This window comes from Phyllobacterium lublinensis (assembly GCF_020164435.1).
In the GTDB taxonomy this organism is placed as follows: Bacteria; Pseudomonadota; Alphaproteobacteria; order Rhizobiales; family Rhizobiaceae; genus Phyllobacterium; species Phyllobacterium lublinensis.
This window is the reverse complement of the sequence record NZ_JAIUDQ010000008.1, coordinates 1-57,671: the sequence shown is the minus strand read 5'-3', so window position 1 is coordinate 57,671 and position 57,671 is coordinate 1. Positions and strand designations below refer to the sequence as shown.

Here is a 57,671-nt window from a genome sequence, read left to right as displayed (position 1 = left end):
ACTGCGTAAGGGGAACGGCCATGCGCCCGATGCCGCAGCCGATGTCGAGGATACGGCTCTCCGGCCGTACACCGCCCTTGCGAATGAAATGGCCCAGAAATTCGGCGCCGACCGCCTGGAAATTGCCGTCGCCCACAAAAATGCTGTCCGGATCAGGCCGCGGCAGGAACCGGTTGCGCTGCACCGCTTCCATCAACCATTCAACATGGTCATTGTTGAATCCGGGGGTAAATTCTTGTTCGGCTTTCTTGAGTGCAACGATCTCAGTCAAGCGGCGCTCCTTTCAGATTTTTCAACGACAAAGGGAGCGATGGTGTCGTCCACCACTTCGTCGAGATAGCTCGTCATCAATTCGGTAATATCGTCGTTCCAGCGCTTCGTATGGAGCCACGCATTGTATTGGCTTGCCAATCCTCGCATGTAGTCGGCGCTGCGGCGGATAGACCGCCGCTCAAAGTGATACAGTGATACACTTGGCTCGTAGGCAATGTGGAATCCAATCTGGCGGATTTTGAGGCACAGATCGCTGTCTTCGTAATCCCCGATCACATAATCGTCCGTGAATCCGCCGACGAGATCGTAAATGTCCTTACGGGTAACGAGGCATGCACCTGTTACTCCGGGCACGCTGCGTGCGACTTGAGCCGGTGCGTAATCGCCCGGCATGCCTTTGTAGAAATGATGGTTGAGCCAAACCCCGCGCTGGTCCCGTGCAAAATAGAGACCTGCATGCTGAAGCGAACCATCCTCGAACAGAAGCTTTGGTCCGATTGCGCCCAACTTTTTCTGCTCAAGCAGCGGCTGAATCAAATCACCCAACCAGCCAGCCCGGCATGGCACTACGTCTGAGTTCAGCATGACCAGGACAGTACCACTGGCGAGGCTAGCGCCTGCATTACATGCACGCGCATATCCGCTGTTGCGGTTCATGGTGGCAAGCTTCATGGGAAGATCGTGAAGGATGTGCAGGCCACCGAGCAGATGTTCCGTGTCATCCTGAATTTCAGGAGAATCAAGTACGAAAATGATCTCGACATTCTCAACAAGCCACGGATCAGTTGCCATCGCGGAAAGCTGAAAACGCAGAAAGTCGAGGTTGCGGTAAAGCGGAATCACGATCGACGCCAGTGGTGTCCGGGGCATGACGCCATATTCCTTGACATCCGCAATCCGGACGGTTTGACCGAGCTTGTGCTCCACCTCCCTCAAGGCCGGCGCCAATATGCTATCGAAGACCTGGTGCCGCGCATGCTGCGGAGGCACAGCCCGCAATATGCGATTACGCTGCGCCGAAGGCTCGAAGGGCTGCAATTGCGGCACCAGCATTGTCGTTGCGCCAGACACGAGCCGCATCTGAAAGCGCGGCTGCAGCAATGGACCAAGGTTCTTGCTCTGCGGAAGCCAGGCAACAAAACCGGTCACGTCAGCGCCAAGTCCATCCTCCCGCTCACCGGTCTTGCCCGGAAACTTGTAGAAATTTGGCTGCAGCGGCAACGCGCTTCCGTTCTCGGAAAGGTATTCTATTCCAGACAGCATGGACGACGGATCATGGGTCCAGCCGCCCACAAGCTGACCTCCATCGAGTGCAAGCGCAAGATCGATTTCCGCGGCCGGGTGCGCTGACGATTTCGCAATTTGTCGGGCTGCAAGCGGCGAACGCATCTGCATGTCGATGGCGGTGGCAGGGCCAGCACCTGGCACTTGCGCCAGTTGCCGCACGAGAAACTCACGCAATTCCGCGTCGCCTTGACGCTGAGCCCACCATCTCTGGAATTCAATTGGCTGCCCGTCACTGTCGGCTAGTTTGCGGATAGCAATACCATTCTTGCCAGACAGGACGAGATGGAAAGAGGGCGGCAGCGGTCTTACCGACTCGACAAGCAAGTGGCATGATTGCCAGGCCTTCTTGGGCTGATTGCTGATGACGAATTTGGTAGGCAGAACCGTAACGGAATTCGCAGTAACAGCGTAGATCGCGGTCACGTCGCCAAGTTCGGCGTCGATCGCCGTTTCAAGGAGGTGCTGCCCGTCGATCGGCTGACCGCAGAAGCGAACAGGTCGCGGCTCCGGCGTCAGAGCCAACGTAACCTCACGGGCGGCACTGGCAAAAATCTGGTTCTGCGACAGACGAAAGGTGCTGCGCCAGGTGCCCAGAAGATTGTTGAGCAGCTTGACGTGACCCGCCGCCGTCAGATTGGCGACAGCGCTCTCAACATCGAAGGAAGCAAGTTCAGCCGCTGGATATAGCGTGACCTGTTCAGTAGGACCGAGCGCCCCGGCTGACAGAGTAAGATGAATGGGATTGTCCCTGGTTCGCATGACCCAAAGGACCCGCTGACCGCCAGACTCAAGGGGAATGTTCAAACTGACGAGCGGTACGGGTACCTCTTGCGCTGCCAGTGTACATTTTGTCGAGGTTCGGGTTGTGCCAGGAATATCCCAAATCACAACGGCAACATCCGCACAGAGACGGGAGATCGAAATGCTCTCCGTGTCGCCTGCAAACTCCGTCGAATGGTCTAGGCTCAATACGTTACCCTTTCATTCACATCGGAAGAAAAGCGTGCCCAGCCGCAAGGCCGGGCACGCCATAATCGCTATCAATGAACGGTGAAATAGTCGTTCAGATGGCTGGTGACATCGTCGGCGCTGACGCCAACGAGCGTGACGGAATCGCCATGGCCGAGATCGACAACAACGTTGTCGCCAACCTGTGTGATACGGTCCGCCAGGTCATCAGCAGAATGAATGTCCTGACCGTTGATACCGCTGGAGATCTGGAGGATGTCTTCACCAGGGGTAAAATCGAGCACGACGTCGTTACCGCCGCCGCCGTTGAACAGGAATACGTCATTGCCGGCACCGCCGATAAGTACGTCATCGCCCGCGCCGCCCGAGAGGAAGTCGTTGCCGGCACCGCCAAGAAGCACGTCGCTTCCAGCATCGCCGAACAGAACGTCAGATCCGGCACCGCCCTGGAGAACGTCATCTCCTTGACCGCCAAACAGGACGTCACTTCCATCGCCGCCGCTCAGCACATCTGAGCCTTGCTCTCCGAAGAGGATGTCAGAACCATTGCCGCCGAAAAGGGAATCATCGCCCTGTCCGCCGAACAACAGATCATTACCATCATCCCCGAATATCGTGTCATCGCCTTTCCCACCAAAGACAATATCATCACCGCCATGGGCGCGGATGAAATCATCAAAACGCGAGCCAAACAAAACGTCGTCGTAGGCGCCGCCTTCTAAAGTGGCCATCTGCTTCTCCTTCTGTCCTGCTTTATGAGTCTACAAATTGCCGGAACTGCTCCGACGATCGATGCCTTGACGATTGTGCGTTGCAACAAATCGAAATGCAACCCAAACTAAGAATATAAATGTGGCATTCCATAGTAACAAATTATTACAACCATGTATTACAGCAATTAAACGTTCGTGATATAATTAATGATTAGAATAACAATAATTCATTTATAACATTTTATTAGTAGTAATTTATTTCAAAATTTGAAATACCGCCATGTATTGCCTGTTTTGCTTCATTTTTCCCCTTAATCCTCCCTGAAGGCTCGATTAAAGCTGTCCGATATGGGGGACATGATATACTCGATTGCCTTGCGGGCCTTGTGGACGATCAGGACTTCGGCGGGCATACCCGGATAAAGTTTTACCGTGGGGTTGTCAGCAAGCGCCTTGGGCTCGATTTCCGCACGCGCCACGAAGTAGGGCGTGTCATTCTTTTCATCGATGACTTGATCGGCAGCGATATAGATGACCTTGCCCTCAAGAGGCGTCAGCGATCGCTGGTTATAGGCGGTAAGCCGAACCTGGGCAGGAGACCCCACGGCGACACTGTCAACATCGCGCGGACTGATCTTCATTTCCACGACCATGGGTTCATTCTCGGGCACTATGTCCAGAATGGGTTCGCCGGCCGCCACGACACCTCCTGGGGTACGCAGGCGAATATTGGCGACAATACCGGCCTGCGGCGACCTGATCTCGACCCGTCGCATCACGTCCTTGGCGGCAACGATCCGCTCCTCCGCATCCGCCAGCTCGACCTGGGCGGAGGTTATTTCGCCTGCGATCTCCGATTGCAGATCGCTCTCGATGCCCGTCAACGAAAATTCCGCTCCAGCCTTCGCCTGCTCGGCCTTCGCCTTGTCGCCCGCATACTCCCCGCGGTCGCCAGCAAGCTCACTGAGCCTGGTATCGAGTTCCGTCAGCTTCGATTTTTGGGCGAAGCCCTTCTTCACAAGCCCCGCGATGGCATTGCGTTGCTCTGTGATCAATTCGATCTGGCGATCGGTCGCAGCGATCTGCGCTTCCGATGACTTGGCCTGTTCCGTGTATTGTTCGATAGTCTTTTGTTGGATATCGATACGGCTTAACTTCTGTGCGTAGCGCTTTTGAAAGAATATCTGCTCCGCCTTGATTGCACTTTCTGCGGAAATATTTCCAAGCTCACCAAAATCTTCTGGAAACTTGATCTCTTTTTCACCGGCCTGCTCGGTGCGCAGACGTGCCAGTTTGGCGATCAGGCCAACACGCCGGCTCTGCAGCGATTGCAGTTCGGAGCGGGCGCGCGTGTCGTCCAACCGAATCAGTGGCTGACCCACCGTCACTTCATCGCCCTCCTGCACCAGGAGGCGATCAAGGATGCCACCCTCAAGATGGCTGACGGTCTTCCGTTTCGAATCGACGATCACGGTACCAAGTGCGACGGCCGCACTCCCAAGCTCCGCCGAGTAGGCCCAGCCAAAGAACCCGCCAAACGCCAGCCCGATTGTGGTGATCCCGGCAATGACGAGCCGGCGCAATGGAGAGCGTTCATCCTCCCGCTCAAGATCGTTGACCCATTCGGGGCGCACGGTTCCAAATTTGGTCGGCAAGTGCTCGCCCATCGACATGGCGCGGGGAGCCAGAAGTTGCGTGACGCGTTTGGGCAGATTGGTTTTACCGGTCATGATCCTGTCGCTCCCATTTTCGGGGCATTTGGTGTGATGGACGCAACCACGTCGGTCCGCGGGCCGAACTGGGTGATACGGCCATTCTCAAGGACAAGCAGCTTGTCGGCCACCTGCATGATGGTCGGGCGATGGGCAATCATGATTACGATTGCCCCGTCGTCCCTGGCCTGTTCTATGGCACGCATCAAGGCACGCTCGCCGACTGCATCAAGATTCGCGTTCGGCTCATCGAGAACGATCAGGCGCGGGCGATTGTAGAGGCAACGCGCCAGACCGATGCGCTGACGCTGGCCACCCGACAGAGTGAGCCGCCCATCACCAACCGGCGTGTCGTAACCCAAAGGCAGCCGTCCGATCATCTCGTGGACATCCGCAAGTCGCGCCGCTTCAAGGACACGGTGCGGATCACTGTCGCCCATGCGGGCGATGTTGTCCTTGATGGTGCCCTCAAGCAGCGCCACGGATTGCGGCAGATAGCCGGCAATTTCTCCGAAAGAACCCCGCTCCCACAGGTAGACATTGTTGCCATCGAGAAAAACACCGCCGGATGTCGGCTTGACAATCCCGATCATCAAACGGGCCAGCGTCGATTTGCCAGCCGCCGAAGGACCAACGATCCCGAGTACTTCACCCGGTGACAAAGTGAATGAAATGCCTTTGATAATCGGCATTTCGACACCCGGCGCCGCGTAAACCAGCCTGTCGACGATCAGGTCGCCATGTGGTCTGGGCGTCGGCATGGTCTGGCGCACGGCAAGGTTTTGCGCGAGCAGCGCCTGAATTCGCTGCCAATTGCCGATCGCCAGCACCCACTGACGCCAGGTCTCGACGATATGATCGAAAGGCATCAGCAGGCGGCCAATGATGATGCTTGTCGCGATCATCGCGCCCGGCGTGATTTCCTGCTCCATCGCCAGCAGCGTCCCCGCGCCAAGACTTGCAACTTGCACCATGAAGCGCAGCGTGCGGGCAATGGATGTCATAGCACGGCTTCTGCCACCGCCCAGGTCAAGCAGGTCCAGCGCATTCATCTGCAAGGCACGCCAGCGCCTGGCCAAGGCTGGCAGCATGCCCATGGCCTCGATCGCTTCGGCGTGCCGCAGTGTTGAGCCGATTTTCGAAATGGCTTCGACATTCGCCTGATTCGCGTCCTTCAGCAGGCTGCGCGTCAAAAGGTCGGTGATCACCCCGCAGCACACCAGAACGATCACAGCGATGACACCAATGATCCCCAGGACCGGATGCATAAGGAACAGCACCGTGAGGAATATCGGGGACCATGCCGCATCGAGCGGAGCGCTTACAGCCGATGACGTCAGGAACGTGCGCAATTCGGACAGGTCACGCAGGGATTGAGTTGCCTTCGGAAGACCCTGGTCAACAGACGCCTGGACTGCGGCGGTCAGCACCGGAAGGTTGAGCCGGCGAACCAATGCACTGCCCATCGCCTGAAACGACAGGGCGCGTATGAACTCAAGTATGCCGAAAACAATGAGCGCTCCGACGGCCAGAATCGTCAGCATAAGGAGCGTATCGGTGCTGCGGGAATTCAAGACCCTGTCATGGACCTGCAACATATACAGGGGTACGGTAAGTTGCAGAAGGCTGATGCACGCACTCAGCAATACGGCATAGAGCAGGCCCGCCAAGAACACGCGGCGTGCCCGGAAAATCAGCGTTTCAGGCGTCGGTACGGTAGGTGTCATCGCTTTTTTTCCAACATTGCTCTTGCCATTTGCATTGATTTGACGAGTATCGGTCATGTGTTATCTGCCTTGGAAATGACACAGCTGCCGGTTAGCCCTACGACCTTGGTCTAAGGCCACAGACTAGTAAAGTATTACCGTGCAGAATGTGACAGAAAAAAGTTCATTCGGTGGGGAAATATCTGAAGGAGGAGCGAAAATATATTCGCAACTTACTTCAATTTTTGAAGTAAAATTGACCATGGAGACCAAGATGATACAAAAACTTCTACACGAAGGAGTGGAAGTCGAAACATCTATTGACGGCTACAAGGCCGCCGATTTCCCTGAAATTACCGCAGAAAAACAGGGACATAAGCGCCCGGTTCATACGGTAGTTGTAACACACTTCGAGTTGGCGAGAATGATAGAGAGGGTGAATCGCCGTTTCGCCAGTTTGTTGAGAACAGAGATGACTAAGCTGGGCATCGAGGACGTCGGACCTGCCCAAGCGATGGTGTTGATGGCCATCGGCGACGTCGAACTTTCCGTCGGGGAATTGCTGGACCGGGGTCATTATGTCGGTTCGAACATTTCCTATTATCTGAAGCAGCTTGGCGATGGCGGGTACATTGACAGGGTGGCGTCCCAGCGGGACAAGCGATCTGCCCGAATCCGTCTGACTGAAAAGGGCGAACAGCTTTGCGCCAATTTGCGCAACGCAGGCGGGGCATACAACCGTGTGCTCGCTAGGGATGCCGACGATCTGCGGAATCTCGAGATCGCATTCCAGACCCTGCACAGACTCGAGCTGGTTTGGGGCAATGCCGCACGCTACGGCATCTGATCCCGTCTTGACCTGCGTTGTCTTAGCATTTGGAAGGGACTGAAATCATGCATGTGGCTTTCGTTCACAGGCGTGGCTTCGGTCAATTTGCTGCCCTTGCCGAACATCTCGGTGCAAACGGACATGATGTCAGCCTTATCTGTGAGACTGTGGACCGACGCCTCCCATCGGTCCGCGTCATCAGGCACAGGGTCGAACCCGGTCCTCGTGCTGATGAACACATGGCGAAGCACTTGGGTATTCCTGACCATCATGTCCGCATTGGCCACAGGGTCGCCGAGACATTCGATTCGATGTCACGACACGGTGAACGGCCCGATATAATAGTGGGCCATATCGGCTGGGGCAGTATGATGTTCGTGAAGGACGTTCTGCCGCAGGTGCCGGCCGTTGGCTATTGTGAGTTTTTCTACCGGGCAGAGGGTGCCGATGTTGGATTCTCTCCCGATGACAATCCCGATGCTGATACCCGCAAAAGGTTGAGGCTGCGCAATATTGCGCAGTTGCTCTCCCTTGACGCCATTGATGGCGGCATCAGCCCTACGCATTGGCAGAAGAGTTTGTATCCGGCTTCGGCCCAAAGCCGAATTGCTGTTTGCCATGAGGGGGTGGATACACAGCGCTTTCGCCCCGACATGAACGCTTCGCTGCGACTTCCGGACGGACGGGTTTTGAGAGCGGAGGATCCTCCGATCATTACGTTTGTTGCCCGGGACCTGGAGCCGTATCGCGGATTTCCCCAGGCCCTTGAGGCGGCGGCGAAAGTCATACGTAAAAATCCCGATGCGCTTTTCGTCTTCGTCGGCGGCGACGGCGTCAGCTATGGGACACCCCCTCCAAGCGGTGGTTCGTGGAAGGACGCCCTTCTTGCCGGGCATGATATTCCGCCAGACAGGATACTTTTTCCCGGTCCGATATCACATGAGTTGTTGCGCAAGCTCTACCAGATATCGACCGCCCATATCTATCTGACATATCCCTTCGTGCTTTCCTGGTCGGTGATCGAGGCAATGGCATGCGGCGCTTTGGTTATCGGTTCCGATACGCGGCCTGTGCAGGAAGTCATTCGATCGGGTCAAAACGGTCTACTGGTTCCGTTCTACGATACTGATGCTCTCGCCGATACAATTCTGCGCGTGCTTCGCCAGCCAGGCGATTTCATGCCGATGCGACTTGCTGCACGCAAAACAGTTGAACGGCGGTTTCGGTTGATCGATTGCCTTGCCCGGCAGAAGTCGCTGATCAATTCGGTATTGCGCGCCGCATGACAACTAGCGATTTCTGCCCTGTCGTTTGATGGCGGCATTCCTGTCCTGAAGTTCCCGCATGACCGTCTCAGTCGCATCTGCGGAACCAGAATGCCTGCCGTGCGCCAAGCCGGTGTATCCGCTATGCGACGCATATCGATCGTTTCCCGGCTCATGCGAACGCGACAAGGTTCTTCCGGTCCCCATCTTCCCAAATGCGCTCGTCATCCATTCTTGCGTGCCGGATGCGATGCGCGCCGTAAGCGGCACGATCTGGGCAAGGAGGAACAGGCCGGCCAGGCAAATCAGGACAACGGGCGCAGCTTCCTTCATGGTGATGGGCAGATCGTCGGGACTCATTACAATCTTGAAGAGCGCCATTACGCTTGCCCGGACCCCGAGGATATAAAAACCAAGGAAAGTGCTGAGGAAGATCGGAACCAGAACAACCTGGAGTGTTACGGTCAGCCAGCCCGAAAAAAACCGTGACGGCATCTGGAACATCAACATGATGATGAATACCGGCGCCATCGATAGCATGACCCATAATGCAATCTTGGCAAAGACCATGAGAAAAATCGCGTAACCGACAAAGAGCCCGGCAGCCAGCCAGACGATCCCGGCCTGTATGGTCGAAGACAGTCTCTCATCGAGCACATTGTCCGCTTTGGGACGGGGTTTCGGTGGAGGTCGCGAGGAATCTACCGATGGCTCGGCTGCCGGAGCAGCGAGCAACGATGCGGCCTGTTCGATCTTCACCGAGGCTTTGACCGCAATGGCATATATCGTGGACATGTCGGATGCGACTGTTCCTACGGTCATTGCCTTGCCATTGTCCGGATTGATGATTTTGGTCAGCATTATGGTGTTACTGATGTACAGCGGCGCATAATTCGCGGTGCGGTAGACCGCAACTTGCAGCGGCCCCCAGCTGGTTGCGAGAAAGAACACAACTGCGATGCGCAGAAGTCGGAACCCCATCGCCGCCACATTGTCCTCACCACGTCCTTGCCAGAACTGAAATCCCCAGAAGATCACATAGAGCACGAACAGCCCGCTAAAGACCGGCGTAAGATATGCGGCCAGGGCCCCGTAGGTCGACGCCGTGAAGTTCTGCCCGAGCGCATCAATGTTGGCCGACAGCGCAGCGATAAAGTTTCCTTCCATCCGCGCACGCCCTATGGGTCTGTCTGAACGACGTTCGCCAGCGCCTCATTGACTGGCAGCATCGGACCACATTCGTCGGGAGCATAGGCAAGCGCTGAGCTTGGCAAGGCGCAGGGCATCTTCAGTTTTTGCTTCGTTGCGCAGCCAACGCAAAGAATGCACGCGAACAGAATGCTGCTTATCAGAATGACTTTCACAAATTGTCTCCCTGCCCGCAAAAGACAGGCAACCACCGCGCCGGATCGTCGCCGAGCTTTTCCCGCAGTGCGCTCAGTTCCATGATGGTTTCGGCCCGGCCGGAGAGCACTTTCAAAAGGTCGTCCATTTCGTTCAGCCGAAGCCTGGCAATGACTGATTCTTGCCCGTGCTTGATCAGGAACGAGCGGCTCGAAGGATCTGCCGTTCTGATCCAATCCAATTCGCGTGAAGACAGGCCGAGTGCGCCCGCGTGGCTTTGCAGGTCAAGACGCGGATTGGGGAAAAACATATGCGTCGCACTCTGTTCGATCAAAGTATTGGCGATGGGCGAATTGGCGATATCGGAGGCACTCTGCGTGCCGAAACCGATGATCCCGTTGAATTTGCGGATTGTCTTCATCTTGTCCTTGATGAAGGCCGCAAATACCGGGTCGTCGAGCAATCGCCAGCCTTCATCAAGGAAGATCAGAATGGGCGTGCCATCAAGCAATTCATCCAACCTGTGGAAGATATACATGAAGGCGGCGCTGCGGGTGACAGGATCATCCAGTACTTTTGTCATGTCGAATCCGGCGACATCCGACCAGATGAAATGATCATTGGGATTATTGAACATCCAGCCCAACTGGTCTGGTCGCAGCCACTTTTGGAACCGCGCCAAAAGATCATTATCATCCGCGCGAATGCGCCCGCGCAGAAGCGATGCAAAGGCCAGGAGCGTCCGCCCTTCTGCTTCGATTAACAGAATCTGTGTGATTGCCGCGCGAAGAACGCCTTCTTCGCTTGCCGACAGCGGCAATCCATCGGGCTTGCGCAACATCAGCGAAAAAAGCTGGAAAAGAAACTCCCTGTTGATACCCGTGTCCGGCAACTGCAAAGGGTTGAAGCCAGTGGCAACCCCCGGCTGAAGGACCTCATAATTGCCCCCAAGCGCGCGAATGAAAATCTCGCCGCCCCGGTCCTTGTCGAAAAATATGCAACGCGGTCTCGGCCTTATGCGCTGTGATTGCGCCATGAGAAACGAAAGTGCCACAGTCTTGCCTGACCCGGACGGGCCGATCATGGTAAAATTGCCGAGGTCGCGCACGTGAAAATTAAAGAAATAAGCGCTCTGGCTTGTTGTCTCCAGCAGTGAAATGGCATTGCCCCAATGATTTCCATCGCGCTTGCCGCTTGGAAAGTTGTGCAACGACAGGAACCCGGCAAAGTTCTTCGACGAGATCATTGCCGACCGGGCAATGTAGGAAAAATTGCCCGGCAATTGAGCCCAGAACGCTGCCTCGCAGTTGAGGTCTTCGCGCAGCCAGATGATCGACTGATCGGTCAGCGACCCGCCAACCGCGCGGATACACCGGTCCAATTCGAGTTTGTCATCGCCAAGGCACATGACGGACATATGGTGTTCACCGTAAATGGAACGGGAACTGAGCAGTTCGTCCCGAGCGGTGGCAAGCTGGCTGCCGACGATCGAACCTGCCTCATCTGCCATTGCGACTTGCCGGGAGACTCGCTCCATCTGGTTCTGTGCCACCGGCTTGTCGATAATCGAAAAGCTCTGGCTGACAACAAACTCGTGGGGAACCTTAAGCAAACCATCCAGCAGGAGCGGCCCCGTATAGGAAGGATATTCACGTATTGACAGCATCGCGCCGAGGCGTGAATTGGCGGGCGGCGTGCTGCCGACGAATTCGACCGCGTTGCGGCCGAAATGCAGCCGCTTCATCGCCAGTGCACAGTCAAGCGCCATGCGCGGCAACCGCATGTTGATCGGGTCGAGGCCGTTCAGGATCTGTACCAGAAATTCCAGTGGTTCCGAGAAATAGACGCCGGGTTCGGGTTCCCTGATGCCGAGGATTCTTGCCTGGTAGTCCTCGAGGACCTCGTGCACGGCGTGTACCGCATCGCGCAACTCGCGCAGTTCCTCGGATTCACCCTGCCGTTCGCCCCGGGCCCTGTCCTTCGCCGCTCGTCCGGAGAAAATGTTTCGAGCCACAGCATCGATCAACCCCACCTGACCGCGAAGAGGGCGACGGACGATAGTGACATACATATCGTTGACGAACATTCGCCGCTGTCGAAGCTGTGCCGTATAGCGGCGGTTCAACTCGTCTGCGAATGCGTTGTCAAACATGCCGTCGAGCTCGGGTTCGAGCCGGCGCCGGACCATATGACCATAGACTGCAAACCGGCTGTTGCCCAACGTGCGAAGGATGGTGTTGCGCCCCTCGAGTTTACCGTTGATCTCGGCCATGTCCGCAGTTTCGAAACAGAACCCGTCGAGCTTCAGAACGCTCACAAGCAACCCGTCCTTGGTGCGAAGCGTCGTATCGTCTACGTGCCGGGAATAGGGGATGTGCGCGGCGACGGAGCGTTCCCGCTTGGCATCCGAGCCAAAGCGCATCTCCTTGCGCACCAGTCGGGAAATCATGACGGATCCCCCGGCGCATAGCTCTTGACGCCCCAAAGCGCCTTGGATTGTGGAGGCGTCCTCGCACCCTTCACGCGCAGGATATTGAAGATCTGATCGTCACGCAGCGTCAGGAAATAGCCGAAGCTGTGAATCGGCAGCACGAGCAGGAGGGTCAACAGGCTTTTCGTCGCCAGGAAAACCACCGCAGTCACCACCATGTTGAACATGGCGAACATGTATGGAACCCCGAAGAGCGTCGGCGCCCTGGCCAGTGCCTTTACCAACGGGATCATGTCCGGCGCTTCTTCCTCCATGGGTTTCAATGCCCCAATGCGTGCTGGAAGAATGCAACAATCTGCGTCGATCCGAAGACGAGAACGATGCCCATGATGACTGATCCGGCGATGCCCCACGTGAAGCGGCCGCTCCAGGCAAGAAAACCACAACTGATAACCGCGAGAATGGCCAGCATCGATGCAATCGGACCTGTCAGGATGTCGATGAGGGTCTGCAGGACCGATGTAACGGGCTGCAACCCAGACTGGGCCATCGCCTCGGTGGCCAAAAATGTAAACGTCAGCAATAGTACCGTTTTAAAAATCTGAACATTATCGAACATCTAGCTACTCCACGTGCAGAACAAATCCTTGAGACCAGCTTTCGCGGCGCCCGCCTGCGGCCCCCTGGTCTTGAATGTCAGTATCGCGCTTCCGGCCCTTGACCGGTCTGGCTTCGATCGGTTTCCAACCATTGAGATCGGTGAGAATGGCCGTGACATAGCGGACGGTCTCCGGATAGAGCGGTATGCCACGGTTCTGCTCCACGGCAGCTTCGCCGGCGTTATAGGCGGCCAGCACATAGAGCAGGTTCTGATATCGCTGGTGCAACAGCTTCAGATAGCGGATGGCTCCGCGCACATTGTCGTCGGGATCACAAATATCGACCCCGAACCGCTTTGCCGTTGCCGGCATCAATTGCATCAGGCCCACGGCACCGGCACTGGAAACGCTTTTCATGCGAAATCCGCTTTCCTGCCGGGCGATAGCCACAATCAGGTCGGTGTCGAACTTCTCCTCCGCCGCAATGCGGCGGACGGTCGCTTCGCCCTGTTCCACCGTCATGGGCCGGTCGAAGCGACATGTGCCCTCCGCCTGTTGCTGCACGACCGGCGGCGTCACCTCCGGGCTGTCTGCTATGGTAATCCTGACCGGTGTTTCGTTCGCTGGAGCCGCTATCTCTTGGGCCGGATTGGCAAATGCGGGCCGGGAAGCAGTTGCCAGGATGACGAGCGAGGCAACGCACACCCGCGCCGAATGTCCGGCGATATGTCCTTTGATATGGCGATCCATGATTCGCATGACCTGGCTCAGTTCGGGTTGATGGCACTGCGGACGAATGGGGTTTCGTCTTCGATCACATCCGGCAGCCTTCGCGACGGGAACCCCGGCGTTGGGTTGGTGACGGATACCGACCCGTGAAGCGAGCTGCGCACAAAGGGCTCGTAATATATCTCCGAAACTGCGCCGGGCCTTCCGTTGCGTCGGCCAAGCTGAATGACCAGCGGCAAGGACATGCGTAACATGTCGGTAATCTCTGGTTTGCTCAGACCGGCACCGCCGCCACCTTGCATGACCAGCAAAGCCAGCCGCGTATAGGCGGCGCTTGGCGAGTTGGCGTGGATGGTCGACAGCGAGCCCGGGTGTCCGGTGTTGATGGCCTGCAGGAAATCCAGTGCCTCACTGCCCCTGACTTCGCCGAGCAGCAACCGGTCCGGCCGCATCCGCAGCGAAGCTTCGACAAGCTGGCGCGCGTCAATACGCGCAACGTTCTGATTGCCCCGCGTTGCAATCAGGCGCACGTGATTGTCATGCGGCAGCGTCAATTCTGGCGTATCCTCGATCGTGATCAGCCGCTCCTGAACCGGTATCTCACGCATCAGCGCATTCAGGAACGTCGTTTTCCCGGAGCCGGTGCCGCCGGAAATCATCATTGAGACCCTGCGGCGCACCGCTTCCCGTAGGAATATTTCGGCATTTCCGGCCTTGAGCAACTCGCACATCAGCGTTTCATCCGCCGTCAGTTCCCCGGAGCCATCGGTAACCAATGTCGTCTGGAACGCTCCGGACACCGCATAATCCGACAAGCCGAGCTTGCGGGTCACCTGCCGGCGGATGACCATCGCGCCTCCATCGAGAGCCGCGGGCGGCAGGACAACCTGAACGCGAGCCCCGTCTGACAAGGTAGCGGACAATAACGGCTCCTGTTCATTGACGAATTGATGGCTCGCGGCAGCGACCCGTTCGGCCATGAACCGCAGGCGCTCGGCTGTCAGTGCTGGAATGATGTGCCGCGTCATGCCGGTCGCGGGGTGGCCGGCCCGCTCGACGAAAACCACCTCGGGCCTGTTGATGCAGATCTCGATGACATCCGGTGCCTGGAGAAAGCCGTGCAGCGGCGCGAAGGCCAGATCAAGCAATGCCGAAAGTGACGGGACGAGGGTCAAGACGCGCCCTCCTGCATCCAGGCACCGGGTGAACTATTTTTCATACCACCCGTGTCCCCGCTTGAGTTCCTTGAGTTTTTCCTTGACCGGATCCGGATAGAGGTCTGAGAAATCCAGATCCCGCCGAACAAAAATGGCGATCGGCGTTCCCTGATTGATGCTGATGGTCGGCTTGATGCTCATCGAACTCTTCAGCGCCTCCTGTGCGACCTGTGTCAGCCCCTGGGCAGCGGCAGACAACGCCTTGTTGCCCAGATCAGTACCTATCGCGTTGTTGGGATTGATCGTGTTGACAGTGGTCTTCTGCGTGACCGGATCATATATCTGCGTTGTGATCGGACCGGTGCCTACAGCTCGCGACCCGGTATCTGCCGCCGCCTGGGCACCCAGGCTCAGGGTGCTCAGCAAGATCGCCGTGCCGTATTTCGCCAGGTAGTGGTTGTTCACATCACCAGCAGAACCGGAGCGACCCAGTTCGTCCGTTCCGATCGACCCGAGGTTCAACGAGACCCCGTCGGCTCGCAACACACGGTTCCAGACAATGAACGCCCGTTTTTGATTCGCTTCCACACCGGCATTGTATTCGCCAATCATGCGCGTGCCGGCCGGGAGCAAAACGCGTCTGCCGTCGAACGACCAGACATCCTCCGTCGTCACGGCCCGCACCATGCCCGGCAAGTCCGTCTGTACCGCCGTTTCGAGGACACCGCGGATCATTGTACCCTGAGGCACGAGCGCGTCGATCCGCTTGTTCTGTTCCGCTTTGGCCACTTCTACCGGTTTGGCAGCCATGGCAGCCAGGAACTGACCGTTGGGATTGGCATCCTGAAATGTAGCTGTGCTCTTCTCTGCTTCATCCGGGTTCCTGGCGGGCTCACCAGGAGCCATCGCGTCGTTCGGCTGGCCAGTTTCGGAAATCACCATTGGTGAGCGATAGCGTTCCCATCGTTTTTCATCATTCTCGGATTCGTTTGCAAGCCGTTCTGCCTCCGCGGCCCGGCGCGCGTCTTCCGCCTCCGCAAGCTTGCGAGCGAGTTCCGCCGCATCCCCGCTTTGCTCCTCGGGAGCAGCAGGCGCCTTTTCCTCAACCTGCGGAGGAAGCTCTGGCGGGGGCGGTACGTCAATTTTTACATGTGCAGGGGGAGGCAGCAGGTCTTCTTCTGCAGTTTTTTCGAGACTCTCTGGCGACGCTGACCGGTTGAACCAGAGGGGCGTCGCCAGGACCGGAATGGTGATGAGGGCGAACAGTATTATCATGGCGGGCTTGCTGGGGCCGCGCCGCGGTTGAACCAGTCGCGACTCCAGGTCCGCCTCATTCTCAATGCTTTTGTGAAAATCGGGATCGGGCACTTACTTTGTCCCCTTTTCGACAACGTGGTCATTGGCGACGACCGCGGTCGAACTGGCCTTGCGATGCAAGTTGAAAAGGCACAGCGCATAGTCGCCGCGACGCAGCATCCATTGCCTGGCGATCTTGTCGATGACGATGTAATCACCCTCCCGCCGGAAATTGGCGAGGATCTCGTGTTTTCCGCCTTCAACGATGAAGATGGACGGAATGTCCCCCTCGAACCGCAACCAGGTCTTGACGCCGTCGTCAAAGGCATAGCTTGGCTTGAGTTCCCGATCGCCGCGAAACTGATAATTGGTGTTGGTATTGCCAAAGTCAAAATTGTCCCGATTGGGTTCGGAAACAAGACGCTGCGCCTCCGCAAGCAATTTGGTGTCTGCTTCTTCGTCGGGATAACGGAACTTGACCATATATGTCTGGTCGCCTTCAGCTTCCGCGCGGGCGCGCAATACAAAGGTATAAACGTGTTTGTCGCTGACAACGTTCATGTTCGTTGTGGTCTTCGACTCGACCGGCTTGAGAAATATGATGTTGCCGCGCTTGTTTGGTTCGATCTTCCAGGAGAGGCTATCGCCCACGGCCACTGTTTCGATTTTCTCCGCATCGCCCAGCACGATCATCGTTGAAACACCATGGGTGGCATCAACCGATACAACGTTGGCAGGGTTGTAGTAGACGGTCCGAACGCGGGGGTCGGCCGATCCGCGTCGCGGCGCTATTTCGGCGCGTGCTTGCATAGCTGAGCCGGCAAGGCTCAATACGACCAATCCCACCGCAATGGCCCGCACGTTACCGCCGGTCACCCAACGCGTCGTCATTGTTGTCCACCGGAGGATTCACCCGACAGGGTTTCTTGATCGCGACGATAATCCGTGATCTGGAAACCCAGCGGATTTTCGAAGCGCCATTCGTTCGTCATGGGCGCGCGCGAATAGCGATAATGCATCAACGCCACCCAGTGGTCCTCCGGCCCCGACTCTTGCCCGATACGCTGCGTCGAGAATCGCACGATCGCCGTGCGATCGTTGGGTATCTGGATCGATTTTATCGACGGCAATACACGCGTCTGACGCCCATAGCGGTTGACCGGATTGGTTGGACTGGAAGGTCCATACAAATTTGTGAGATCGCGGCTGGCATTACCAGTCGACAGCAATTGCGCAAGATCGAAATCGTTCTGGACATTAGAGGGATCGTAGGTTTCCCGCGCATTGACGTAACGGACCACATTCATCCTGGTGATGGCCTCGGATTGGGTCAAATCCCCTTCAGCGAGCGGTCGTTTGATTTCCATGTAGCCCGTCGTCTTGTCGACTTCGACGACGTAGGCTTCGAAACTCTTCAACGGCAGCAGCATGGCCATGCACGCCATTGCAAGCCCCGCCAGCATGGCACTGAACGCTGTTACGACCCAGGCGATCATGCGCGATCGTTTGACCGTGCGGATGACATCGTTTTCCCAACGCACTGCTTCGGCAAAATAGCGCGCGTCAGGCCCTTTTTGCGATGGCTGACCTTCCATGTGTAGGTCCCGCTCACTCATCGCGACCAGACAAACAGAGCAACGTGATTGGTACTTGAAACGCAAACTTCAAAATCGACCCACCCGGAGCAAAACCAAGATATTATTTTCAAATCGTATATTAAACTTGCAAAAAATTAGTAACAGTTGTCAATCACGTCAATATTTTCATATAAACACGATAAATTATTGTGCGCGTTTGCGTTGAATAATAACGTCTATACAGCATATTATGTGTATGTAGTTGCGATGCTCGTGTCAATCAGACTTTAGTAGTATAAAATCCAAGGATGGCTCTGCAACGGCTCAACCTTCCTTGATTTGAGCCGGATGGGCAAGAAATCTCAGCTTTGCCAGCACCGGTATTTTCGGAGCTCCACCGCGGTCTGGTATCAAGAGGGTGCTTTGGCGAATGGCCGGACCGTGGTACCCATTTGTGCAGCAGCAGCAGCAGCGTGAGCGCATGATCATGACCATAAGAGATGCCGACATCGTTGATATCGAGGCTTGGCTCGACTTGCAGGGCCTTGCCGGCACATCGGAAACGCTTCTGGTTAACGGATTTTGTGACCGGTGCCTTGCAGCTGGGATCAAGCTCGAACGTGCGAATGCCTTCGTAGATACGCTGCATCCAATATATGAGGGGAGGGTGTTCCTCTGGCGCCGTGAAGGCGAGCTTGAGCAAGCGATCATAGAGTATGGCTCGTCGCAATCGGGAGAGACCGCCACAAATTGGCAGAACTCGACCTTTTTCCATCTGTTGCAATCGGGTGAAAACGAACTGCGCCAACGCATCCATGTCGTTGACGCGCCCTCGTTCAGGCATCTGGCGACGTTGAAGGAGGAGGGGTGCACGGACTACCTGGCGCTTATCCATCGCTTCTCAAGCGAAGGCACGATCGGCGAGATGGATTGTTTCTATTCCTCCTGGGTAACCGACGATCCGCAGGGCTTCACGGATAGCGACCTCGCGGCCCTGAGACGGTTGGTGCCTGGCCTGGGCCTGGCGATAAAATGCGCGTCGCTGACCCGGATCGTGCGCACATTGGCCGACGTCTATCTTGGCCGCGACGCCGCCACGCGTGTCCTGGCGGGTCGCATAAACCGCGGTGCAGCCGAACGAATCGAGGCCGTTCTTTGGTATTCTGATTTAAGGGACTATACGCGCATCGCCGACGCGGCAGCGCCGGACGCCATCATCCCGATGTTGAACGACTATGCCGAGGCGGTCATCTCGTCGGTACAAGAGGCTGGCGGCGACGTCCTCAAGTTGATCGGGGACGGCACATTGGCGATTTTCACCGACGGCGACTCCTCAACCGCATGCACGGCCGCATTGAAGGCGCAGAAGCTGCTGCGACGGCGGCTGGCCGTCCTGAACGCGACGAGAGAAGCCGCCGGACAACCCGCCACCAATGTCTATCTCGGCGTGCATATCGGAGAGGTCTTCTATGGCAATATCGGCAGCGATACACGCCTGGACTTCACGGTCGTTGGTCCTGCAGTCAATGAGGTAAGCCGAATCGCCTCGATGTGCCGTTCCGTCGACCAGGACATTCTCATCTCCGAGAGCTTTGCCGCGGCACTGCCGGCCGAATTGCGTGCCAAACTTGTCTGTGTGGGCCGGTTTGCACTGCGGGGCGTGGGAAGAGCACAGGAGCTGTTCACATTGGACCCAGCGATCATCCGGAACATCTAGCTTTGGGCATCCGCGCTCCACGAGTCGCGCAATTGCGCGACTCGTGCTTTCTTTCGGCCACTACAGACCGTTTGCCTTCAAGATTTCGGCAGCATTCTCCTTGGTGATTGCTTGCGTCTCAAGAACGATCTTCTTTTCAACCTTTTCACCTGCCAGAACCTTCAAGGCCTGGCGCAGGCCTTCGGCACCTGGTGTCGGATAGAGGAACGTGGCTGCAAGCTCCCCTTTGTTCACCCATTGAACGCCTTCATTTGGCAGCCCATCCACCCCGATGAAGAGGATATTCTTTTCGCGGCCAGCATCCTTTGCGGCAAGATAAGCCCCATATGCCATGGGATCGTTGTGACCATAGACCATGGTTATGTCTTCGTGATTGCGAAGGGCTGTTGCCATGATGTTATATGCCTGATCCTGCTTCCAGTCGCCGGATTGCTTGTCCAGAAGGTATTTGATGCCAGGCTCTGCATCGGTGAACTTGTGAAAACCGTTGCTGCGGTCGTGACTGGCCTGTGTTCCAAGACCACCCCAGATCTCGACAACAGTACCTTTTGCTTTGCCCTTGCCGCCGAGCAGGTCTACGGCATATTTGCCCGCCGCCTCGCCAATGACGACATTGTCACCGCCGATCCACTGCGTGAACTTGTCGGTATCCACATTCCGATCCAGCACGATGACCGGGATTCCCGCGTCCATAGCCTTCTCAACCACACCTGTGAGACCCGCCGATTCCTTGGGTGAAATCAGGATCGCATCGACTTCCTGTCGAATGAAATTCTCGACATCTGCAACTTGCTTTTCCGTCTTGTCCTGGCCATCGGCAACCAGGAGCTCAACATTCGCGTGCTTCTTGGCTTCCGCTTCAAGGTCTTTGTTGAATTGAACACGCCACGGCTCGACGGTCGTTGTCTGGCTAAAGCCGATGACATATTTGTCCTTGGCTTCTGCAACTGCGACGTTGAATGCGAATGGTGCGATCAGGGCTGTAGCCATAGCCCATTTTGCAAACTGTCTGCGGGTAATGCTCATTTCTCTCTCCCTTGGTGTTTTCTGGTTTAAGCTGATTAGTCGCCGTGCACTGATGGTTCTGTTCGCTGGTTCGACACGGACTTCTCGGGCGCGTTGCGTGCCCTGAGTTGGGACAGGAAGAACAACCACCCACTTGAACGCCGTTCCTGGAGAAGTACGGCCACGATGATGATGATGCCCTTCAAGACAAGCTGGGTGTTACTATCGATATTGTTGAGCTGGAGAATGTTGCTGAGGAACCCAAAAATCAGAACGCCGACCAGCGTTCCGATCATCGATCCCCTGCCGCCCATGAGGCTGGTGCCACCGATGACCACGGCAGCAATGGCATCGAGCTCCAGCCCCATGCCGGCATCAGGCTTTCCCTGCCGGTATTGTGCGACATATAGAATGCCAGCCAGCGCAGCGAGATAACCGGAAATGGCATAGACCGTAATCTTGACCCGCCAGACAGGAACGCCGGCTAGCCGGGCTGCCTCTTCATTGCCACCGATGGCATAGACATAGCGGCCGAATTTGGTGAACTTGAGAACGACCCAGAACAGAACAATGATGCTGGCGAAAATTACGCCCGGAACCGGAATGACCCCGAACAGCAACGACCGCAAGGCTTCAAAGTCTTCTGTTGCATTGCTTCCCGTGTAAACGGGCCACACCGCAGTGTTCTGACCTGCGGTCAGTCGCGCCAGCCCAAGACCGGCGACCATCATGGCGAGTGTTACGATGAACGGCTGCAACCGTCCACCGACTATAATGACGCCGTTCACCATGCCAAGCATGAACCCAACGGCAGGCACCACGAGAAGAACGAGCAGGACACCTGCCTTGCTGTCGGAGCTTGACGCCACCCAAAGGGCAATGCTGAAGGCTGCGACAACGGCCACAATCAACGACACCTTTGACATGGCTGGCTCGCTGGCGCTGGTACCACTCAAGGCGGTTCTTCGAAGCTTCACAGCAAAGGTGACAATCGCAAACAGGAACAGAAAGCACAGGATAAACACTGCAGGTACACCGAGCAGATAAGCGGCTGACCACCCCTCATTGGTCAGGAGCATGGCGCAGACTACGGAACCCAATGCCAGAACGGAACCAACTGAAAGATCAATCCCCGCAATCAGGATCACCAGAGTCATGCCGACAGCGGTAATGCCGGTCACAGAAATCTGCCGGAACACATCGGACAGATTTCCAAATGAAAGGAATATGTTATGGCCCTTCGACGAGACCGGGGATGATAGTACACCCACGAGAAACAGCAGGGCGAGGCCCCAATAGAGCTTGGTCGCCTTCAAAAGACTCTTCAACCGCAGCGTACCCCTTGATGATCGCATGATCCGCTCGCTCGGATAGCTCATGCTGCCTCTCCCGTGAGTGCATTACCCAACGGCGTCGCAAGCTCCATTACACGCTCTTCTGAAAACTCAGGGCTTTCGATGATGCCTGTTGCACTGCCTTCGCACATCACAAGGATACGATTGGAAAGCGCCAGAAGTTCCGGCAATTCTGAACTTACCATGATGATCGCAACGCCAGAACGGGCGAGTTGCTTGAGCAGATCGTAGATTTCTTCCTTTGCGCCAACGTCTATGCCCCGCGTCGGTTCATCAAGCAGCACAACGCTCGGTCTTGTCTCCAGCCATTTTCCCAGAACGATTTTTTGCTGGTTCCCGCCGCTCAATTCATCGATCTGTTGCTCTGGTCCCTGACAGCGCACGCGCATTGCCCTGATAATACCATCGGCAACATTTTTTTCCTGAAGCCGGGTGATCCAGCCGAGTGGAGCGAGCCGCGAAAGGGAAGGCAGAACGGCGTTCGAGCAAATATCGGCATGCATCAGGAGCCCGGTGCCCTTCCTGTCCTCTGTCAAGAATGCAATGCCCTTGCTGACAGATCGGCGGGGCGTGAGGGTCTGGGCATTCCACTTAACGCCCCGCCACTCGATCTGGCCTGAGCGTTTGCCGATTGCCGCACCGAAAATAAGCTCGAGCACTTCTGTGCGGCCGGAGCCCAACAATCCGCCAATTCCAAGGATTTCACCGGCATGCACGTCAAAACTCACATCTTTCACGACGCTGTGGATCCGCCCGCGGGAATTTGGCTTCTGCAAACCGAGGTTACGCACGGTCAAAACAATCGGTTTATCGAGAACTGATGATTTGGCTTCCTGCTTTTTGAGTTCGCGTCCGACCATCATCCGGATAACGTCGCGCTCGCTGATGTCGCCAGAACGCCGCGTTGCAATGAAATTGCCATCACGCAAAACAGTGATCTTGTCAGCAAGAGCAAAAACTTCGCTCATGCGATGGGAAATATACACAATTGCCACACCCTGGCGGGCCAACCCGCGAACAAAACTGGCGAGCCGTTGGGCTTCGGCCTCCGACAGGGCCGAGGTCGGCTCGTCAAGGACGAGCACGTCCGCATTCAGCGATAAAGCTCGAGCGATCTCAACCAGTTGTTGCTCACCAACACGTAGGTTCTCAACTTCAGCGCGCGGATCAATGTCAATTCCGAACTTGGCGAGGATTTCGGCGCTTCGCACTTCAATTTCAGCATAATCGATAAACAAGCCGGCCTTCAGCGGCTCGCGGCCCAGAAAAATGTTCTCTGATACGCTCAGTCCCGGGATGAGATTGAGTTCCTGATGGATGATGGCGATTCCACTCCGCTCCGCCTCCTTTGGCGTCGCGAAGTCCACCTCGCGCCCGCGGACGGTCATATGTCCGCCGCTTCGACGATGGACACCGCTCAGGACCTTGACGAGTGTGGATTTGCCCGCGCCGTTCTCACCCATGACGGCATGAATTTCGCCTGCATAGATATCGAGATCTATGCTTTGCAACGCTTGAACGTGAGCAAAGGATTTGCTGATCCCTCGAAGCGAGACAATGGGGGCCTGACTATCCAAAATGCTCCTCCAAAACATTCTTTCCAGCTAGCGTGTAACATGTTAGGTGTTATTTGATCAGTGTCAACCGACCTACTCTTGGTTCGACGCAATGCTTGAACCGTTTGGGGGTAATCTTGCAGGTTCATTCTTCGGGCAAGATCTTTAGAGAGCAAAAAGTCGTCTCGGTCACCCGCAAAGACCAAGTCTATACGATCCTACGTCAGGCGATCATCTCGTCGCAGCTGTCACCAGGAGAAGCCATCCGCAAGGAAATTGTTGCCGCCCAACTTGGCGTGTCGCGCACTCCGGTGAGCGACGCAATCAACCGATTGGCGGATGAGGGTCTGGTCGAGATTTACCCGCAGACAGGGACGTTTGTTGCAAGACTCTGGCTGGACAAGATTGAAACCGCGCAATTCGTCCGTTTGGCGCTCGAAACAGCAGCCATCCGGCGGGCGGCCGAGCGCATAACGCCTGACACGCTCACGCTTTTTCGCCAGAATTTGGAGCAGCAGAGAAGGGCAGCCGAGCGCTTGGACTTTGAACAATTCTACGAACTCGATGAAGCTCTGCACGATATGATCTGTGATGCTGCCGGGTTGGTCGGCTTGCGCGAGATCGCGTCCAAGGAGCGGAGTCAGATTGATCGCGTCAGACGACTTCTGCTCCATTATGAAACCCGAATGATGGAGACCTTGATCGAGCACGAAGCAATCATAGAAGCGATTGCTGAAAAGGACCCCGAACGAGCCGCCAGGACGATGGAGGCTCATATATTGCAGATGGGCAAACTTCTGATGCATCTGCGCGAAAAACGCCCGGAATTGTTTGGAAGCTGACCCCTTTAGTCGTGCAGATTGCGGGCAATTGCTGGTCCGACATCGAGGTTCCGAAAAATAACCTCGAAACCGCCACGCTCCGGCGAGCACGCCATCAGTCCGACGGACGCGTCAGCTTTGGAAAACGGTGCCAAGCGGGCCAACTGCCATGGCGTTCCGTTGACTGAAAATTGCACCCGAACGGCGTCATCATGGCGTGTCAGCTGCACCGAAACGTCATCGTCCGGGCTCGCACTGTGTAGTGGAATGACCGACCAGTCAGACGCACCATTTGTAACGACAACGCTGAAGTGCATCAATCCGTCGGTGTATTCTATGCCCGTTTTGATCCAGTTGTGCTGGTCAATTCGCAGCATCAGGCCGGCTTGATCGTAGAGCTGTTGATAGTCTCCTCGAAATGAAACTCTGGCTGTGAAATCGCCTGTGACAGGCGTCAGATAGGCGTGGCCATTATCACGTTGAAATCCATAAAAAGTGTCCTGCCAGAAGTCGGTTTTTTCGTCTGTGGCGAGCTTTAGTTCCCGTGCATTGCCACTGGCATTGGAAGGTGGATTTAACCAGCTGAATTCTTTGCTCATAGGTGCTCCCATTGTTTGACGGCGTATAAGGACATAAAGTGATTACATGGGCATTCACAGACACTTGCCGCTGCCGCCGGGCTTCGCTCCCCAGCCTTGGGCGTCAAACGTGTGTTCGGCGGAGGTCAAATCGTAGTGGTTGACGCGGGTTATTTGAAGCCAAGAGTTGGATCGATATGACGCAATCGTCGGGTTACGCGCCTTCGTTTCGCATTATCCATTGGGTCATCGCTGTCCTAGTCTTCGCCGTATGGCCTCTTGGAATGTTGCTCAAATATTTCAAGGACGACGTTAAGCTCAGTTTCTACATGCTTCACGAGTCATTCGGCTTTCTGGTGCTCTGGTTCATGTTGCTACGCTTGGGTATGAGGTTGTCCTCCAATGCTCTGCCTGCGCGTGCTGACGATTGGACAGGCAAACTATCCCTGATTGTGCATGTCCTGCTATACATCGCATTGGTAATCATGCCGGTAAGCGGTTTCCTGGCCACCAACGCCCACGGCTTTCCGCTCCAGTGGTTTGGCCTAGTTCCCATTTGGAGCCCCGTTGGACGTGCGCCGGCTATTGCTCCTTACTTCAGCATTCTCCACACCTTTACGGCTTGGGCCATTCTCGCCCTCGTGTGCCTTCATATAACAGGGGCACTGTTTCACCGTATCGTGCGTCAGGACGACACCTTCCAAAGGATGCTGTAGGCAATGCAAAAAGTTGAAGTATCGGACCGCGATTGGAAACATCTTCTCGATCTACGCGACAAGGTTCATGTCCCCGGGAGTCCCGCCGGGTCAAATAGCAACCCATGCATGTCCCTGTACCGGCCTCTTGCCGAACGTACAAAACCGTTCGTGCTTGCGCAGGTCGGCCAATCCCTTGACGGGCGCGTCGCTACCCCTTCGGGCGATGCGCGTAATGTATCGGGGAGCGACGGCATCGTTCACCTGCATCGCTGCAGGGCATTGATGGACGCAGTGATTGTTGGTGTCGGAACAATCATCTCGGACAACCCCAGCCTTTCTGTGCGCAAGGTCAAAGGACCCAATCCGATACGCGTTGTGATTGACTGCAACGGCGAAATTCCCGCGGATGCCAAATTCCTTAATGATGATGGAGAAAGCGTCATCCTTATTCAGGCCGACGATGTCGATCGAACCATCAACGGAACTCAAGCCGTCAAGCTCCCCCGACGGCAAAGCGGGCTGGACGTTGAGGATATTCTCGGTGCTCTTCGCAAATTGGGGTTAAATTCGATTCTGGTCGAAGGCGGACGTCGCACCATTGCGCGATTTCTCGACGCCGGAGTCGTGGATCGGCTGCATGTCGCAGTTGCACCGCTGATAATCGGTTCTGGTCCAAACGGGATCTGCTTGCCACCCGTTCATAGTCTTTCCGAAGCGCAACGCCCGAAAATCGACGTGTACAATATTGGCACTGACGTGCTGTTTGATTGCGACTTCAGACATCAGTACCAACAGACCTGAGAGACGATGTCCGAGGTAAGGCAAGCACATCGGTATGGCCTACACGACATCCCCCCCGTCCGATGGCTTTGAGCCGGAAATCCCGCCAGTCTGCAAGTTTTGCGGACTGCAGCTTTCCGGTTTCGCTAACCGCAGTGGCCACGCCATCGACGAATGCCTGGTGCAGTTCGCTTGCCCTTTCGTCGATGACCCAATCGCTCCGGGCGACCTCCACACTGTACCCTGCGCTCGCGAAAACATCGCTTGTGACATCGGCCGATTGCGGTCCCAGGGCGACGCCAAATCCCTTGTCGGAGCGCTGGTGAAAGTTGAAGAGCTCCAAGACCACTGCATCCTCGGGATGCGCGATTTCATATGTCATCTCGCCGTTGTAATTCAACGCAGCATAGAGCCCCGTGCCCAACCCGACCAGGCGCTGCGCTAGTTCCTCGATGAAAATACGTGAACAGAGATCGAAAAGGGCCGATGCGGTCACGAGGTTCGCATCATCCAGTGGAAGCGCGGAGACATGGTTGAGATCCGCGATTTCATAGGTGATGTTGCCGTTGCCGACATGCCGTCGTGCGGCTTCTCCCAGCAAGCGCGGATCATGATCAATCAATCGCCATCGTGTCGACGGCATGCGGAAACCCATGGCGCGAAAGGTAGAACCGGTTCCGCTGCCAATATCAACGATTAGACCCTTGGGATCTGACGCGATAAATCGCGCCGTTTTGCCCAACAAATCCTCGTTGCGCGCACGACAGTCGACCGGCTCGCGCAAAGCGAGCCAACTGGTGTCAAACCCGGTCATTCGTCACGCTCTCAATGGCGGTCACGCATCGTTGCGCGGTGTCGGCCCACACGGGCAACGATGCACCATGACGAAACGAAGCAGCAGCCATCGTATTTCTCAAATCCTCATTGACCAGCAGACGTCTCAATGCGTCGGCAAAGCCTAGGGGATCATCCGGGGCAACGAGCAATCCCGCATCATCGGGAACAACTTCCGGTACAGCACCGGCCCTGCAGGCGACAATCGGCAAGCCATGGGACAAAGCTTCTGCAAAGGCCATGCCATAACCTTCATACCGGCTTGCGAGCGCAAAAATGTCCGAGTGGGCAAGTTCCGAGCGAGTGTCGTCCACCTGCCCAGCGAGAATTATGCGGTCAGAGAGACCGCAATTCGCAATTTGCCGCACGAGTTTGATTGTGTATTCGCCATCCATTGAACGGCTGCCGATAATCTTGCATTGCCATGGTAAATCGGCAATCTGCGCAAGCGCCAGAACAAGGACGTCATGTCCCTTGCGAGGGATGATCGAACCGATGCTGATAATGCGCGGGATGGCGACGCCCCCCCTGGCACGAACACCTGGATCAGTCCCGGGAACGGCTACGGTAACCTTGCTTGCGGGAACGCCATACGTTTCGACCAGCTGTTTTTGAGTTGTCGAGGATGTAACCAGTATCGCCCTGGCATAGGAAAGGGCCTGTTTTTCGGAGTGAGCCAGCCCCGCGGCAGCCTCTGCAGTCAAGCCTCCCTCCAAAGCGAGCGGATGGTGGACCAGGGCTATGAGGTTCAGTGATTGCGAGAGTCTTTGGGCGATCTGGCCAAACGTGCCAAATGCAAGGCCGTCGATCAACACAACCGAGCCTTCCCGTAGCGCGCAGAGTCTTTCATCTGCCAGTGTCAGTGTTGGCGCTGTGGGAAAGGGAAAGCCGTCACCAAGCGGAACGAGTTGCACGTCCCATCCGAGCTTTTGCAGTTCTGAAATGACCTTGCGATCGTAACCGTAGCCACCTGTTCTGGCTTGGATGTCACCGGGATATGCGAAATAGATGCTCTTGGTCAAATATCGGCCTCGTACCAACCGCGGGCCATGTGGGATTCATTGAGAAGCACACGAATCCTGCATATGCGCGCGCCTCCTTCACCAAGTTTCCCCGTTCTGACGGCCACCGTCAGTTCATCGAATATATGCTTGCAGATGACTTCGGTAGTCGTAACCTTCTCGGCGAAGATTTCCAACTCATCAAGGTTTTGATAGTTGAGCGGCTTGAGTATCTGGGCCAGCGTAGACGTTGCCAGACCTATATCCACGGCCAGTCCGTTTTCGTCCAGGTCTTTCGTGAAGAAAGCAGCGTCAACGACGAAAGTTGCGCCGTGCATTGCTTGGGCAGGACCAAATACCGGCCTGGGTAAACTGTGGGCGATCATGATGTGATCGCGGACTTCAATTGCAAACACGTAAACTCCTGACCCTAGAGCAAGTTTTGTCTATTTGCTCTAGTAGACAATGCGGTGGCAGAGCGTGGCCGGCGATGCGACGATGCCGGGATAATCACGATCCAAAGTGTCGAACGAGCTTTCGCCAGAAAACATGACATCGAGCCTATCATCGGCAAGTAACGAAATTGCGGTCCCAAGTCGCCTCGCAAACGTCCAGCGTGAGCGCCTCGTCGCTGCTATCCCTCCAACCTGCGAACTCACAATGGATAGGCGTTGAGAGTGAAACCTTTCGCCAAGACCAATGTCAATGCGCTTGTCCCCGTACCAACTCGCTTCGACAATACGGCCCTCATAACCAGCGCATTCCAGTGCCACATCGAGTGCCTCGGAGGAGGCCGATACATTGATCACCACGTCGCAATCGGGCGGGGCTTCAGCGGGCGAAATGAACGCAATGCCAAGGGCCGAAGCGACGGAATTTCTGTCTGGGTTTATGTCTGCAAGCCGCACTTCGGTCCCGACGATCTGGGTTGCGAGAAATGCCGTCAGCAGCCCCACTACACCAGCGCCAAGTATGACGACGCGATCGCCGGGGAGGATGCCTGCATCCCAGATCACGTTGAGGGCTGTTTCCATGTTTGCGGCCAATACCGCACGACGTGGAGGCAATGATTGGGGCAGGCAATGTATATCGGATGCGCTTACAACAAACTGCGATTGATGGGGGTGCAGACAAAACACCGCGCGGCCCACCAGCTCGGCTGGTCCGCCCTCGACAATACCGACGACGGAATAGCCATACTTCACGGGGAATGGAAACGAGCCATCCTGGTATGGACAAGCCATTGCTTGAAATTCGGATGGCGGGACTTTTCCATTCAGCACAAGCGATTCCGTGCCGCGGCTGATCGATCCGAAGCACGCACGTATGCTGACTGATTCGGAATTCAGGGATGGCAGTTCCACAGAGCGCAGTGCGCAAATGCCCGGTTGTTCAATCCACAGCGCGCGTGGCGATGATTTGTACCGGTTGCTATGGTTCATCCTGAGCGTCCGTTGCGTGAGTCTGCCCAAACTATCAGTTAACACCGGCGGATAAAGGCAGCCATCTTGCAGGTTTGTCACTTTTATTTGAAAGGCGAGGGGCGAACCGTTGTTGCACACTGACTGCAGCTACCTGGAGGTCACCATGACGATTCCGCGGGAATTCGGTTCTCGGGTTTGTAACAAAGATCGTTATCACCGTGCAGCAGTGTTGGGGCTTGCACCATCAGCTTATTTTTCCACCTCACGACAACTCTTTTTGGACACGGTCACGATACTCGCTCTGGTTGGCGCAGCGGTTTTGGCCATTTCGATCACCCTGATCTATGCCGGTGATTTCGACTGGTACTTCGCAGCTCTGACAATGGGAACTTACTTGCTGGGTAGCTGGCTGGTCGTCGCCAAGCTAAAGGGATATCCGCACCAGCGCTTCGGCCCCGCAAATACCATCACAGCGCTCAGAGGCGGCTTGACCTGCTTGATGGCCGGCTTCCTTGTGGAAACGGAATGGCTGATCGACCCGACAATGACCTCATGGATATGGGGCGTAGTTGCGGGATCTCTTTTGGCGCTGTGCCTCGACGGCCTTGATGGCTATCTGGCACGGCGGTTTGAAATGACTTCGGAGTTCGGGGCACGTTATGACATGGAGGTCGACGCAGCGCTTATCCTGTGCCTTTCGCTATTGATCTATGCAATGGCAAAAGCCGATTGGTGGGTAATATTCATCGGAGCCATGCGATATCTTTTTGTTGCCGCGCAGTTCTTCGACAGCAGGCTGAAAAGACCGCTCCAGCCCTCCCTTCGACGAAAGGCGATCTGCGTTTTGCAGATGGTGGCGCTCTGCACCATCCTCTTGCCAACGGTTAACCCTCCCGTTTCGACGTCGATCGCTGCCTGGGCGCTGCTTGCGTTGGTCTGTTCATTTGGCAGCGATGCATATAGCCTGATGCGCCGGCAGGCCCGGCCCCTCACGATGACTAAAAGGGGAGCGTCAAACGCCGATTTGCCAGTCAGTTCTCCCATCACGGCGAAGATGCCACGCGAAACGCTGGCTCCAGCGCCGGGATCCAAGGTCGTATGATTGGCCCTTATCGTGGAACACGAGCATTGCCTTCGTTCCCGGGAGCAAAGACTGATGTTCATAGATGAAACCTCGTAAAAGATCAGCTTTTGAGTATATCGGTACGGTCGCAAGCGTGTTGCGATTACCATGTGCAATTCTTGCGGCGCTATTGATCCTGAATTTGCCCGCCGATCCGAGTGATATGGCTGGTGCAAGCTTGCTCAGGATTCCGGTAGAGATTTTTCCGATCACTCTCCTTCTTGTCATTCTGAACGGCTCATATTTCAGAATTGCGCGATGGTTGCTGACCATCGCCCTGACAATCTTGCTTCTGTTGAAGCTGGCCGACATTGGCACTTACAGCGCCTTTTCCCGGCCTTTCAATCCAATCGTGGATGGCAAGCTTCTGGTGGATGGATGGATCGTCTTGAATGGATCGGTAGGGCCGACCAACGCCTACGCATTGGTGATCGCGGCCCTGCTTTGCATCGTGTTTGTCATATCCCTGCTATTCTGGTCATTCGGTGCATTTCGCAAAGCTGATACTGGCCGCTGGCCGCTGATCCTGGGAACGGGACTTGGAATCGCAAGTCTTGGCGCCATCGCCGTCGTCCATACAAACCATGGTTCAGGCTTCCTTGAAGCAAGCGCCACATCATTCGTCACAGATCGCGTGACGTTGCTAAGACGTTCGCTTGCGGACAGGCAATTGTTCGAGAACTTGTTGGCCAATGACCCCATTGACGCAATTCCCCCTGGTCGCCGCCTCAACGCCCTGAACGGCAAGGACGTGATCCTTGTTTTCATCGAGTCCTATGGCGAAAGCGCGCTCCATGATCCCCGATACGCCGGCGTGATCGGTAGCCGGCTGGAAAAGGTAGAGCGACAACTCCACGAAGCCGGTCTTTCTTCGCGCAGCAGTTGGCTTGTGTCGCCAACGTCAGGCGGGTTGAGCTGGCTTGCGCACGGAACCCTTTTGTCCGGCGTTTGGGTAGACAGCCAGCAGCGCTACGACCAGTTGATTGCCAGCGACCGCCCCAGTTTGAATCGACTGTTCCGCGAGGCAGGCTGGCGCAGTGTCGCTGTTATGCCAGCCATCACGATGGATTGGCCAGAGGCCAGTTACTTTGGCTACGATGCGATCCACGCGGCGAACAATCTCGGCTATCGCGGCAAACCCTTCAACTGGGTCACCATGCCGGATCAATACACATTGTCGGCGTTTCAACTATCTGAGCGTAATCAGCTGCATAGACCGATCATGGCGGAGATCGCACTGATTTCCAGCCATGCCCCCTGGACCCCGATACCAAGACTTTTGGATTGGTCAACAATCGATGACGGTATTGTTTTCAACGAGCAGGCAACGTCCGGCGATCCGCCGGACGTCGTCTGGCGCGACCAGGATCGGATCCGCGCACAATATCTGGCCTCAATAGATTATGTGCTTGAAGTTCTCGGCTCATACATGGCCAGGTACGGACGGAATGCGGTCTTCATATTGCTGGGTGATCATCAACCGGCCAACATCATTACCGGGCCAGGTGCATCGCGGGCCGTTCCTGTTCATATAGTCACCGACAATCCGGACTTGCTAGGCCGCCTCGATGTAACACGATGGACCCCTGGCATGATACCTGGCCAAACCCAGCAGCCGGAACGCATGGATAAATTTCGGGAGGAACTGGTTCGCAGGTTCAGTGATCCACATTGACCAGCTCCCTCGTAATTGCCTAGTCCTGTTGGCCCAATCCAAACGCCATGGATCATGGAACAAGCAGGCAAATTTCGCGTTTAGGGCGAGTAGCGCGGGGGACAGCAATCATCAACGCTCATTTTGGCAACCGCATTCGTGCTGGCATCGTTTCCAGCTCATCGGAAATACTGAGTAACTGAAGTCGGAAACCATTCCATAGGGCCTATATGAGCTTTGCAGAACAGCCACATTCAACCGATGATAGATGGTTTTTGCGTCACGGCGGCGAACTTGCGCGGCTGATTGGCGACTTCGACTGGGCGGCAACGCCTCTTGGCCCGATCGGTGGCTGGCCGCCGACCCTCAAGACGACGATAGCCCTCATACTTTATTCACCGGTCCCGATCGTGACACTATGGGGCGAGGTGGGCATCATGATCTACAACGATGCCTATTCGAAATTTGCCGGTAACCGCCACCCCAAGCTTCTTGGATCTGAAGTCCGCAAAGGCTGGCCGGAGGTAGCGGACTTCAACGATGTCGTCATGAAAACCGGCTTAAGCGGCAAGACACTGGCTTATACGGATCAGGAACTTACCCTGGATAGAAGCGGCCGTCCCGAATCCGCCTTCATGAACCTCGATTATTCACCGCTTCTCGGCGAGGATGGTCGGCCAGCCGGCGTCATGGCGATCGTTGTCGAAACCACTGCGAAGGTGCGAGCGGAAAGACGCCTGAAGGGCGAGAGCGAGCGGCTGCGGCACATGTTTGAGCAGGCTCCCGGGTTCATGGCGATGATGTCGGGACCTGAGCACATCTGCGCAATGGCCAATGCCGCCTATCTCCAGTTGATCGGGCATCGCGACATTCTTGGCAGACCCTTGAACGTTTCACTGCCAGAAATAGCCGATCAAGGCTTCGTGAAACTTCTTGACGAGGTCTATGAAACTGGACGGCCCTTTGTCGGCCAAGGCATGTCGGTGGAACTGCAAGTTCGTCCAGGCGGGAAACGCGAAACCCGCTACGTTGATTTTGTCTATCAGCCGATCTTTGACGAAGCTGGCAAGACCTCTGGCATATTCGTTCAGGGCCACGATGTCACCGAGCAAAAACAAGCCGATATCGCGCTGCGCAAGGAAACGCGTCTTTTGCAGATCCTCAATCATATAGGCGCTGATATCGCGGGTGAGCTTGACCTCGAAAAGGTCGTCCAAATGGTCACAGACGCCTGTCTCGAGATGGTGGGAGCACAGTTCGGCGCGTTCTTTTATAATGTTCTGGACGAGAAGGGAGAGAGCTACATGCTGTACTCCCTCTCTGGCGTGCCGCGCGAAGAATTCTCCAAATTCCCCATGCCGCGCAACACGGCGGTCTTTGCACCCACCTTTGCAGGTGAGGGCGTCGTGCGCTCGGATGATATTCTCCAGGATCCTCGCTACGGAAAAAGCAAACCCCATTACGGCATGCCGAAGGGCCATCTCCCTGTTCGCAGCTATCTGGCCGTGCCGGTGTCATCTCGGTCCGGGGAGGTCATTGGCGGACTGTTTTTCGGGCATGCGGAGGTGGGCATGTTCAAGCCTGACCACGAAACGCTGCTGGTTGGCATTGCCGGCCAAGCCGCCGTCGCCATCGATAATGCGCGGCTTTTCCAGGCAGCTGAACGCGAATTGGCGGAGCGACGCCAGGCCGAGCAAGCGTTACACCTGTTAAACATGACGTTGGAACAACGGGTCGCCGATGAGATCAATGAGCGATCCAAGGCTGAAGAACAGTTGCGCCAGGCCCAAAAGATGGAAGCACTGGGCCAACTCACAGGTGGCGTCGCACATGACTTCAACAACCTCCTGCAAATTGTGTCCGGCAATCTGCAACTGATGGCAAAGGACGTTGCGGGGAACCCGCGCGCGGAGCGTCGTGTGGAAAACGCACTCGCTGGCGTCAGTCGGGGGTCGAAGCTGGCAAGCCAGTTGCTCGCCTTCGGCCGCCGGCAGGCGCTTGAGCCCAAAGTTGTCAATATCGGCCGTTTTGTTGCCAATATGGGGGACATGTTGCGCAGGACGATCGGCGAGTCAGTCGAGATGGAGTTCATTGGCGCTGGCGGACTGTGGAACACACTGGTTGATCCGACGCAAATTGAGAATGCCGTGCTCAATCTCGCGATCAATGCGCGCGACGCAATGGACGACAGTGGCAAGTTGACGATCGAGGTTGGCAACGCCTTTCTCGATGATGCTTACGCCCGGAAACATGTGGACGTCGAAGCGGGCCAGTACGTGATGCTGGCGGTAACGGACACTGGTGTCGGCATGTCCTCAGAGGTTCTTGCCCAGGTATTCGAGCCATTCTTTTCCACTAAGCCAGTCGGGAAAGGTACCGGGCTCGGCCTTTCAATGGTCTATGGCTTCGTCAGGCAATCGGGTGGTCATGTCAAAATTTACAGCGAACCGGGACAGGGCACCACGGTCAAGATCTACTTGCCACGGGTCCATCATAACGAAGACATACTGACAGATGCGGATTTTGGCCCCGTTACCGGTGGCACCGAAACCGTACTGGTGGCTGAGGACGACGAGGAAGTTCGTGCCACCGTGGTAGAGATGTTGGGCGATCTTGGTTACAGGGTACTCAAGGCCAAAGACGCGACAAGCGCACTGTCCATTATCGAAAGTGGCGTGCCCATTGACCTGTTGTTCACGGATGTCGTCATGCCTGGCCCGCTTCGCAGCCCGGAACTCGCCCGTCAGGCACGGCAAAGGCTTCCAAACATCGCAGTGCTATTTACATCGGGATATACCGAAAACGCCATCGTGCATGGAGGGCGGCTCGATGCAGGCGTGGAACTGCTGTCGAAGCCATACGGACGCGAGGCGCTCGCCAGGAAAATCCGCAATGTACTCGACAGCCAAATTCAGCGAGATCAACAGTCCGAGCAGGCGCTTGCGTCGGCTCCGGAATTCAACGAGGCGCCGTTGTCACCTGCCTTGACGATCCTGCTCGTGGAAGACGACGTGCTCATTCGCATGAATGCAGCTGATATGTTGACCGAAATGGGCCACACCGTTGTCGAAGCTTCGAACTCGGTGGAAGCAATGAATGCATTGAGGGCGCAGCCATTCGACATCCTGTTTACTGATATTACATTACCGGGCGCATCTGGCTCGGACCTCGCAAGCGAGGCTCAAGATTTGCAGCCGGACATCGGTATCATCTTTGCCACGGGACGCGACGCTTTGCCGAAAATGCGAGAAGGGATCAGGTCCGTTCTCCTGCGCAAGCCGTATGGCAGTGGCGATATCGTCGCGGCGCTGAGCGCCGCCCGAAATGGCAATTGACAACCCAAACCAATACGCTCGTGTCGTCTCCGGCCATACACAGGCTCGGGTTGCAAACCCGTGAGTGCGGTTGAAATCATTTGGCCGTCATTGACGAAATGCAAGAGCAAGCGAACGACGGCCAATCCCCAAATTATTTAGTTGAGATCTCCCAAATACCTCGGATTGCTCAATGGTTTGTCCTGCGTGCAAGGGGTAAACTTCGGAAAAATTCGAGCAGAGCTCTCATCTGCCAAGCTTGTCCATGGCGTGTTTGAGATGGGAGCCTCGAACCCTTTGAGAGGACTTTCATGCGTGATTTTAATCACCAGCTGCCAAACGATCGGCCATACCAACTGTATGGCAGTCTGTTCGTGGCCATCCTTGCAATAGCTGTTGGAATTGGCTGGGTTTTACTGCACAACGTCGCGCAATAGCAAAACCTGTTGTGCTGCCGTAATCCCGTGGGTGCGATGGGCACCGATACAGTATACGCAAGCTAGCCCGGGATCGGACAAATCGAGACATGCTTGAACTCGGGCAATGTCCGGTAGCGTCGCCGGACTGGGGTTATTATGCGTTCCGCTTGGCTCACAATATGAAAATGGCGGCCGCGGCGCAGCAGCCGGTCAGGATTTCTGCAGTCGTACGACCAAAGCACAGTGTCCCTCCTTCGACAATTTCTGTCCACAAAACGGCAAATTGGTGGTTTTTGCCATGACAGCCTGATGCGGGTGCGCTATGGTCCAGCCTGTCGAGGGTCTGATGATTTGCACAATCGCAAGGCCCTGTCAGTTTGCGGGAGAGTGTCCCGTGCAGTGATGCGCAGGACCACCGAAGGGGAAATCGCCCGAAATCTCTCAGGTACCAGGAACCGCAAACGGATAAGACAACTCTGGAAAGTCGGGGGAAACCCCGCGCCGAAGGTGTAAGTTCAGCCAGACCGCAAGAGCAGCGTTCCGGCCGGGCGAGTCTCTCAGGCTTCCGACAGAGGGGTAAAGATTGAATCCGCCATTGTGGCGGAGGTCTTTGCATGTCTCTGGAGTAAAAATGGGCGCCGACGAAAACAACAAATCAGAACATCTCAAGTCATTACCTCTTGAGGATCTGCACAAAGCCGCCAATGCGCGCTTTGGCGGATTTGCGGGATGGTCAATGCCGATCACCTATCCGCTTGGCGTGATGAAGGAGCATCTTCACACCCGCGAGCTTGCCGGACTTTTCGATATTTCCCACATGCAGCTGTTCGAGGTTTCCGGTCCTGGCGCCGCCGCGCTGCTTGCTCGCGCGTGCCCGCTTGATGCGGCGTCCTTGGCCGCGGGACAGTCCAAATACACGTTCTTCCTTGATGAGAAGGCTGGTATCCTCGATGATCTGATCGTCACAAGGCTGGGCGACGACCGCTTCATGGTGGTTGCCAATGCCGGCAATGCCGCTACCGACGAGGCGCATCTGCGTGCAGTAGCCAAAGGCTATGATTGTTCAATCGATGCGCTGGACCGCGTGTTCCTGGCAATCCAGGGACCGATGGCGATCGACGTCCTCGCCGCCGCCGGAATTGACGGAACCGGACTTTCCTTCATGCATGGTTTCGAACCGAAGCCCGGCTGGTTCATGAGCAGGTCCGGCTATACGGGGGAAGACGGTTTCGAGATCGGGCTGCCCGCCGGAGAGGCGCGGAAGCTTGCAATGGCGCTCCTCGCCGACGAACGTGTGGAATGGGTCGGCCTTGCGGCGCGCGACAGCCTGCGTCTCGAAGCCGGACTCTGCCTGCATGGCAACGATATCACGCCGGAAACGGATCCTGTCGACGCAGGTCTTACATGGGCCATTTCCAAGCCCGTGCGCGAGCAGGCGGCGTTCATCGGAGCCAAGGCGCTCCAGGACAAGCTCGCCAAGGGTCCAAGCCGCAAACGCGTCGGCCTGAAACCTGATGGCCGCCAACCGGTGCGGTCGGATTCCCTTCTGGTGGATATCCACGGCAATACTGTTGGTTTGGTGACATCGGGCGGCTTCGGTCCGTCAGCAGGCTATCCCGTTGCAATGGGCTATGTCGGCAAGGATTTTGCTCCCGTCGGCACCCAGGTTTTCGCCGAGGTGCGCGGCAATCGCATTGCGCTCCATGTTCATTCACTTCCCTTCACGCCACATCGCTACCACAAAGGATAATACCGATGGCATCCACATATTTCACCGAAGATCACGAATGGGTACGCGTCGAGGACGGCGTTGCCACGGTCGGCATTACCGATCATGCGCAGGATCAGCTCGGCGATCTCGTCTTTGTCCAATTGCCCGAGATTGGCCAGTCCCTGTCGAAGGGCGACCCGGCCGTTGTGGTTGAATCAGTCAAGGCAGCCTCCGACGTCTATGCGCCGGTGGACGGCGAAGTGGTCGAGGTCAACGAGGCGACAGCAAGCGACCCGGCCCTGGTCAATTCATCGGCCACAGGCGATGGCTGGTTGTGGAAGATGAAACTCTCCGACACGAGCCAGCTGGCCGCGCTGCTGGATGAGGCGGGATACAAGGCGATTATTGGATAGGAATACCATATACCCTCCCGGGCCTCCGGCCCATCCCTCCCCACACGGGGAGGGTATAAGTGCTGCATCCCATACCATTGTTACTCGCTGGATGCAGAACTTCGTATCGTTTGCGGCCTTACCCCCCTTGTGGGAGGGGAGGAGCGAAGCGACGGGAAGGGCCATTGAACTGCAGACAAAAGGCGCACCATGAACAACAACACAATCTTCCCCTTCACCGATCGTCATATTGGCCCGAGTATCCAGGGCTCGCGCGCCATGCTGGCGACGCTTGGCATTCCTTCGCTCGAAACCCTGATTTCGCAGGCGGTGCCGAAGTCCATCCGTCTGGAGCGGCCGCTGAATATCCCTGAGGCGGTCAATGAGGCTGAGGCCCTGGCCGAGCTCGCCGCAAAGATGGACCAGAACAAGACACTCAAGAGTTTCATCGGGCAGGGCTATCACGGCACCCACGTGCCGGCGGTGATTCAACGCAACCTGTTCGAGAACCCGGCCTGGTACACGGCCTATACGCCGTACCAGTCCGAGATCAGCCAGGGGCGGCTTGAGCTGCTGTTCCATTTCCAGACGCTGGTTACAGAGCTGACGGGCCTGCCTGTGGCATCTGCCTCGCTGCTTGACGAGGCGACAGCGGTCGCCGAAGCCGTTGGCATCGCCTGGCGGCATCATCGCGAAAAGCGCGCGCGCATTGTCCTTGCAGGAGATGTCCATCCGCAGATCCTCGACGTGGTCAGGACGCGTGCCGAGCCGCTCGGAATGACGGTGAATGGTGGCGAAATCAACGCGGAAGTAGCGGCGATCATCGTGCCCTGGCCGGATACCTATGGTGTCTATGGCGATCACTCCGCCATCATCAAGGCCGCAAAGGCTGTTGGCGCGCTGGTCATTGCCGTCGCCGATCCCCTGGCGCTCACGATCAGTACATCCCCGGCCTCGATTGGAGCGGATATTGCCGCTGGTTCGATGCAGCGGTTCGGCGTGCCGATCGGCTATGGTGGACCGCATGCCGCCTATCTTGCCGTCAGCGACGCGCTGACGCGGCTTATACCGGGACGCCTGGTTGGCCAGTCGGTCGACGCCAAGGGTCGGGCCGGCTATCGCCTTGCGCTTCAGACCCGCGAACAGCATATCCGCCGCGACAAGGCGACATCCAATATTTGCACGGCGCAGGCTCTTCTGGCCAACATGGCAGTATCCTTTGCCATATGGCACGGACCGCAGGGTCTGCGGGCGATTGCGAGCCAGGTTCATGCCCGGACCGCACGCCTGGCGGCGGGTCTTGCCGCTGCCGGACTTCAAATCGGCGGCAAGCACTTCTTCGATACAATAACGGTCAATGTTCCCGGCAAGGCGGGCGCCATCGCCGCCGCCGCTGAAAAGGACGGACGCCTTGTGCGCATCGTCGACCAGGACCGCATCGGCATTGCGGTTGATGAAACCACGACGGACGAAGATCTGGTCGCTCTGGCCGCGCTATTCGGGGCCAGCGTCCCGGAAACTGCCGAGGCAACACTGCCGGGAACCCGGCCAGCCGAGGGCTTCATGACCCAGGCCGTCTTCCACCAGCAGCGGTCCGAAACCGAGATGATGCGTTTCCTGCGCCGGCTTGCCGACAAGGACCTGGCGCTTGACCGCGCCATGATCCCGCTCGGATCCTGCACGATGAAGCTGAACGCTGCAGCCGAGATGCTGCCTGTCAGCTGGCAGAGCGTTGCGAACGTGCATCCGTTTGCCCCCGCCGGTCACGCACTGGGCTACAAGTCGCTGACCGACGACCTGGAAAACTGGCTGGCCGAGATCACCGGCTTCGATGCGGTTTCCCTGCAGCCCAATGCGGGCAGTCAGGGTGAGTATGCAGGCCTGCTGGCCATCCGCCGCTACCATCTTGATCGCGGCGATGACCATCGGGATGTCTGCCTCATTCCGGAGTCAGCGCATGGCACCAATCCTGCCAGCGCCCATATGGCCGGCATGCGTGTGGTTGTCGTGGCCTGCGAAGATGAAGGCGATATCGACCTCGACGATTTGAAGGCCAAGGCCGAATTGCACTCCGCCAATCTTGCGGCGCTGATGATCACCTATCCTTCGACCCATGGGGTCTTCGAGGAGGGCGTGAAGGATATCTGTGCGATGATCCATGCGCATGGCGGCCAGGTCTATTTCGACGGGGCCAACCTCAATGCGCTGGTTGGTTTGGCACGCCCCGGCGACATTGGCGCAGACGTGTGTCACATGAACCTGCACAAGACCTTCTGCATTCCGCATGGCGGCGGAGGACCCGGCGTGGGGCCGATCGGCGTCAAGCAGCGCCTCGCCGCCTTCCTGCCTGGCCATGTTGCAGTTGGATCGGCTCATGCAGTTTCGGCCGCACCCTTCGGCAGCGCATCGATCCTTCCGATCACCTGGATGTACATCCGCATGATGGGTGGCGCCGGTTTGAAACGCGCGACGGAAATGGCCATCCTCAATGCCAACTATATCGCCGATCGCCTGAAGGACACCTATCCGGTGCTGTTCCAGGGTCGCAATGGCCGTGTCGCGCACGAATGCATTCTCGATACGCGTGTGCTGAAGGAAAGCGCGGGCATCAGCGTCGAGGATATTGCCAAGCGGCTGATCGACTATGGCTTCCATGCCCCGACCATGTCCTGGCCGATCGCTGGAACGCTGATGGTTGAGCCGACCGAGTCCGAATCGAAGCGCGAGATCGACCGTTTCTGCGATGCGATGATTGCGATAGCGGGCGAGGCGGCAAAGGTTGCCAGCGGCGAATGGCCGAAGGATGATAATCCGCTGGTCAATGCGCCGCATCCGGCAGGCGATGTTCTTGCCGACGACTGGTCGCATCCCTACAGCCGCAGCGTGGCAAGCCTGCCTGCAGGGGAGAGCGAGGAGAACCCGAAATACTGGCCGCCAGTGTCACGCATCGACAATGTCGCGGGCGATCGCAATCTGGTTTGCTCCTGCCCGCCAATGCAAGCCTATAGTTAAGCATGAAATTAATTGAACGAGAGTTCAATTAATTTCGGAATGGAAAGGGTGCCAGACGGATATCTGGCACCTTTTTTCTTGTTTTGCGGAAAGGTTAGGGCGGATCTCGGCCGATTTGCATGCCGAATGTCGGAATCTCAACCGGGAATCTTCGAATTTGGTGTCAAATTTTCAACTCACGCGGGAATTTGTGCTGTGCCAAGGCGAGTGCTCACCAGTTGGGTGAGATGCTCTGTTCCATGCTGTCGCCGCCGGGCTGGAGTTCCGGTGCAAGCTGCCGCAAGGACAAGGGGAGGGCCTGCAAGTCACTGGATTCAAAGGAAAGATGCGAAAGCCGGGTGCGGACGAGGTCCGCTACCGCACGCGCCTGCATGCCGTCGCGAATCCGCTTGGCCGCATCACGATCGGCTCGCCGCGACAGCCACAGTTTGTGCAGCGCAAAGGCTCGTGGGTCCGGGCAGGAATATGCCAGTGGGTAACCGCGCTGATCGATCACGACCGCAGACACTTTAGGGCTGTTGACCAGCCATGAAAGCCCTTCAATTTCAATGGCTTGCAAATCATCTTCGTCTGCGCTGAAACGCGACTTTCCCCCACTTGCCATGACGTTCCTGGGCGTCGGTTTGATAAGATCGACCAGGAAACCATCACGGTTGGCTGCCCGGTAGCTGTTCTTCGCCAGGGGCGCAAATGAATGATCGATCTTTTGCAGGAGACCGATCAATCCCTTGGCACCGAACTCCTGGCTTATCAACCGCAGGCTGAATCGCGAGTCCATCAGGAGATCGACGTCCTGCGTGGAAAGCAGTCCGCTCGTGATCTGGACGCCGCCCAAGCGCTCATAGACAAAAAGCGCATTTGTTCCAACGACATCGACCGCCGTTCCCATGAGGCCGCTCTTGTCCAGGGCGCGGACGATGCGCGCCGTCAGAAGCGGCACACGCCCAAGTGCCATGGCCCGGTTGACCGGGGCAAGTTCATCCAGTCGTTGTGCAAGACGGGTCAGGCGGTCCTTGGTATTGTCGCGACCGGAATGAAACTGTTTGTAGATAGTTTCGGTTTCCGGTGATCTCGGGCCCAGTGATTTCCAGATGCCGCTCGTCTTCTTGTAGAGATATTCCTTGCCATTCGTGCTCGTCTTCCATGACATGGAACCGGCGAAGCGCTGGTCATACTCCTTCAGGCTTCTGCCGTAGACCTCGTAGCTCTGCTCGGTATCGACATGCTGGCGTATTTGATCAGAAGATAATTCCTTGAATTCAATCATATTATCCCCAATCAAGGTTGTTAATGGAGCAATAGGGATAATAGCGCGTATCGCGTAAATCAAAAAGCTGATTTTCAATGAATTATCCCTGTTCAATTCAACATCTGGCGCAAAAGGGATATTCTGCGTGCAATCGGCACCAGACAACGCTCATGCTCCTGACAGACCGATGTCAGGAGCCTCGCTGTATTATTTATCGCGCGCATGCATGGTAGGAGGAGCACCTTGCCGGAGTTCGACGTCAGCCACCTTTTGCTGACCGACACCATAGCGGTACATGATGTTGTCTGCCGCGGCACATGCCGCCATCGCAGCGCGGAAGAATCTGCTTCGGCAACGCATCTCGTGTTTCCGTATCGCGGTCTCTACGTCCGGCATGTCGGCGGTGACCAAACCGTGGCGGATGCGAACCATGTACTCTTCTTCAATGCCGATGAAACCTATCAGGTCAGTCACCCCGTCGAAGGTGGCGACGCAAGCCTGTCGCTCTGCCTGCCGGAGTCAATGTTGCGCGAATTGGCACCCAAATCCCTGCTCAATGACCATGGCAACCCGGGCTTCTGCCGCCAGCATCTGCGCATCGATGCGCGGGCACAGGTCCTGGTTGCATTGTTGCGGCACAGTCTGACGAACGGCACCATCGACCCACTCGAAGCGGAGAGCCTGTTGCTTACGCTGGTATGCCGTAGTCTTGGACCGCGACAGGCACACCGCCACCGGGCAACCTATGCACGCAGCCGGCTGGCCGATCGGATCAAACTTCTTCTGGCGAGCGATCTATCCCGGCGCTGGACCTTGGCGGACATTGCCGCTGAAACCGGCGGTTCGCCCGTCTACCTGACCCAGATATTCCGGCAGGTCGAAGGCGTTCCCCTGTACCGTTATCACCTCCATCTGCGTCTTGCGCGTGCACTGGATATGATCGCGCGATATGACGACCTCACCGCTTTGGCCCTGGATCTGGGCTTTTCCAGCCACAGTCATTTCACGGCCGCCTTTCGCCAGGCCTACGGCCGGTCACCGACGGCCTTCACGCGATCCACCCGAAACGCCTAAAGATCTCGATAGCGGCTATGGCAACTAAATGGTCTCCTGAGCAGGCCGACAATCGGGCTGAAAGGGAGATAGAAAGATGACCGAGAAAACCTGCGCCGTCTGTGACGACAAACTCGATGCGACAGCCATCGAGGTCAAAATCGGAACGCATGTCGTTGAAGTCTGCTGCGAAGAATGCGCCCAGAAATTGCGTGAAGCGAGCGCCAAGGGCCACGAACAGCGAGCCGTTTGATCTCAGTGACTCAGCAACCCCATCTGGCATAGCCGGTCGATGCCAGATGGGTCAAGGAGATGGCATATGGCTTATGGAGGAATCAACTTGGTTCGAGGATTGAGCCGGATCATGGCAGATGTGGCGGCTTCGATCAGGCGATCGCGCAACAAACGATGTATCAACGACCTTCCGGACCACATCCTCAAGGATATTGGCTGGCCGGATGCATATGCAGAACGACCAGGGCCTCCAAACGCCACGGCTGACGACAAGGTAGGCACGTGCGCCGCCAAGGATCGTACATCCACCGGCGAGCGGATGATCACGCTGACCGCACAAGGGAAGCCACACTTTTTAGTTCCATAAGCTATATTATGCAACTTGGCTGTGGGGGTTCCTTGGCCTTTCGCGGATCGGTCAGTATCACACGTGGGCTTCCACCTTCTACTCGATGATCAGCATACCGACGACGACTACCAGATACTTTCGCTCGCCAAGAAGCATACACTTTCTGCTTAAGACGCCGCCTACCTCGCATTGGCAGTGGACATCAGTTGCCTCTGGCCGCAGCTCACCGGCGCCTCGCTACTGCTGCCCGCGCCGAACGGATCGAAATATCAGGCCCGCTGGGCAACAAGCTTCAATCGCTGATCCTTCCCGCGCGACAGGGCCATCACCCCGAGTGCCTGCCCCTTGCCGCGCAGGGCATGGGTGCCAAGGTATGTGGCCTCGACATCACCCGGAAACTTTATGCGCGCGGCGAGATCGCTTGAGATAAGTACGGGAGAATCGAGTGTCCGGCACAGGCTTTCCAGCCGCGCGGTCGTATTCACGGTGTCGCCGAAATAGGTGATCTTGTGATGGTCGACCCCGATTTCAGCGGTGATGACGGGGCCGCCATGCAATGCCGCCCGCAAGCGCGGTATCCTGCCGAAGCGCTTCATCCATTTGTCCGCATTGGCTTCGATCGCATCGAGGATATCGAAGATGCAATGAACGCAATTGCCATCCCGTATACCGCGCTCCATGGGCCAGGTGATGATGGCCGCATCGCCGACATAATCATCGATCGTCCCGTGGCGGCGACGTACCGGTGCAGCCAGCTCGGCAAACAGCGCACTCAGATATTGCTGGGCCCGCAGGTCACCGAATTCTTCGGCAAAGGAGGTCGATCCGACCAGGTCGACGAACAGGAAGACACGTGCTTCCTCGATCGGCCTGCGATAGCGTCCTATCAGCAGATTGGCGAAGATATCGCGGCCGAGGAGTTCGCGCACCCGGGTGACGAAACTGAGGATGGCCGAAACGCCAAGCGTGTAGAACAGGATTTTCGGCGGCAGGACCGCCTGTTGCCACCAATCGCCCGGAAGGTACCCGATGGCCCAAAGCAGCGTGCCGCACAGGGTGTAGCCCACGCTGATGAACAGATAGAAGACGAGGAACGCGCAGACAATGAAGGCTGGCGTTGGCAGCGCGTTGATCCAGTTGTACAGCCGCGGGAAAAGCGTCCCGCGTTCGAAGGCAATGACAGGGATACAGATGAACAGCGCAAATATCGCGCCGGTCAGCGATGCTTCCCCGTAGCCAAGATATCCGTAAAGCACACCGCTGGCTGCAACGGCGCAAAGCACGAATACCCAGAATCCGAATGAATACCTGTTCATGGGCCCTGGTTCCAATCGCTTCACTTCAGCCTCTTATAGGCTTCAAGGCGGTCGAGATATAATCGATTCTCGCAGGAACTATGGCAGAGCGGTGTCATTTTGACGTGGAGGGGCCTGACCAGGCGTTTCGCAGACGTGTACCCTCCTGGCAATCCTACTTGCACCGCTTACGCTTTGGCTCTATCGCCGTCACACCTGACGGCGATAGAACAATTGCAGCAAAGGTGAAACGCTACTCGCCGTAGGGCACCCAGATATTCTTCACCTGCACGGCCCGGCGCAGATACTCCCTGCCCTGGCCCTGGCCGGTGCTGAGCCAATCGCGCTGGCGGCCATTGCTTACCCAGGTCGCCTTGAGATTGCCGCAGGACGCCTTTTCCGCCATGGCACTGCCCTCCTTCGAGCCAAAATACCAGAGCGCATCGACCTCGTCGTGATCGGCCAGCGTCCTGGCCAGCACGTCGCGCTCACCCGTGACGATGTTGACCACACCGCCGGGAACATCTGACGTGTCGAGAACCTGGTAGAGGTTGGCGGCAAGAAGCGGATGTCGCGTCGAAGGCACCGTGATCACACGGTTACCCATGGCAATCGCCGGCAGAACCAGCGAAACGAAGGACAAGAGCGGCATCTCGTCGGGGCAGACAATTCCCATGACACCCCATGGCTCGTTCATCGCCAATGTCACATGACGGGATTTGGTTGCGTGGACCGCCCCATCATATTTGTCGGACTGGGCGGCATAGTAGAAGATGCGGCGCAACGCAGCAGCAAACTCCTCGGCGGCCGCCTTGGTGGACACGCCCGTGCTTTCCACCAGCAGGGCCTCGAACTCGGCCTGCCGGGCGCTGAGGTTCTCGCCGATATAATACAGCACCTGCGCACGATTGTGCGCTGTGGCAGCACCCCAGGCGCCGGCCTTGGCCGCCGCCTCCACCGCGTTGCGGATATCCTTGCGGTTGCCTAGCCCGGCCTGGCCAATGACCTGCCCGCCCTTGCCGAGCGCCGAATAGCTGTAACCGCCATCCGGACGCGCCTGCTTGCCGCCGACATAGTTCTTGACCGTTCGGTCGATCGCACCGGTCCCGGCGACCTTCGCATCGCCGTCGGGCGCTGCCGAAAGCTTGAGCGCCGGTTCGGCTTTCACCGGAGGCAGGCGCTTTTCCCAATCGGCCGAAAGATACTCGTAAAGGCCTTCGCGGCCTCCTTCACGGCCGAATCCGCTTTCGCGGTAACCGCCGAAACCGGCGCCCGCATCGAGCAGATTGGTCGAATTGATCCAGACGACCCCGGCCTTGACCCGCGCCGCCATATCGAGCGCGAGGTTGATATTTTCCGACCAGATCGAGGCTGCCAGCCCGTACTTGGTGTTGTTGGCGAGTGCAATCGCTTCATCGGGGGTGCGGAAGGTGCTGGCGGTGGCGACGGGACCGAAGATCTCGACTTCGCAGACCGTCGATGCCGGCTCGACATCGGTAAAGAAGCCGGGTGCGAAGTAGCTGCCCTTGGCCGGCAGTTCTACCTTCGCCTGCCACAGCGTCCCGCCCTCGGCCTTGCCCTGCTCGACCAGCGCGGAGACGCGTTTCAACTGGCCGGCGGAAACAAGCGCGCCGATATCCATGGTCTTGTCGAGCGGGTCACCGACCCGCAACGTTTCCATGCGCTTGCGTAGCTTGTTGTAAAAGCGTTCCGCAATGCCTTCCTGAACGAGTATGCGCGAGCCGGCACAGCAAACTTCACCCTGGTTGAACCAGATGGCATCGACAACACCTTCCACCGCTCCATCCAGATCGGCATCCTCGAAGACGATGAAGGGGGACTTGCCGCCCAGTTCCAGCGAAAGCTTCTTTTCCGAACCGGCAATCTGTTCGCGGATGATGCGGCCAACTTCGGTCGAGCCGGTGAAGGCGACCTTGTCGATGTCGTCGTGACCGCAGATCAGCGCGCCGGTTTCGCCATCGCCGTGGACAATATTGACCACGCCCGCGGGCAGGCCGATTTCATGGCAGACTTCGGCAAAGGCGATCGCGGTCAGTGGCGTCAACTCGGCAGGCTTCAGCACGACCGTATTACCCGCGGCGAGCGCGGGGGCGATCTTCCATGCGAGCATCAGCAAAGGGAAGTTCCACGGGATCACCTGGCCGCAGACACCGACCGGCGAGTACCCTTCGAACTCGGTCTCGACCATCTCTGCCCAGCCGGCATGATGGTAGAAATGCCGGGCCACGAGCGGAATATCTATATCGCGCGTCTCGCGAAGGGGCTTGCCATTGTCCATGGTTTCAAGGACGGAAAAAAACCGTTCACGCTTCTGGATATGACGCGCAATGGCATAAAGATACTTGGCGCGCTCGTGCCCTGGCAACTTAGACCATTTGCCGAAGGCGCCGCGTGCGGCCTTGACGGCCGCATCGACATCCTCTGCCGTACCCTGCGCGACCTTGGCCAGAACGGTTTCGTTGGCCGGGTTGCTGACGGAAAATGTCTTGCGACCTTCCACCGGAGTGAACTTGCCGTTGATAAAGTGGCCGAAGCCCTTCGCGTTGATCTCAAGCCAGTTCTTGACGTCGGAGTTGCTCTCCGGTGCGGGGCCGTATTCCATGGTGCGAAGGATGTCCTTGATCTGTCCCATGCTCATTTCCTCAGGCTAGCGCGTGGCGCGAAGACGCGGCGTAGCGGCCCGTCACATAATGTTCCAGCTGCCGTTCGATGTCGGCGAGCATCGAGCTTGCGCCGAGGCGAAACAGATCCGGCTGCAGCCATGGGAGTCCAAGCTCTTCCTTCATCAGGATCAGCCAGTTCATGGCATCCTTGGCGGTTTTCATGCCACCGGCCGGCTTGAACCCGACCGTCTGGCCCGACAGCTCTCCGTAATCCCGCAATGCGCGCAGCATGACCAGGCTGACCGGAAGCGTGGCGTTCACCTCCTCCTTGCCAGTCGATGTCTTGATGAAATCGGCGCCGGCCTGCATCGCCACCATCGAAGCCCGATAGACGTTGCGCAGCGTATTGAGATCACCCGTCGCGAGAATGGCCTTGAGATGCGCATCGCCGCAGGCCTGGCGCATCTGCACGATCTCGTCATAGAGTGCCTGCCAGTTCTGGGTGAGAACGTGCTCACGCGTGATGACGATATCAATCTCGGCAGCGCCTTCGCCCACCGCATAGTGGATTTCGGCCAGCCGTTGCGGCAGCGGAGTGAGGCCAGCTGGAAATCCAGTCGCCACGGAAGCAACGGGGATCCCCGAGCCATGCAGCGCCTTGACCGCGTGCGGCACCATGGTGGGATAGACGCAAACAGCGCCGGTTGTGATGTTTTCGTCCGCAAGGCCAAGCGCTTCAAGAATGTCGTCCCGTATCGGGCGGCGCGCCTTGGCACAAAGGCGGCGGACACGACCCGCCGTGTCGTCGCCGGCAAGCGTGGTCAGGTCAATGCAGGTGATGGCCTTGACCAGCCATGCAGCCTGATACTCCTTTTTCACCGTCCGGCGCGTCGTCAGTGTCGCAGCGCGGCGTTCCGTCGCCGAGCGATTGACCGCGATGTCCTCGAACCATTCCGGCCTGAGCTTGGTGCCGGCATTGCGCGCGTGGGAATGTGCCAGCTTGATTTCCGTTCCATCCGGAACCTTGGTGTGTTGCGTGTTCATCCCCGACCCTTCCTATGATCTATAAAGCGATTGAGCAGGATGGCTGCAACGATGATGATACCGGTTACAGTCATCTGGTAGAAGGAGCCCAACCCCAGAAGATTGAATATATTGCGAAGTACCTGGAGAAGCATCACGGCAAAAAAGGTGCCGAGGACACCCCCACGCCCGCCAAACAGGCTGGTACCGCCCAGCACTACCGCTGCAATCGCGTCGAGCTCCAGCCCTTGTGCTGCTGTCGGCTGCCCGATGCGCAGACGCGAGGTCAAGAGAATTCCGCCGAGCGCTGCCATGAAGCCCGACACCGCGAAAACCGCAGTCACGATCAGGCGCGTTGGCAGGCCGGACAGGCGTGCCGCTTCGGGATTGCCGCCAGTCGCAAATACATATTCGCCGAAGACCGTGAACCGCAGAACCAAACCTGCCAGGATGCAAAGGACGATGAAGATCAGCCCCATGGAAGAAATGGCGAAGCCCGGCAGGATTGGCACCATCGTCGAGCTGATCGCGGCAAATCCCTGCGGCAGCCCGCTGACCGGGACGCCGTCCGTCATAAGATAGGTGAGACCACGAAACGAGACGAGCCCGGCCAGCGTGACAATGAAGCTCGGCACCTGCGCGAGTGCACTGATCGCTCCCATGGCCGCGCCACAGGTCGTGCCTGCAAGCGCAGTAATCGCCACCGCGACGAACGGATCATACCCTTGCGACAACAGCGTCGCCACCAGCATGCCGCAAAGCGCCACGACGCTGCCAACCGACAAATCGATATTGCCGGTGAGAATGACAAAGGTCATGCCGATCGCCACCACACCCACGACGGCCGCCTGCTGGAACAGATTGGCTATATTGGTAAAGGTCAGGAAATTACCCGACAGGGTTGCGGCGATGACCACCACCGCCAGGAAGATGACGATGAAATTATATTCTATGGCCAGATCAGCGATACGTTTGCTGAGGCCCGGCGCGTGCGCATGAACCGACGGCAGTGCGCTTTCAGAGTTGGACATGATTTTCACCCAGAATTGTGGCCCGCAATATCGTATCGCGGTCGGTGACGGATGGATCGTACCTGCCGATATTGCGTCCTTCGTGGAAGACCCAGATGGCATCGCAAGCGGCATAAAGCTCCTCCAGCTCACTGCTGGCGACAATGACTGCAGCGCCGCCTTCGGCTAGCTGATCGACGAGGTTGTAAAGGTCGGCCTTGGCGCCGATGTCGAGCCCGCGGCTCGGCTCATCGAGCAGCAGGATGCGCGCGCCGTTGATAATCCATTTCGCCAGGACGACCTTCTGCTGATTGCCGCCCGAAAGCTGGACCACCGCCTGCTCGGCCTTGCCATACTTGGTGGAAAGGCTTTCCAGGACCGGTGCCGTTCGCTGTTTTTGCAGGGAATGGCGCGTCAGCCAGCTCCGGTTCATGGATGGCAAGGTTGCATTCTTGTAAATCGGGGCATGAAGGATAAGGCCCTCGGTCTTGCGGCTTTCCGGCACCAGACCAATGCCGCGACGGATGGCGTGTGCCGGATGGCGCGGATGAAAGGACTTGTCCTCCAATACGATATCGCCTTCAAAACTGTTTGCACCGAACAGCGACTTCAGGAATGAGGTGCGGCCGGCTCCGTTGAGACCCGTCAGACCGACGACCTCGCCCCACCGCACTTCAAGACCGGCGATATCGAGGCCCTCGGCTCCCCGCAGACGGTTGACATGCAGCGCCACTTTTCCGGTGACCGGCTTGCGGGTCTTGCGCTCGATCAGGGAGCGCTCCTTGCCGATGATCGCTTCCACGAGTGCCTCGTCGCCAGTGCTCGCAACGTCGAACGTATCGATGGTCTTACCACCCCGAAGCACCGTGACGCGATCACCAATCTCGCGAAGCTCACCGAGCCGATGGCTGACATAGAGGATGGCGACGCCGTGCCGGACGAGATCGCGGATGACCTCGAACACGCTCTCGAGTTCGGTCTCGTTGAGCGACGCCGATGGCTCATCCATGATGATGATCTTGGCATCCATGGTCAGCGACCGCGCGATGGCGGTCAGTTGCTGGTTGGCTACGGAGAGCGTTTCCACCCGCGCATCCGGCGAGAATCCGGCGCCGACCCGCCTCAGTGCCTCGCTCGACCTGCGCCGCCGCTCCTTGTGATCGATGAGACCGAACTTGCCTGGCGCGTGGCCGAGGAAGAGGTTTTGCTCGACCGTCAATTGCGGGACCAGATCAAGCTCCTGATAGATCATCGAAATACCAAGGCGGGCCGCTTCCGCCGGCGAGCGCAGCTCGACCGGTACGCCGTCCAGCAGCAATACGCCATCCGTTGGTCGAAATGCACCAGCAATGATCTTGAGCAGGGTTGACTTGCCCGCACCATTGGCGCCCAGCAGGCAATGGACTTCTCCTGCCCGCACGTTCAGCGACGCGGACTCCAGCGCAACAATGTTGGGCATGAATATCTTGGAGACGCGCTCGACGGTCAGGACATCATTCGCCATCTTCTGAGCCTCCAATCCCAAGCGCGTAACGGGCGGTCGCTTCATCGGTAACGATGACGGATACATAACCGGCCTTCAGGGCGGACACGGCGATCTGGAGCTTTTCCTCACCCGCAACGACTCCGATCGACCACGGCTTTGACTTGAGGAAATCCAGGCGTAGACCGACGGTCCGGTCATCGATGGCCGTATCGACGATCCTGCCGTCGCGATCCACGAAACGGCCGAGTATGTCGCCTACGGCACCCGCATCCTTCAGCCGGTCGATATCGGCTTCGTCGAGATAGCCAGAGCTGAGCAGTACCGACTCATGCGTAATGCCGCCCATGCCGAAGCAGACCACTTCGGCCCGCTTGGCCAGGGTCAGCACGCGTTCGATGATCGGGTCTTCCTCGAGTACTTCGCGCGTGCTCTTCTTGCCAACGATTGCCGGAACGGGAAGGAGCGTTGCCGAACCATTGCCTGCCTTGGCAAACTCTTCGGCAACGGCACTCGTATGGGTCGCCGTCGAGCGGAGATTGGTCGATCCGTTGACCAGAACCACATGCACGCCAGGGTTCCAGTTGCCAGGCAGGAACCGCGCGACCGCCGACATGGTGCGGCCCCACGAGACGCCGACCAGCTCGGGCTTCGGGTTGAGCCCGGCAAGATATCTGGCAGCGGCCTGCGCGACACTTTCCATCAGCAGCGCCGAATCCGTCGTGCCGCCCGAGGGGACCACGATGGCATCCTTCAGGCCGTATTCCTGCTGGAGCCTTACTTCCAGTTCCGTCCTGCGATAGGCCCTCGGCGTGATTTCGATGCGCACGACACCGAGCTCCTTGGCTTCGGTCAAAAGGCGGCCCACCTGCCAGCGGGTCAGGCCTAGTTCCGTCGCAATCTCGCTCTGCGTTCGCTCGAGATCATAGTAGAGCTTGGCAACGCGCACCATGAGATGCTCACGCTGCTCATCGGACGGAAGGCGGACGGATGGATTTAGTCTTGCATCGTTCATCGTTCTGCCCCCGCCATCTGCCGGACACTCAACGCGTGAAGCACCGGCGTGAGTGTTTCCGTTGCATCTCTATAGAGTTCCATCATCTCCCGATAGCGCCCCGCCCGCCCCGATTCGGGTATGAGTTCCCTGGTCGGTGCGGCACATGCCTCCGATGCCGCGATCAGGTCGGGAAAAAGGCCAAGGGCGTGAGCCGAACAGACGGCCGTACCGATCAGCGAAAGGTTATCGTCATGGGCCACATGGACCGCTCTGCCAAGGGCGTCGACGGTGGCCTGAAGCCAAAGGGCGTTCTTGCAGATGCCGCCGGCAATCACAATGCGCTCGACGGCAACGCCGCGGTCTTCGAGAACGGCCACGACATTGGCGGATCCGAGGGCGATCGAGTCGACCGCCGACGCATAGACATCGGCGCGATCATGGCCGAGCGACAGTCCGAGGATCGCACCCCTCAGGTCCGCGTCGCGATAAGGCGTGCGGTTACCCATCCAGTAGTCGAGGGTCAGCAGTCCGGGGCTGCGGTTCCGCAAACTCGCGGCCTCGCGGATCAATGCCGCGTGACCCTGCTCGTCGAGCCCGAAAAGCTTCTGGCTGAACCAGTTGAGAATCGAGCCTGCCGATACCTGGCCGGCTTCGACCAGCCACAACCCGTCCACGAGGGCATTGGGATAGGGTCCCCAGAATCCGCTGACATCGCCCTGTTCTTCCAGATGCGTCAGATGGACGACCGACGTGCCCCCGATGATCAGCATCCCGCCGGCGGCAACCGTGCCCGCACCAAGAACACCGATATGAGCATCGATGCCGCCCTGCGCGACGATGGCAGGGGTGGTGATGCCGAGCGCTGCAGCCACCTCCGGCAGCAGATTGCCGATAGCGTCCCCGACCGGCACGATGGGTTGCGGCAGCTTGTGCTGCAGCTCGGGGATGCCGAGTGCGCGGTAGATTTCCGGAACGAAGGCGGCATTCTTCGAATCGTAGTTCCATTTGCAGGCAGCATTCATGCGCGAACCGACCCACATGCCGCACAGCCGGTAATTGATGAAGTCCAGGGCCTCGCCGATGATATCGGCCCTGGCGAAGATCGCCGGTTCATTTTGCGCCAGCCACATGGCCTTAGGGACCAGCCATTCGACGGCATCACCGCCGCCGCTATAGGCCATGACCGGATGTTCCACGCTCTCAGTGGCGCGAGCCTCCTTGCTGGCGCGGCAATCCATCCAGAGGATGGCCGGATAGAGCGGCTTGCTTTGCCTGTCGCAGATCACCACCGATGACGCGGTCGTGGCAACGCAGACGGAAGCGATTTCGCCCGACCCGCATTGCGCGACCGCATTGCGGCCGGCCGTCAAAAGCGCGCTCCACCATTCTTCGGGCTGCTGCTCCGCCCATCCGGCGCGCGGATAGCTGGTATTGTAACTGGCTTCCGACAGGGAGAGCATGATTCTGCGCTCCACATCGTAAACTCCAGCCCTGACACCTCCCGTGCCAAGATCGAAGTTCAGGACAAGTGACATTTTTTACGGCTCCTCCCGTTCCGCCCGGTTATGGACGGAACATCACTTTCGAAAAGAACATCGACCGGTCGGTCCTGAACTTTTCGAACATGCCCGGCAGTTCGGCAAGATCGAGATCATGGGTGATCATGAACTCCCATTCAAGCTCGCCGGAGCCCAGCTTCTCCAGGGTCACGGTCCATTGCGGTCCGGGATAGGGTGCGCCGAAGGAATTCCACGATCCGTGGAGGGAAACCTCCTGGCGCAGGAAATGCTGGAACGTCCTGTTGTCGAGCGTAACTTCGGCAACCGGTATACCGATGAAGACGACATGGCCGCTCGGTGCCGCAAGCTTTGCTGCCGTGTTGATCGATGAAGGATGGCCCGCCGCCTCGATGATCGTATCGCACAAAAGGTCTGGCGGAATATCCGCGCCCGCAAGGAATGTGTGCTTCGCCCCGGCCCGGCGGGCCATGGCCAGTTTCTCCTCGGAGACATCGATGGCGACCACCTCGCTTGCGCCCATAAGCTTCATCCATTGGATGGCAAACAGACCAATCGGTCCGCAGCCGATGACGCCGCCGCGCTGGCCCATGCCGATGCCGCCCGCCTTCCAGATGGCGTGCAATGCAATGGAGGCGGGGTCGGTCATGGCGACGGCTCGCGGATCGATGCCCTCCGGCGTCTTGAGCAGGTTGGCAACCGGAACGCAGACATATTCCGCATAGGCGCCATCGCGGCGCGAGCCGAAATAATCATAATCCCTGCACCGCGAGAACTGGCCCTTCTGGCACTGGTCGCATTTGAAGCAGGGCAGCATGGGCGGAATGGCAACAAGTTCGCCAATTTCAAAACCGTCGACACCCTCGCCGATCTCGGTGATGTGACCCGAAAATTCGTGACCGCAGATGAGCGGCATCCGGTGTGCGCCCTTGATCAGCATGCGCGGCATATCCGATCCGCATACGCCGACCGATGCTACGCGCACGATGACGTGGCCTTCTATAGCTTGCGGGGCGGGAACATCTTGAAGGCGAATATCGCCGGGGGCATAGAGCACTGCTGCGCGCATGAACGGGTCCTTGAATGGAAAGTCTGACAAGACGCGGGACAGGATGTGCCCTGCCCCGCGGTCTCGGGAGGTGACCTACTGGTCGAGAACCTGCGGGCGATACTCGGCAAAAAGACCTTCGCGCGGGAATTCGGCAACATTCTTCGACGTCACGAGGGTCGAGCCGGCGTCAACGAATTTCGATACGTCCTTTTTCGCCGCGGCTTCACGAGCGACCTGGATCGTCACGTCGCCGAGATATTTCGGGTCATTCAGCGCCGAGGCAATGTAGTTGCCGCCCTCGGCGATGATGGTCAATGCTTCGGATAGCCCGTCGACGCCCGCGACCAACACATCATTGCGGTTGTTTTCCTTCAGCACCTGCAGCGCGCCGAGGGCCATGTCGTCATTATGGGCATAGACGACCTTGACGTCGGGATTGGCCTGGAGCAGGTCCTGCATGGCGGTGACGGCATTGGCCCGGATGTATTCAGCATAAGGCCCCTCGACGATGGCGTGGCCCGAGCCTTCAAGCGCCTTATGGAACCCGTCGCGGCGATCCATCATCACCGCACCCCCGGCATCGCCCTGGATCTCGATGATCTTGGCCTTTTCGACGCCATCGGCTTTCAGCCGCGCGGCGACCGCTTCGCCGACCATCTGGCCCATTTTCTTGTTGTCGCGCCCGACATGGGCGGTGACCCCGGTGCCATTTACGCTGCGGTCGACTGTAATGACCGGGATGCCGGCGGCGACGGCGGCCTCGAGCGAGGGAACGACCGCGTCGGGATTGACCGGATTGATGATAAGGGCATTCACACCCTGCGTGATCAGGTCCTGGATATCATTGTTCTGCTTGCTGACATCGCCGTTGGCGTCCAGAAACACCAGGGTATCGCCGCCGGCCTTGGCAGCCGCCTCGGCGCCAGTCTTCAATTGCACATAGAATGGCGACTGCAGCGTCACCTGGCTGAAGCCGATCTTCAGGCCCTCGGCATTGGCGGCAGGCATGGCCATTCCGAGCCCTGCGGCCATGGACAGTGCGGATACGGCAAAGGCAAATCTCGACAGAATGTGGCGGCGGTTGAGCATGGTTTTCCTCCCCAATGACTCACGGTTTCGGCAAATCAACAAAAGTGCAATTATTGCTCATTTGTAAAATCAGATAACCAGAACTTCTTTTTGCTGTCAACGCGTCGATTTCAAAATGGCGTGATGGGTTCGTGGATGTTCCGGGTGTGCGGCCGACGAATGGCGATAAGCGTATGGTTCCATTTGTAAAAATTGATGATTGCTGAGAAATGCCAGATGCACCGCGGTCGGGAGAAGGCGTGTATTGCGCGGCGAGCGCTGACCAAAAAAGGGCGTCGATACAGCGGCTCCGACCATGTGGCATTCCCGCAGATGTGGCCTGTTCCCATGCCGCGCGGATCGCGGCAGGGCATCGAGAGCACCCCAGGATTCTGCGGGGGCCTGCTCCTTGTGTCCGGAAACAAGGCCCCATAACATCTCAGTCCGATTGCGTGCTCACAACCTCCGGGCACGCCCTGGTCCTCAATCTGCGAGTATCCAATGTCCATTGCGATCACGCCCGAACGGATAACCCGCATCGAACGGTTGATCCGGCCGCATATCCGCCATACGCCCGTCCTCGGCATCGACCTTGGTGATTTCGGTCTTGCGAACCACAGGGTCGATCTCAAGCTGGAATGCCTGCAGCATTCGGGCTCGTTCAAGGCGCGCGGCGCCTTCACCAATCTCCTGACCAGGCCCATTCCGCCGGCAGGCGTTGTCGCGGCATCCGGCGGCAATCATGGCGCCGCCGTCGCCTATGCGGCGATGCGCCTCGGCGTGACCGCCACGATATACGTCCCGGCGGTCACCTCCCCGACCAAGGCGCAGCGCATCCGCGATTACGGCGCCAAACTCGTTATGGGCGGTGACCGCTATGCCGATGCGCTGGCGGTCAGCGAGGACTTCGCCAATGCGAGCGGCGCCCTTGCTATCCATGCCTATGACCAGCCCGAAACCCTGCTCGGACAGGGCACATTGGGGGCCGAGATCGAGGCCGATGTGCCGGATGTCACGACGCTGCTGGTCGCGGTGGGCGGCGGCGGCCTGATCGGCGGCATCGCCGCATGGTTCGGTGGCCGGATAAAAATCGTGGCGGTCGAGCCCCAAGGCGCACCGACCCTGCACCGTGCATTGGCCGCCGGCGAACCGGTCGATTCCCCTACGGAAGGTATTGCCTCCGATTCGCTGGCGCCCAGACGCGTCGGCACGCTGATGTTCCCGATTGCCCAGGCTTTCGTGGCGCATTCGCTGCTCGTCTCCGATGACGATATCCGCGCGGCGCAGGCAGCGCTGTGGGACAAGGTCCGCATCGTGACAGAGCCCGGAGGTGCGGCGGCCTTTGCCGCGCTTCTGACCGGGAAATTCGTTCCCGCGGCCGACGAGCGTGTGGCTGTCGTGGTTTGCGGCGCCAACACGACGGCTGTGACATTCGCC

48 protein-coding genes and 1 riboswitch (1 of these 49 running past the window's edge) are annotated in these 57,671 nt (G+C 57.6%); of the genes, 16 read left to right on the top strand and 32 right to left on the bottom strand.

Annotated elements, in window-relative coordinates; all coding sequences use genetic code 11:
* The 5 genes from K9U38_RS12070 to K9U38_RS12050 all read right to left on the bottom strand — a co-directional run.
* Positions 1 to 271, bottom strand: the start of a protein-coding gene (locus K9U38_RS12070; protein ID WP_224494582.1) for a class I SAM-dependent methyltransferase. Its footprint begins 572 nt before the window's first position; the window shows 271 of its 843 coding nt (coding positions 1–271); its start codon is at positions 269 to 271; the stop codon falls past the left edge of the window.
* On the bottom strand, positions 268 to 2,529 hold the full coding sequence (locus K9U38_RS12065; RefSeq protein ID WP_224494581.1) for a glycosyltransferase family 2 protein: 2,262 nt from the start codon (positions 2,527 to 2,529) through the stop codon (positions 268 to 270). The genes K9U38_RS12070 and K9U38_RS12065 overlap by 4 nt, the downstream gene beginning before the upstream one ends.
* Positions 2,530 to 2,600: 71 nt before the next feature.
* Positions 2,601 to 3,260: a calcium-binding protein gene (locus tag K9U38_RS12060; protein ID WP_224494580.1), complete on the bottom strand. Its 660-nt coding sequence runs from the start codon at positions 3,258 to 3,260 to the stop codon at positions 2,601 to 2,603.
* A gap of 293 nt (positions 3,261 to 3,553) precedes the next feature.
* Positions 3,554 to 4,972 (bottom strand): HlyD family type I secretion periplasmic adaptor subunit, encoded by a 1,419-nt coding sequence (locus K9U38_RS12055; RefSeq protein ID WP_224494579.1) that lies wholly within the window; start codon positions 4,970 to 4,972, stop codon positions 3,554 to 3,556.
* A complete protein-coding gene (locus K9U38_RS12050) occupies positions 4,969 to 6,681 on the bottom strand; it encodes a type I secretion system permease/ATPase (protein ID WP_224494578.1) in 1,713 nt (570 codons plus the stop codon). Before K9U38_RS12050 ends, K9U38_RS12055 begins: the two co-directional genes overlap by 4 nt.
* Positions 6,682 to 6,937: 256 nt before the next feature.
* Here K9U38_RS12050 and K9U38_RS12045 point away from each other — a divergent pair, with 256 nt between their 5' ends.
* On the top strand, positions 6,938 to 7,507 hold the full coding sequence (locus tag K9U38_RS12045; RefSeq protein ID WP_224494686.1) for a MarR family transcriptional regulator: 570 nt from the start codon (positions 6,938 to 6,940) through the stop codon (positions 7,505 to 7,507).
* A gap of 47 nt (positions 7,508 to 7,554) precedes the next feature.
* On the top strand, positions 7,555 to 8,775 hold the full coding sequence (locus tag K9U38_RS12040) for a glycosyltransferase family 4 protein (RefSeq protein WP_224494577.1): 1,221 nt from the start codon (positions 7,555 to 7,557) through the stop codon (positions 8,773 to 8,775).
* 3 nt (positions 8,776 to 8,778) lie between these two features.
* Here the strand turns inward: K9U38_RS12040 and K9U38_RS12035 are convergent, their stop codons facing one another.
* The 9 genes from K9U38_RS12035 to K9U38_RS11995 form a co-directional block, all read right to left on the bottom strand.
* Complete coding sequence (locus K9U38_RS12035; protein ID WP_224494576.1) at positions 8,779 to 9,921, bottom strand: TrbL/VirB6 family protein; 1,143 nt, start codon at positions 9,919 to 9,921, stop codon at positions 8,779 to 8,781.
* A 193-nt stretch (positions 9,922 to 10,114) separates the two neighbouring features.
* Positions 10,115 to 12,547: a VirB4 family type IV secretion/conjugal transfer ATPase gene (locus K9U38_RS12030; protein WP_224494575.1), complete on the bottom strand. Its 2,433-nt coding sequence runs from the start codon at positions 12,545 to 12,547 to the stop codon at positions 10,115 to 10,117.
* Positions 12,544 to 12,843 carry a VirB3 family type IV secretion system protein gene (locus K9U38_RS12025; protein ID WP_224494574.1) on the bottom strand — a complete coding sequence of 100 codons (300 nt, stop codon included), beginning with the start codon at positions 12,841 to 12,843 and terminating at the stop codon, positions 12,544 to 12,546. Before K9U38_RS12025 ends, K9U38_RS12030 begins: the two co-directional genes overlap by 4 nt.
* 5 nt (positions 12,844 to 12,848) lie before the next feature.
* Positions 12,849 to 13,148 carry a TrbC/VirB2 family type IV secretion system protein gene (locus tag K9U38_RS12020; RefSeq protein ID WP_224494573.1) on the bottom strand — a complete coding sequence of 100 codons (300 nt, stop codon included), beginning with the start codon at positions 13,146 to 13,148 and terminating at the stop codon, positions 12,849 to 12,851.
* A 4-nt stretch (positions 13,149 to 13,152) separates the two neighbouring features.
* Complete coding sequence (locus K9U38_RS12015; protein WP_224494572.1) at positions 13,153 to 13,878, bottom strand: lytic transglycosylase domain-containing protein; 726 nt, start codon at positions 13,876 to 13,878, stop codon at positions 13,153 to 13,155.
* Positions 13,879 to 13,895: 17 nt separating this feature from the next.
* Complete coding sequence (gene virB11, locus K9U38_RS12010) at positions 13,896 to 15,032, bottom strand: P-type DNA transfer ATPase VirB11 (protein ID WP_224494571.1); 1,137 nt, start codon at positions 15,030 to 15,032, stop codon at positions 13,896 to 13,898.
* Between the two features lie 33 nt (positions 15,033 to 15,065).
* Positions 15,066 to 16,289, bottom strand: coding sequence for a type IV secretion system protein VirB10 (virB10, locus tag K9U38_RS12005; protein ID WP_224494570.1), 1,224 nt, complete (start codon positions 16,287 to 16,289; stop codon positions 15,066 to 15,068).
* Between the two features lie 93 nt (positions 16,290 to 16,382).
* Positions 16,383 to 17,201 (bottom strand): P-type conjugative transfer protein VirB9, encoded by an 819-nt coding sequence (gene virB9, locus K9U38_RS12000; protein WP_224494569.1) that lies wholly within the window; start codon positions 17,199 to 17,201, stop codon positions 16,383 to 16,385.
* Positions 17,198 to 17,905 carry a VirB8 family type IV secretion system protein gene (locus K9U38_RS11995; RefSeq protein WP_224494568.1) on the bottom strand — a complete coding sequence of 236 codons (708 nt, stop codon included), beginning with the start codon at positions 17,903 to 17,905 and terminating at the stop codon, positions 17,198 to 17,200. Before K9U38_RS11995 ends, virB9 begins: the two co-directional genes overlap by 4 nt.
* A gap of 469 nt (positions 17,906 to 18,374) precedes the next feature.
* On the opposite strand from K9U38_RS11995, the gene K9U38_RS11990 reads away from it, so the two are divergent.
* Complete coding sequence (locus tag K9U38_RS11990; protein WP_255607171.1) at positions 18,375 to 19,604, top strand: adenylate/guanylate cyclase domain-containing protein; 1,230 nt, start codon at positions 18,375 to 18,377, stop codon at positions 19,602 to 19,604.
* A gap of 60 nt (positions 19,605 to 19,664) precedes the next feature.
* Here the strand turns inward: K9U38_RS11990 and K9U38_RS11985 are convergent, their stop codons facing one another.
* The 3 genes from K9U38_RS11985 to K9U38_RS11975 are packed head-to-tail and all read right to left on the bottom strand — an operon-like array spanning position 19,665 to position 23,541.
* Positions 19,665 to 20,624 carry a substrate-binding domain-containing protein gene (locus K9U38_RS11985; RefSeq protein WP_370631916.1) on the bottom strand — a complete coding sequence of 320 codons (960 nt, stop codon included), beginning with the start codon at positions 20,622 to 20,624 and terminating at the stop codon, positions 19,665 to 19,667.
* A 41-nt stretch (positions 20,625 to 20,665) separates the two neighbouring features.
* Complete coding sequence (locus K9U38_RS11980; protein ID WP_224494567.1) at positions 20,666 to 21,988, bottom strand: ABC transporter permease; 1,323 nt, start codon at positions 21,986 to 21,988, stop codon at positions 20,666 to 20,668.
* Positions 21,985 to 23,541 carry a sugar ABC transporter ATP-binding protein gene (locus K9U38_RS11975; protein ID WP_370631909.1) on the bottom strand — a complete coding sequence of 519 codons (1,557 nt, stop codon included), beginning with the start codon at positions 23,539 to 23,541 and terminating at the stop codon, positions 21,985 to 21,987. Before K9U38_RS11975 ends, K9U38_RS11980 begins: the two co-directional genes overlap by 4 nt.
* Before the next feature lie 116 nt (positions 23,542 to 23,657).
* On the opposite strand from K9U38_RS11975, the gene K9U38_RS11970 reads away from it, so the two are divergent.
* On the top strand, positions 23,658 to 24,362 hold the full coding sequence (locus K9U38_RS11970) for a GntR family transcriptional regulator (RefSeq protein ID WP_224494565.1): 705 nt from the start codon (positions 23,658 to 23,660) through the stop codon (positions 24,360 to 24,362).
* Positions 24,363 to 24,367: 5 nt separating this feature from the next.
* Here K9U38_RS11970 and K9U38_RS11965 read toward each other — a convergent pair whose 3' ends face one another.
* Positions 24,368 to 24,940 (bottom strand): DUF1349 domain-containing protein, encoded by a 573-nt coding sequence (locus K9U38_RS11965; RefSeq protein ID WP_224494564.1) that lies wholly within the window; start codon positions 24,938 to 24,940, stop codon positions 24,368 to 24,370.
* Between the two features lie 176 nt (positions 24,941 to 25,116).
* On the opposite strand from K9U38_RS11965, the gene K9U38_RS11960 reads away from it, so the two are divergent.
* Together K9U38_RS11960 and K9U38_RS11955 are read left to right on the top strand one after the other, a co-directional pair.
* On the top strand, positions 25,117 to 25,635 hold the full coding sequence (locus K9U38_RS11960; RefSeq protein ID WP_224494563.1) for a cytochrome b: 519 nt from the start codon (positions 25,117 to 25,119) through the stop codon (positions 25,633 to 25,635).
* Between the two features lie 3 nt (positions 25,636 to 25,638).
* Positions 25,639 to 26,418: a RibD family protein gene (locus K9U38_RS11955; protein WP_370631908.1), complete on the top strand. Its 780-nt coding sequence runs from the start codon at positions 25,639 to 25,641 to the stop codon at positions 26,416 to 26,418.
* Here the strand turns inward: K9U38_RS11955 and K9U38_RS11950 are convergent.
* Genes K9U38_RS11950 through K9U38_RS11935 form a run of 4 tightly spaced genes read right to left on the bottom strand, consistent with a single transcriptional unit; the run spans position 26,393 to position 29,476 of the window.
* Positions 26,393 to 27,211 (bottom strand): class I SAM-dependent methyltransferase, encoded by an 819-nt coding sequence (locus tag K9U38_RS11950; protein ID WP_224494561.1) that lies wholly within the window; start codon positions 27,209 to 27,211, stop codon positions 26,393 to 26,395. The two genes, K9U38_RS11955 and K9U38_RS11950, sit on opposite strands and share 26 nt — an antisense overlap.
* Positions 27,198 to 28,253: a glycosyltransferase family 4 protein gene (locus K9U38_RS11945; protein ID WP_224494560.1), complete on the bottom strand. Its 1,056-nt coding sequence runs from the start codon at positions 28,251 to 28,253 to the stop codon at positions 27,198 to 27,200. The genes K9U38_RS11950 and K9U38_RS11945 overlap by 14 nt, the downstream gene beginning before the upstream one ends.
* Positions 28,250 to 28,648 carry a 6-pyruvoyl trahydropterin synthase family protein gene (locus tag K9U38_RS11940; protein WP_224494559.1) on the bottom strand — a complete coding sequence of 133 codons (399 nt, stop codon included), beginning with the start codon at positions 28,646 to 28,648 and terminating at the stop codon, positions 28,250 to 28,252. Before K9U38_RS11940 ends, K9U38_RS11945 begins: the two co-directional genes overlap by 4 nt.
* A 39-nt stretch (positions 28,649 to 28,687) precedes the next feature.
* On the bottom strand, positions 28,688 to 29,476 hold the full coding sequence (locus K9U38_RS11935; protein WP_224494558.1) for a zinc-dependent alcohol dehydrogenase: 789 nt from the start codon (positions 29,474 to 29,476) through the stop codon (positions 28,688 to 28,690).
* A gap of 457 nt (positions 29,477 to 29,933) precedes the next feature.
* On the opposite strand from K9U38_RS11935, the gene K9U38_RS11930 reads away from it, so the two are divergent.
* From K9U38_RS11930 to gcvP, 6 genes are all read left to right on the top strand, one after another.
* The gene (locus tag K9U38_RS11930) at positions 29,934 to 30,758 is read left to right on the top strand and encodes a CDP-alcohol phosphatidyltransferase family protein (RefSeq protein WP_224494557.1); all 825 of its coding nucleotides are present in this window, start codon (positions 29,934 to 29,936) and stop codon (positions 30,756 to 30,758) included.
* Positions 30,759 to 30,957: 199 nt separating this feature from the next.
* Positions 30,958 to 32,454 carry an alkaline phosphatase family protein gene (locus K9U38_RS11925; protein ID WP_224494556.1) on the top strand — a complete coding sequence of 499 codons (1,497 nt, stop codon included), beginning with the start codon at positions 30,958 to 30,960 and terminating at the stop codon, positions 32,452 to 32,454.
* Positions 32,455 to 32,663: 209 nt separating this feature from the next.
* Entirely contained in the window at positions 32,664 to 35,768 is a 3,105-nt protein-coding gene (locus K9U38_RS11920; RefSeq protein ID WP_255607165.1) for a response regulator, read from the top strand.
* 768 nt (positions 35,769 to 36,536) lie between these two features.
* A riboswitch (glycine riboswitch) is annotated at positions 36,537 to 36,634 on the top strand.
* A gap of 163 nt (positions 36,635 to 36,797) precedes the next feature.
* Positions 36,798 to 37,916, top strand: coding sequence for a glycine cleavage system aminomethyltransferase GcvT (gene gcvT, locus K9U38_RS11915; RefSeq protein ID WP_224494555.1), 1,119 nt, complete (start codon positions 36,798 to 36,800; stop codon positions 37,914 to 37,916).
* Between the two features lie 5 nt (positions 37,917 to 37,921).
* Complete coding sequence (gene gcvH / locus K9U38_RS11910; protein ID WP_224494554.1) at positions 37,922 to 38,290, top strand: glycine cleavage system protein GcvH; 369 nt, start codon at positions 37,922 to 37,924, stop codon at positions 38,288 to 38,290.
* A 189-nt stretch (positions 38,291 to 38,479) separates the two neighbouring features.
* Complete coding sequence (gene gcvP / locus K9U38_RS11905) at positions 38,480 to 41,281, top strand: aminomethyl-transferring glycine dehydrogenase (protein ID WP_224494553.1); 2,802 nt, start codon at positions 38,480 to 38,482, stop codon at positions 41,279 to 41,281.
* A 211-nt stretch (positions 41,282 to 41,492) separates the two neighbouring features.
* On the opposite strand, the gene K9U38_RS11900 is transcribed toward gcvP, so the two are convergent.
* Positions 41,493 to 42,548, bottom strand: a complete 1,056-nt coding sequence (locus K9U38_RS11900) for a GSU2403 family nucleotidyltransferase fold protein (RefSeq protein ID WP_224494552.1) — start codon at positions 42,546 to 42,548, stop codon at positions 41,493 to 41,495.
* A gap of 225 nt (positions 42,549 to 42,773) precedes the next feature.
* Here K9U38_RS11900 and K9U38_RS11895 point away from each other — a divergent pair, with 225 nt between their 5' ends.
* From K9U38_RS11895 to K9U38_RS11885, 3 genes are all read left to right on the top strand, one after another.
* Entirely contained in the window at positions 42,774 to 43,604 is an 831-nt protein-coding gene (locus K9U38_RS11895; protein ID WP_224494551.1) for a helix-turn-helix transcriptional regulator, read from the top strand.
* A 76-nt stretch (positions 43,605 to 43,680) separates the two neighbouring features.
* Positions 43,681 to 43,836 carry a hypothetical protein gene (locus K9U38_RS11890; protein WP_224494550.1) on the top strand — a complete coding sequence of 52 codons (156 nt, stop codon included), beginning with the start codon at positions 43,681 to 43,683 and terminating at the stop codon, positions 43,834 to 43,836.
* A gap of 66 nt (positions 43,837 to 43,902) precedes the next feature.
* Positions 43,903 to 44,184, top strand: a complete 282-nt coding sequence (locus K9U38_RS11885) for a DUF1127 domain-containing protein (protein ID WP_224494549.1) — start codon at positions 43,903 to 43,905, stop codon at positions 44,182 to 44,184.
* A 251-nt stretch (positions 44,185 to 44,435) separates the two neighbouring features.
* Here the strand turns inward: K9U38_RS11885 and K9U38_RS11880 are convergent, their stop codons facing one another.
* The 9 genes from K9U38_RS11880 to K9U38_RS11840 all read right to left on the bottom strand — a co-directional run bounded on the left by K9U38_RS11880 (position 44,436) and on the right by K9U38_RS11840 (position 56,255).
* The gene (locus K9U38_RS11880; protein ID WP_224494548.1) at positions 44,436 to 45,482 is read right to left on the bottom strand and encodes an adenylate/guanylate cyclase domain-containing protein; all 1,047 of its coding nucleotides are present in this window, start codon (positions 45,480 to 45,482) and stop codon (positions 44,436 to 44,438) included.
* Between the two features lie 232 nt (positions 45,483 to 45,714).
* The gene (locus K9U38_RS11875; protein ID WP_224494547.1) at positions 45,715 to 48,114 is read right to left on the bottom strand and encodes an aldehyde dehydrogenase family protein; all 2,400 of its coding nucleotides are present in this window, start codon (positions 48,112 to 48,114) and stop codon (positions 45,715 to 45,717) included.
* A 10-nt stretch (positions 48,115 to 48,124) separates the two neighbouring features.
* Complete coding sequence (gene deoC, locus K9U38_RS11870; RefSeq protein WP_224494546.1) at positions 48,125 to 49,129, bottom strand: deoxyribose-phosphate aldolase; 1,005 nt, start codon at positions 49,127 to 49,129, stop codon at positions 48,125 to 48,127.
* Positions 49,126 to 50,139 carry an ABC transporter permease gene (locus K9U38_RS11865; RefSeq protein WP_224494545.1) on the bottom strand — a complete coding sequence of 338 codons (1,014 nt, stop codon included), beginning with the start codon at positions 50,137 to 50,139 and terminating at the stop codon, positions 49,126 to 49,128. The genes deoC and K9U38_RS11865 overlap by 4 nt, the downstream gene beginning before the upstream one ends.
* Positions 50,126 to 51,622: a sugar ABC transporter ATP-binding protein gene (locus tag K9U38_RS11860; RefSeq protein ID WP_224494544.1), complete on the bottom strand. Its 1,497-nt coding sequence runs from the start codon at positions 51,620 to 51,622 to the stop codon at positions 50,126 to 50,128. Before K9U38_RS11860 ends, K9U38_RS11865 begins: the two co-directional genes overlap by 14 nt.
* On the bottom strand, positions 51,612 to 52,616 hold the full coding sequence (locus K9U38_RS11855) for a sugar-binding transcriptional regulator (protein WP_224494543.1): 1,005 nt from the start codon (positions 52,614 to 52,616) through the stop codon (positions 51,612 to 51,614). The genes K9U38_RS11860 and K9U38_RS11855 overlap by 11 nt, the downstream gene beginning before the upstream one ends.
* On the bottom strand, positions 52,613 to 54,133 hold the full coding sequence (locus K9U38_RS11850) for an FGGY-family carbohydrate kinase (RefSeq protein WP_224494542.1): 1,521 nt from the start codon (positions 54,131 to 54,133) through the stop codon (positions 52,613 to 52,615). The genes K9U38_RS11855 and K9U38_RS11850 overlap by 4 nt, the downstream gene beginning before the upstream one ends.
* 28 nt (positions 54,134 to 54,161) lie before the next feature.
* Positions 54,162 to 55,184 (bottom strand): galactitol-1-phosphate 5-dehydrogenase, encoded by a 1,023-nt coding sequence (locus K9U38_RS11845; protein ID WP_224494541.1) that lies wholly within the window; start codon positions 55,182 to 55,184, stop codon positions 54,162 to 54,164.
* Positions 55,185 to 55,259: 75 nt separating this feature from the next.
* A complete protein-coding gene (locus tag K9U38_RS11840; RefSeq protein WP_224494540.1) occupies positions 55,260 to 56,255 on the bottom strand; it encodes a substrate-binding domain-containing protein in 996 nt (331 codons plus the stop codon).
* Between the two features lie 480 nt (positions 56,256 to 56,735).
* Here K9U38_RS11840 and K9U38_RS11835 point away from each other — a divergent pair.
* Positions 56,736 to 57,671 (top strand): threonine/serine dehydratase (locus tag K9U38_RS11835; protein WP_224494539.1); only part of this gene is annotated, 936 nt, incomplete at its 3' end.

Excerpts from the sequence above, each read along its gene's own strand:
- K9U38_RS11920 (WP_255607165.1), top strand. The coding sequence starts at position 32,664 with ATGAGCTTTGCAGAACAGCCACATTCAACCGATGATAGATGGTTTTTG.
- K9U38_RS11960 (WP_224494563.1), top strand. The coding sequence starts at position 25,117 with ATGACGCAATCGTCGGGTTACGCGCCTTCGTTTCGCATTATCCATTGG.
- deoC (WP_224494546.1), bottom strand. The coding sequence starts at position 49,129 with ATGAACACGCAACACACCAAGGTTCCGGATGGAACGGAAATCAAGCTG.
- virB9 (WP_224494569.1), bottom strand. The coding sequence starts at position 17,201 with ATGACGACGCGTTGGGTGACCGGCGGTAACGTGCGGGCCATTGCGGTG.
- K9U38_RS11875 (WP_224494547.1), bottom strand. The coding sequence starts at position 48,114 with ATGGGACAGATCAAGGACATCCTTCGCACCATGGAATACGGCCCCGCA.
- K9U38_RS12030 (WP_224494575.1), bottom strand. The coding sequence starts at position 12,547 with ATGATTTCCCGACTGGTGCGCAAGGAGATGCGCTTTGGCTCGGATGCC.
- K9U38_RS11965 (WP_224494564.1), bottom strand. The coding sequence starts at position 24,940 with ATGAGCAAAGAATTCAGCTGGTTAAATCCACCTTCCAATGCCAGTGGC.
- gcvH (WP_224494554.1), top strand. The coding sequence starts at position 37,922 with ATGGCATCCACATATTTCACCGAAGATCACGAATGGGTACGCGTCGAG.
- K9U38_RS12035 (WP_224494576.1), bottom strand. The coding sequence starts at position 9,921 with ATGGAAGGAAACTTTATCGCTGCGCTGTCGGCCAACATTGATGCGCTC.
- K9U38_RS12020 (WP_224494573.1), bottom strand. The coding sequence starts at position 13,148 with ATGTTCGATAATGTTCAGATTTTTAAAACGGTACTATTGCTGACGTTT.
- K9U38_RS11890 (WP_224494550.1), top strand. The coding sequence starts at position 43,681 with ATGACCGAGAAAACCTGCGCCGTCTGTGACGACAAACTCGATGCGACA.
- K9U38_RS12060 (WP_224494580.1), bottom strand. The coding sequence starts at position 3,260 with ATGGCCACTTTAGAAGGCGGCGCCTACGACGACGTTTTGTTTGGCTCG.
- K9U38_RS12015 (WP_224494572.1), bottom strand. The coding sequence starts at position 13,878 with ATGGATCGCCATATCAAAGGACATATCGCCGGACATTCGGCGCGGGTG.
- K9U38_RS12055 (WP_224494579.1), bottom strand. The coding sequence starts at position 4,972 with ATGACCGGTAAAACCAATCTGCCCAAACGCGTCACGCAACTTCTGGCT.
- gcvT (WP_224494555.1), top strand. The coding sequence starts at position 36,798 with ATGGGCGCCGACGAAAACAACAAATCAGAACATCTCAAGTCATTACCT.
- K9U38_RS11935 (WP_224494558.1), bottom strand. The coding sequence starts at position 29,476 with ATGGCTTGTCCATACCAGGATGGCTCGTTTCCATTCCCCGTGAAGTAT.
- K9U38_RS11880 (WP_224494548.1), bottom strand. The coding sequence starts at position 45,482 with ATGAACAGGTATTCATTCGGATTCTGGGTATTCGTGCTTTGCGCCGTT.
- K9U38_RS11900 (WP_224494552.1), bottom strand. The coding sequence starts at position 42,548 with ATGATTGAATTCAAGGAATTATCTTCTGATCAAATACGCCAGCATGTC.
- K9U38_RS12050 (WP_224494578.1), bottom strand. The coding sequence starts at position 6,681 with ATGACACCTACCGTACCGACGCCTGAAACGCTGATTTTCCGGGCACGC.
- K9U38_RS12025 (WP_224494574.1), bottom strand. The coding sequence starts at position 12,843 with ATGGAGGAAGAAGCGCCGGACATGATCCCGTTGGTAAAGGCACTGGCC.
- K9U38_RS11850 (WP_224494542.1), bottom strand. The coding sequence starts at position 54,133 with ATGTCACTTGTCCTGAACTTCGATCTTGGCACGGGAGGTGTCAGGGCT.
- K9U38_RS11845 (WP_224494541.1), bottom strand. The coding sequence starts at position 55,184 with ATGCGCGCAGCAGTGCTCTATGCCCCCGGCGATATTCGCCTTCAAGAT.
- K9U38_RS12040 (WP_224494577.1), top strand. The coding sequence starts at position 7,555 with ATGCATGTGGCTTTCGTTCACAGGCGTGGCTTCGGTCAATTTGCTGCC.
- K9U38_RS11990 (WP_255607171.1), top strand. The coding sequence starts at position 18,375 with ATGACCATAAGAGATGCCGACATCGTTGATATCGAGGCTTGGCTCGAC.
- K9U38_RS11950 (WP_224494561.1), bottom strand. The coding sequence starts at position 27,211 with ATGACCGGGTTTGACACCAGTTGGCTCGCTTTGCGCGAGCCGGTCGAC.
- K9U38_RS11855 (WP_224494543.1), bottom strand. The coding sequence starts at position 52,616 with ATGAACGATGCAAGACTAAATCCATCCGTCCGCCTTCCGTCCGATGAG.
- K9U38_RS11860 (WP_224494544.1), bottom strand. The coding sequence starts at position 51,622 with ATGGCGAATGATGTCCTGACCGTCGAGCGCGTCTCCAAGATATTCATG.
- K9U38_RS11865 (WP_224494545.1), bottom strand. The coding sequence starts at position 50,139 with ATGTCCAACTCTGAAAGCGCACTGCCGTCGGTTCATGCGCACGCGCCG.
- K9U38_RS11955 (WP_370631908.1), top strand. The coding sequence starts at position 25,639 with ATGCAAAAAGTTGAAGTATCGGACCGCGATTGGAAACATCTTCTCGAT.
- gcvP (WP_224494553.1), top strand. The coding sequence starts at position 38,480 with ATGAACAACAACACAATCTTCCCCTTCACCGATCGTCATATTGGCCCG.
- K9U38_RS11995 (WP_224494568.1), bottom strand. The coding sequence starts at position 17,905 with ATGGAAGGTCAGCCATCGCAAAAAGGGCCTGACGCGCGCTATTTTGCC.
- K9U38_RS11885 (WP_224494549.1), top strand. The coding sequence starts at position 43,903 with ATGGCTTATGGAGGAATCAACTTGGTTCGAGGATTGAGCCGGATCATG.
- virB10 (WP_224494570.1), bottom strand. The coding sequence starts at position 16,289 with ATGATAATACTGTTCGCCCTCATCACCATTCCGGTCCTGGCGACGCCC.
- K9U38_RS11840 (WP_224494540.1), bottom strand. The coding sequence starts at position 56,255 with ATGCTCAACCGCCGCCACATTCTGTCGAGATTTGCCTTTGCCGTATCC.
- K9U38_RS11980 (WP_224494567.1), bottom strand. The coding sequence starts at position 21,988 with ATGAGCTATCCGAGCGAGCGGATCATGCGATCATCAAGGGGTACGCTG.